Annotated in this window: 55 protein-coding genes, 1 other RNA gene, 2 pseudogenes and 1 riboswitch (1 of these 59 only partly in view); of the genes and pseudogenes, 25 read left to right on the top strand and 33 right to left on the bottom strand. The window is 72.8% G+C overall.

The window, feature by feature from the left end:
• Nucleotides 1-1079, top strand: the 3' portion of a protein-coding gene (locus ABZX67_RS04960; RefSeq protein ID WP_355354620.1) for an MDR family MFS transporter. 994 nt of this gene lie to the left of the window's left edge; the window shows 1079 of its 2073 coding nt (coding positions 995-2073); its start codon lies off the left edge, out of view; it ends in the stop codon at nt 1077-1079.
• 14 nt (nt 1080-1093) lie between these two features.
• On the opposite strand, the gene ABZX67_RS04955 is transcribed toward ABZX67_RS04960, so the two are convergent.
• From ABZX67_RS04955 to ABZX67_RS04915, 9 genes are all read right to left on the bottom strand, one after another.
• Nucleotides 1094-2200, bottom strand: a complete 1107-nt coding sequence (locus ABZX67_RS04955; RefSeq protein ID WP_355354617.1) for an NAD-dependent epimerase/dehydratase family protein — start codon at nt 2198-2200, stop codon at nt 1094-1096.
• 67 nt (nt 2201-2267) lie between these two features.
• Nucleotides 2268-2759 carry a GNAT family N-acetyltransferase gene (locus tag ABZX67_RS04950; RefSeq protein ID WP_355354614.1) on the bottom strand — a complete coding sequence of 164 codons (492 nt, stop codon included), beginning with the start codon at nt 2757-2759 and terminating at the stop codon, nt 2268-2270.
• Nucleotides 2760-2761: 2 nt separating this feature from the next.
• Nucleotides 2762-3451 carry an O-methyltransferase gene (locus tag ABZX67_RS04945; RefSeq protein ID WP_355354611.1) on the bottom strand — a complete coding sequence of 230 codons (690 nt, stop codon included), beginning with the start codon at nt 3449-3451 and terminating at the stop codon, nt 2762-2764.
• A gap of 68 nt (nt 3452-3519) precedes the next feature.
• Complete coding sequence (locus tag ABZX67_RS04940; protein ID WP_355354608.1) at nt 3520-3921, bottom strand: transglycosylase SLT domain-containing protein; 402 nt, start codon at nt 3919-3921, stop codon at nt 3520-3522.
• A 355-nt stretch (nt 3922-4276) separates the two neighbouring features.
• Complete coding sequence (locus tag ABZX67_RS04935) at nt 4277-5092, bottom strand: ECF transporter S component (RefSeq protein ID WP_355354605.1); 816 nt, start codon at nt 5090-5092, stop codon at nt 4277-4279.
• Nucleotides 5089-6810 carry an ATP-binding cassette domain-containing protein gene (locus ABZX67_RS04930; RefSeq protein ID WP_355354602.1) on the bottom strand — a complete coding sequence of 574 codons (1722 nt, stop codon included), beginning with the start codon at nt 6808-6810 and terminating at the stop codon, nt 5089-5091. Before ABZX67_RS04930 ends, ABZX67_RS04935 begins: the two co-directional genes overlap by 4 nt.
• A gap of 7 nt (nt 6811-6817) precedes the next feature.
• Nucleotides 6818-7903, bottom strand: a complete 1086-nt coding sequence (locus tag ABZX67_RS04925; RefSeq protein WP_355354599.1) for an energy-coupling factor transporter transmembrane protein EcfT — start codon at nt 7901-7903, stop codon at nt 6818-6820.
• A gap of 10 nt (nt 7904-7913) precedes the next feature.
• On the bottom strand, nt 7914-8588 hold the full coding sequence (locus ABZX67_RS04920) for an SCO2322 family protein (protein WP_355354596.1): 675 nt from the start codon (nt 8586-8588) through the stop codon (nt 7914-7916).
• Nucleotides 8588-9898 (bottom strand): prenyltransferase/squalene oxidase repeat-containing protein, encoded by a 1311-nt coding sequence (locus ABZX67_RS04915; protein WP_355354593.1) that lies wholly within the window; start codon nt 9896-9898, stop codon nt 8588-8590. Before ABZX67_RS04915 ends, ABZX67_RS04920 begins: the two co-directional genes overlap by 1 nt.
• A gap of 157 nt (nt 9899-10055) precedes the next feature.
• A riboswitch (cobalamin riboswitch) is annotated at nt 10056-10128 on the bottom strand.
• A 62-nt stretch (nt 10129-10190) separates the two neighbouring features.
• On the opposite strand from ABZX67_RS04915, the gene ABZX67_RS04910 reads away from it, so the two are divergent.
• Nucleotides 10191-10643 (top strand): VOC family protein, encoded by a 453-nt coding sequence (locus ABZX67_RS04910; protein WP_355354590.1) that lies wholly within the window; start codon nt 10191-10193, stop codon nt 10641-10643.
• A 45-nt stretch (nt 10644-10688) separates the two neighbouring features.
• Nucleotides 10689-11228, top strand: coding sequence for a hypothetical protein (locus ABZX67_RS04905; RefSeq protein WP_355354587.1), 540 nt, complete (start codon nt 10689-10691; stop codon nt 11226-11228).
• A gap of 39 nt (nt 11229-11267) precedes the next feature.
• Here the strand turns inward: ABZX67_RS04905 and ABZX67_RS04900 are convergent, their stop codons facing one another.
• Nucleotides 11268-11900 carry a TetR family transcriptional regulator gene (locus ABZX67_RS04900; RefSeq protein WP_355354584.1) on the bottom strand — a complete coding sequence of 211 codons (633 nt, stop codon included), beginning with the start codon at nt 11898-11900 and terminating at the stop codon, nt 11268-11270.
• 203 nt (nt 11901-12103) lie between these two features.
• Here ABZX67_RS04900 and ABZX67_RS04895 point away from each other — a divergent pair, with 203 nt between their 5' ends.
• From ABZX67_RS04895 to ABZX67_RS04885, 3 genes are read left to right on the top strand one after another with little or no spacing between them, the layout of a single operon-like run.
• Entirely contained in the window at nt 12104-13447 is a 1344-nt protein-coding gene (locus ABZX67_RS04895; protein WP_355354581.1) for a glycosyltransferase family 4 protein, read from the top strand.
• A gap of 55 nt (nt 13448-13502) precedes the next feature.
• Entirely contained in the window at nt 13503-14237 is a 735-nt protein-coding gene (locus tag ABZX67_RS04890; RefSeq protein WP_355354578.1) for a class I SAM-dependent methyltransferase, read from the top strand.
• On the top strand, nt 14234-15310 hold the full coding sequence (locus tag ABZX67_RS04885) for a prenyltransferase (protein ID WP_355354575.1): 1077 nt from the start codon (nt 14234-14236) through the stop codon (nt 15308-15310). Before ABZX67_RS04890 ends, ABZX67_RS04885 begins: the two co-directional genes overlap by 4 nt.
• Nucleotides 15311-15385: 75 nt before the next feature.
• On the opposite strand, the gene ABZX67_RS04880 is transcribed toward ABZX67_RS04885, so the two are convergent.
• From ABZX67_RS04880 to ABZX67_RS04855, 6 genes are all read right to left on the bottom strand, one after another.
• Nucleotides 15386-15859: a hypothetical protein gene (locus ABZX67_RS04880; RefSeq protein WP_355354572.1), complete on the bottom strand. Its 474-nt coding sequence runs from the start codon at nt 15857-15859 to the stop codon at nt 15386-15388.
• A gap of 55 nt (nt 15860-15914) precedes the next feature.
• Complete coding sequence (locus ABZX67_RS04875) at nt 15915-16919, bottom strand: hypothetical protein (protein ID WP_355354569.1); 1005 nt, start codon at nt 16917-16919, stop codon at nt 15915-15917.
• Nucleotides 16920-16928: 9 nt separating this feature from the next.
• A complete protein-coding gene (locus ABZX67_RS04870) occupies nt 16929-21632 on the bottom strand; it encodes an RHS repeat-associated core domain-containing protein (protein ID WP_355354566.1) in 4704 nt (1567 codons plus the stop codon).
• Nucleotides 21633-21787: 155 nt separating this feature from the next.
• Nucleotides 21788-22081: a hypothetical protein gene (locus ABZX67_RS04865; RefSeq protein ID WP_355354563.1), complete on the bottom strand. Its 294-nt coding sequence runs from the start codon at nt 22079-22081 to the stop codon at nt 21788-21790.
• A gap of 95 nt (nt 22082-22176) precedes the next feature.
• Nucleotides 22177-23052, bottom strand: a complete 876-nt coding sequence (locus ABZX67_RS04860) for a hypothetical protein (RefSeq protein ID WP_355354560.1) — start codon at nt 23050-23052, stop codon at nt 22177-22179.
• Nucleotides 23053-23152: 100 nt separating this feature from the next.
• Nucleotides 23153-24037, bottom strand: a complete 885-nt coding sequence (locus ABZX67_RS04855; protein ID WP_355354557.1) for an N-acetylmuramoyl-L-alanine amidase — start codon at nt 24035-24037, stop codon at nt 23153-23155.
• A gap of 505 nt (nt 24038-24542) precedes the next feature.
• Here ABZX67_RS04855 and ABZX67_RS04850 point away from each other — a divergent pair.
• The gene (locus ABZX67_RS04850) at nt 24543-25076 is read left to right on the top strand and encodes a hypothetical protein (protein WP_355354554.1); all 534 of its coding nucleotides are present in this window, start codon (nt 24543-24545) and stop codon (nt 25074-25076) included.
• Between the two features lie 23 nt (nt 25077-25099).
• Here the strand turns inward: ABZX67_RS04850 and ABZX67_RS04845 are convergent, their stop codons facing one another.
• From ABZX67_RS04845 to ABZX67_RS04835, 3 genes are all read right to left on the bottom strand, one after another.
• Entirely contained in the window at nt 25100-26326 is a 1227-nt protein-coding gene (locus tag ABZX67_RS04845; RefSeq protein WP_355354551.1) for an erythromycin esterase family protein, read from the bottom strand.
• A gap of 77 nt (nt 26327-26403) precedes the next feature.
• Nucleotides 26404-27360, bottom strand: a complete 957-nt coding sequence (locus ABZX67_RS04840) for an LLM class flavin-dependent oxidoreductase (RefSeq protein WP_355354548.1) — start codon at nt 27358-27360, stop codon at nt 26404-26406.
• A gap of 892 nt (nt 27361-28252) precedes the next feature.
• Nucleotides 28253-28840, bottom strand: a complete 588-nt coding sequence (locus tag ABZX67_RS04835) for a class I SAM-dependent methyltransferase (protein WP_355354729.1) — start codon at nt 28838-28840, stop codon at nt 28253-28255.
• A 299-nt stretch (nt 28841-29139) separates the two neighbouring features.
• Here ABZX67_RS04835 and lanL point away from each other — a divergent pair, with 299 nt between their 5' ends.
• Both lanL and ABZX67_RS04825 read left to right on the top strand, forming a co-directional pair.
• Nucleotides 29140-31845, top strand: coding sequence for a class IV lanthionine synthetase LanL (gene lanL / locus ABZX67_RS04830; protein ID WP_355354545.1), 2706 nt, complete (start codon nt 29140-29142; stop codon nt 31843-31845).
• Between the two features lie 14 nt (nt 31846-31859).
• Entirely contained in the window at nt 31860-32012 is a 153-nt protein-coding gene (locus ABZX67_RS04825) for a VenA family class IV lanthipeptide (protein WP_355354542.1), read from the top strand.
• Between the two features lie 60 nt (nt 32013-32072).
• On the opposite strand, the gene ABZX67_RS04820 is transcribed toward ABZX67_RS04825, so the two are convergent.
• Nucleotides 32073-32513, bottom strand: coding sequence for an ATP-binding protein (locus ABZX67_RS04820; protein ID WP_355354539.1), 441 nt, complete (start codon nt 32511-32513; stop codon nt 32073-32075).
• A gap of 84 nt (nt 32514-32597) precedes the next feature.
• On the opposite strand from ABZX67_RS04820, the gene ABZX67_RS04815 reads away from it, so the two are divergent.
• The 3 genes from ABZX67_RS04815 to ABZX67_RS04805 all read left to right on the top strand — a co-directional run bounded on the left by ABZX67_RS04815 (nt 32598) and on the right by ABZX67_RS04805 (nt 35112).
• Complete coding sequence (locus ABZX67_RS04815; RefSeq protein WP_355354536.1) at nt 32598-33446, top strand: helix-turn-helix transcriptional regulator; 849 nt, start codon at nt 32598-32600, stop codon at nt 33444-33446.
• Entirely contained in the window at nt 33406-33609 is a 204-nt protein-coding gene (locus ABZX67_RS04810; protein ID WP_355354533.1) for a DUF397 domain-containing protein, read from the top strand. Before ABZX67_RS04815 ends, ABZX67_RS04810 begins: the two co-directional genes overlap by 41 nt.
• Nucleotides 33610-33675: 66 nt before the next feature.
• Complete coding sequence (locus ABZX67_RS04805; RefSeq protein WP_355354530.1) at nt 33676-35112, top strand: DHA2 family efflux MFS transporter permease subunit; 1437 nt, start codon at nt 33676-33678, stop codon at nt 35110-35112.
• Between the two features lie 122 nt (nt 35113-35234).
• Here ABZX67_RS04805 and ABZX67_RS04800 read toward each other — a convergent pair whose 3' ends face one another.
• Nucleotides 35235-35381 (bottom strand): hypothetical protein, encoded by a 147-nt coding sequence (locus tag ABZX67_RS04800; RefSeq protein WP_355354741.1) that lies wholly within the window; start codon nt 35379-35381, stop codon nt 35235-35237.
• 60 nt (nt 35382-35441) lie between these two features.
• Nucleotides 35442-36626 carry a hypothetical protein gene (locus ABZX67_RS04795; RefSeq protein WP_355354527.1) on the bottom strand — a complete coding sequence of 395 codons (1185 nt, stop codon included), beginning with the start codon at nt 36624-36626 and terminating at the stop codon, nt 35442-35444.
• A 252-nt stretch (nt 36627-36878) separates the two neighbouring features.
• On the opposite strand from ABZX67_RS04795, the gene ABZX67_RS04790 reads away from it, so the two are divergent.
• The 4 genes and pseudogenes from ABZX67_RS04790 to ABZX67_RS04775 form a co-directional block, all read left to right on the top strand.
• Nucleotides 36879-37694 carry a Nif3-like dinuclear metal center hexameric protein gene (locus tag ABZX67_RS04790; RefSeq protein ID WP_355354524.1) on the top strand — a complete coding sequence of 272 codons (816 nt, stop codon included), beginning with the start codon at nt 36879-36881 and terminating at the stop codon, nt 37692-37694.
• Nucleotides 37691-38434, top strand: coding sequence for a C4-type zinc ribbon domain-containing protein (locus ABZX67_RS04785; protein ID WP_355354726.1), 744 nt, complete (start codon nt 37691-37693; stop codon nt 38432-38434). The genes ABZX67_RS04790 and ABZX67_RS04785 overlap by 4 nt, the downstream gene beginning before the upstream one ends.
• On the top strand, nt 38434-39699 hold the full coding sequence (locus ABZX67_RS04780; protein ID WP_355354521.1) for a bifunctional RNase H/acid phosphatase: 1266 nt from the start codon (nt 38434-38436) through the stop codon (nt 39697-39699). Before ABZX67_RS04785 ends, ABZX67_RS04780 begins: the two co-directional genes overlap by 1 nt.
• 551 nt (nt 39700-40250) lie before the next feature.
• A pseudogene (locus ABZX67_RS04775) lies at nt 40251-40622 on the top strand (GNAT family N-acetyltransferase); the annotation flags it as partial.
• Nucleotides 40623-40666: 44 nt separating this feature from the next.
• Here ABZX67_RS04775 and eda read toward each other — a convergent pair.
• Both eda and yaaA read right to left on the bottom strand, forming a co-directional pair.
• A complete protein-coding gene (gene eda / locus ABZX67_RS04770) occupies nt 40667-41335 on the bottom strand; it encodes a bifunctional 4-hydroxy-2-oxoglutarate aldolase/2-dehydro-3-deoxy-phosphogluconate aldolase (protein ID WP_355354518.1) in 669 nt (222 codons plus the stop codon).
• Between the two features lie 61 nt (nt 41336-41396).
• Nucleotides 41397-42179 carry a peroxide stress protein YaaA gene (gene yaaA / locus ABZX67_RS04765; RefSeq protein WP_355354515.1) on the bottom strand — a complete coding sequence of 261 codons (783 nt, stop codon included), beginning with the start codon at nt 42177-42179 and terminating at the stop codon, nt 41397-41399.
• A 115-nt stretch (nt 42180-42294) separates the two neighbouring features.
• Between yaaA and ABZX67_RS04760 the strand changes: the two genes are divergently transcribed.
• Entirely contained in the window at nt 42295-43743 is a 1449-nt protein-coding gene (locus tag ABZX67_RS04760) for an RNB domain-containing ribonuclease (protein ID WP_355354512.1), read from the top strand.
• On the opposite strand, the gene ABZX67_RS04755 is transcribed toward ABZX67_RS04760, so the two are convergent.
• Both ABZX67_RS04755 and ABZX67_RS04750 read right to left on the bottom strand, forming a co-directional pair.
• Nucleotides 43694-44305 (bottom strand): hypothetical protein, encoded by a 612-nt coding sequence (locus ABZX67_RS04755; protein ID WP_355354509.1) that lies wholly within the window; start codon nt 44303-44305, stop codon nt 43694-43696. The two genes, ABZX67_RS04760 and ABZX67_RS04755, sit on opposite strands and share 50 nt — an antisense overlap.
• Entirely contained in the window at nt 44302-45078 is a 777-nt protein-coding gene (locus ABZX67_RS04750) for a MerR family transcriptional regulator (protein WP_355354506.1), read from the bottom strand. The genes ABZX67_RS04755 and ABZX67_RS04750 overlap by 4 nt, the downstream gene beginning before the upstream one ends.
• 89 nt (nt 45079-45167) lie before the next feature.
• Here ABZX67_RS04750 and rnpB point away from each other — a divergent pair.
• Together rnpB and ABZX67_RS04740 are read left to right on the top strand one after the other, a co-directional pair.
• Nucleotides 45168-45566: RNase P RNA component class A (gene rnpB / locus ABZX67_RS04745), an RNA gene on the top strand.
• 351 nt (nt 45567-45917) lie between these two features.
• Complete coding sequence (locus ABZX67_RS04740) at nt 45918-46766, top strand: hypothetical protein (protein WP_355354503.1); 849 nt, start codon at nt 45918-45920, stop codon at nt 46764-46766.
• Nucleotides 46767-46901: 135 nt separating this feature from the next.
• On the opposite strand, the gene ABZX67_RS04735 is transcribed toward ABZX67_RS04740, so the two are convergent.
• The 5 genes from ABZX67_RS04735 to ABZX67_RS04715 all read right to left on the bottom strand — a co-directional run bounded on the left by ABZX67_RS04735 (nt 46902) and on the right by ABZX67_RS04715 (nt 49657).
• Nucleotides 46902-47366 (bottom strand): GNAT family N-acetyltransferase, encoded by a 465-nt coding sequence (locus tag ABZX67_RS04735; protein ID WP_355354500.1) that lies wholly within the window; start codon nt 47364-47366, stop codon nt 46902-46904.
• Complete coding sequence (locus ABZX67_RS04730) at nt 47363-48115, bottom strand: hypothetical protein (RefSeq protein WP_355354497.1); 753 nt, start codon at nt 48113-48115, stop codon at nt 47363-47365. The genes ABZX67_RS04735 and ABZX67_RS04730 overlap by 4 nt, the downstream gene beginning before the upstream one ends.
• 107 nt (nt 48116-48222) lie before the next feature.
• Nucleotides 48223-48756 (bottom strand): DUF6875 domain-containing protein, encoded by a 534-nt coding sequence (locus ABZX67_RS04725; protein ID WP_355354723.1) that lies wholly within the window; start codon nt 48754-48756, stop codon nt 48223-48225.
• Between the two features lie 110 nt (nt 48757-48866).
• On the bottom strand, nt 48867-49265 hold the full coding sequence (locus tag ABZX67_RS04720) for a hypothetical protein (RefSeq protein WP_355354494.1): 399 nt from the start codon (nt 49263-49265) through the stop codon (nt 48867-48869).
• Nucleotides 49266-49453: 188 nt separating this feature from the next.
• Nucleotides 49454-49657 (bottom strand): hypothetical protein, encoded by a 204-nt coding sequence (locus ABZX67_RS04715; protein WP_355354491.1) that lies wholly within the window; start codon nt 49655-49657, stop codon nt 49454-49456.
• Between the two features lie 391 nt (nt 49658-50048).
• On the opposite strand from ABZX67_RS04715, the pseudogene ABZX67_RS04710 reads away from it, so the two are divergent.
• The 5 genes and pseudogenes from ABZX67_RS04710 to ABZX67_RS04690 all read left to right on the top strand — a co-directional run.
• Nucleotides 50049-50225: pseudogene (locus ABZX67_RS04710) on the top strand (helix-turn-helix transcriptional regulator); the annotation flags it as partial.
• A gap of 93 nt (nt 50226-50318) precedes the next feature.
• Nucleotides 50319-51302 carry a transcriptional regulator gene (locus ABZX67_RS04705; protein WP_355354720.1) on the top strand — a complete coding sequence of 328 codons (984 nt, stop codon included), beginning with the start codon at nt 50319-50321 and terminating at the stop codon, nt 51300-51302.
• Nucleotides 51303-51318: 16 nt separating this feature from the next.
• Nucleotides 51319-51672, top strand: coding sequence for a hypothetical protein (locus ABZX67_RS04700; RefSeq protein ID WP_355354488.1), 354 nt, complete (start codon nt 51319-51321; stop codon nt 51670-51672).
• Nucleotides 51673-51870: 198 nt separating this feature from the next.
• Nucleotides 51871-52290, top strand: a complete 420-nt coding sequence (locus ABZX67_RS04695) for a hypothetical protein (protein ID WP_355354485.1) — start codon at nt 51871-51873, stop codon at nt 52288-52290.
• An 87-nt stretch (nt 52291-52377) separates the two neighbouring features.
• On the top strand, nt 52378-52689 hold the full coding sequence (locus tag ABZX67_RS04690; protein ID WP_355354482.1) for a hypothetical protein: 312 nt from the start codon (nt 52378-52380) through the stop codon (nt 52687-52689).
• Nucleotides 52690-52715: 26 nt separating this feature from the next.
• Here ABZX67_RS04690 and ABZX67_RS04685 read toward each other — a convergent pair whose 3' ends face one another.
• Nucleotides 52716-53597 carry a PhzF family phenazine biosynthesis isomerase gene (locus ABZX67_RS04685; protein WP_355354479.1) on the bottom strand — a complete coding sequence of 294 codons (882 nt, stop codon included), beginning with the start codon at nt 53595-53597 and terminating at the stop codon, nt 52716-52718.
• 44 nt (nt 53598-53641) lie between these two features.
• A complete protein-coding gene (locus ABZX67_RS04680; RefSeq protein ID WP_355354476.1) occupies nt 53642-54412 on the bottom strand; it encodes an SDR family oxidoreductase in 771 nt (256 codons plus the stop codon).
• Between the two features lie 96 nt (nt 54413-54508).
• Here ABZX67_RS04680 and ABZX67_RS04675 point away from each other — a divergent pair.
• The coding region (locus ABZX67_RS04675; RefSeq protein ID WP_355354473.1) for an alkaline phosphatase D family protein at nt 54509-55457 on the top strand (949 nt) is incomplete at its 3' end.

Here is a 55457-nt window from a genome sequence, read left to right as displayed (position 1 = left end):
CCACGCTCTCCGGCCAGCTCGTCAGCCGCACCGGCCGCTGGAAGGTCTTCCCCGTCGCCGGCACGGCCGTCACCGCCCTCGGGTTGCTCCTGCTGCACCAGTTGGAGCGGGACAGCTCCGAGGGCGAGATGAGTCTGTACTTCTTCGTCTTCGGCGCCGGGCTCGGCCTGGTCATGCAGGTCCTGGTGCTGGTGGTGCAGAACGCCGTCGGGTACGAGGACCTCGGTGTCGCCACCTCCGGAGCCACCTTCTTCCGCTCCATCGGCGCCTCCTTCGGCGTGGCCATCTTCGGCACGGTCTTCACCAACCGCCTCACCGGCAAGCTGAGCGACGCGCTCGCCGGGCAGGAGCTGCCGCCCGGCGCCGGACCCGACCAGCTCGCCGCCGACCCGCGCGCCATCGCCGAACTGCCGCCCGCGCTGCGCACCGACGTCCTGGACGCCTACTCCACGTCCATCACGGACGTCTTCCTGTACGCGTCCCCCGTCGTGCTCCTCGCCTTCCTCGTCGCCTGGCTGCTGAAGGAGGACCGGCTGCGCGGCTCGGTCACCGCACCCGACGCGAGCGAGACCCTCGCCTCCAACCCGGTGACCCGGTCCTCGTACGAGGAGTGCGCCCGCGCCCTGTCGGTGCTCGGCTCCCGCGAGGGCCGCAAGGCGGTCTACGAGAAGATCACCGCCCGCGCGGGCCTGGACCTGCTGCCCGCGGCGAGCTGGCTGCTGCTGCGGGTCCGGCGGCACGGCACCGTCGAGCCCGCGCGGCTCGCCGACACCACGCCCGTACCGATCAGGGCCATCACCGAGGCCGCCCGTCAGCTCGAGGAACGGCGCCTGGTGCGCCGCGAGGGCCTCCAGTTGATCCTCACCGACGAGGGCGTGGACGTCGCCGCCCGCCTGGCCCGCGCCCGCGAGGAGTCCCTCGCGGAGCTCCTCGGCGACTGGTGGGGCCCGGAGCGGCCCACGGACCTGGTGCAGCTGGTCGAGCAGCTGACGTCCGAGCTGTGCGGCTCCACTAGCGAGCGCCCGCGCTCCCCGGAGCCGCGCCGCAACCACGCGGCGCCGCGGGCGCAGGGCGGCTGAGGGGCCCGGGCCCCTCAGCCCAGGCCGCCGTCCCTGGCGTTACCCGCGCCCGGGCTGCCGTCCCTGGCGTTACCCGCGCCCGGGCTGCCGTCCCTGGCGTTACCCGCGCCCGGGCTGCCGTCCCTCGCGTCCCCCGCGCCCAGCGCCGCCAGCAGCTCGCGCTCCCGCGCCGCGCTGAGGCCCGCACGTCTGGCCCGGTCCAGGCCCTGCTCGCGCTCCCAGCTCAGCGTGTCGGCGAGCAGCTCCGCCCGGGGGCGGTGACGGAGCCCGGCGGCACGCGCCGCCGAGCCGCTCCGGGCCGACCAGCCGCGCCAGTCCGGGTCCACCAGCCACATCGGCAGCGACTCCTCGCCCATGTACTCCTCCACGCCCTGCTCCAGCAGCCACGCCGAGTCGGCGGTGACGACCGGGCCGGTGTGCCCGCCGAGGGCACGGGACAGCTCGATCCACTCGGCGAACGGAACGACCGGGCCGACGGCGTCGTACGTCCCCGTGCGCCCGCTCTCCGCCGCGTCGAGCAGCCAGGCGGCGAGGTCCCGTACGTCCACCGCCTGGGTCGGCAGGCCGGGCGCGTCGGGCACCAGCATCGGCCCGCGCGGGTCGCGGGCGGCGCGGGCGGCCCAGTAGCCGGTGCGCCCGGTGTGGTCGCCGGGGCCGCCGATGAGCCCGGCGCGTGCGACGAGCAGGCGGTCGCCCACGGCGGCCCTCGACGCCTGCTCGCAGGCGACCTTCGCCTCCCCGTACAGCGCCCGGTCGACCTCGCCGAGGTCCGTCGGGGGGAGGAGTGCGGCGGACTCGTCCGCGCCCGGCTCGGCATGGGAGGCGTAGGCGCTGATGGAGGAGACGTAGGCCCAGTGCCGGGCCCGTCCGCCCAGCGCGTCGAGCGCCGCCCGGACGAAGGCAGGCTGCCACGACACCTCGACCACCGCGTCCCACTCGTGGTCCGGCAGCGCCGCGTACGCCGACGGATCGCGCCGGTCGGCGGCGACCAGCTCCGCCCCGTCCACCGCCTTGCCGCTCTCGCCGCGGGCGAGGCACGTCACCCGGTGACCGCGCGCGATCGCCTGGCGCGACACCTCCTGCCCCAGCCACGCCGTTCCGCCCAGTATCAGGATCTCCATCCCGTCACCCAAGCACCGCGACCCCGCACACCCGTGCGGTTTCGCCGTCAGCGGAGCTCCACGGGACTCAGCCGAGCTCCTTGCCGTACCAGATCTCCATGTACGGGCCCTCGCAGTACGCCGGGATCTCGCGGTAGCCGTTGCGCGTGTACAGCGCCCGGGCCTCGACCAGGTCCAGGCGGGTGTTGAGGACCATGCGCGAGGCCCCCAGCTCGCGCGCGGCGGACTCCAGCGCGCCGAGCAGCAGGCCCGCGCCGCCGGTGCCCCGGAAGGCGGGCCGTATGAAGACCCGGGTCAGCTCGGCGCGCTCGGCGTCCAGCATGAGCACACCGCCGCAGGCCGCCGGCTCGCCGGCCACGCGGCCGACCACGAACCGGCCCGTGGGCGGCGTGAGCAGCTCCACACCGTCGCCCGCGAGTCCCTCGTCGATCTCGGCGGCGGTGGCGCGCCTGCGCCAGTAGCGGCTCGCGACCTCGTCGTAGTAGTCGCGCCGCAGCGCGGTGGCGTCGGCGGTGTCGTACCGCTCGGGCTCCATGGTCCACAGGGCCGTGATCGTCATGATCAGGCCACCACCCTGGCCAGCAGCATGCCGTCGTAGCCCTTGCGGCCCACGGTCTGCACCGCCGTGGCGTCCAGGCGCGGGTCGCGGGCGACGAGGTCGTACATCTCGCGGGTGCCGCGCACGGCCGGGTCGGTGCTGGTCTCGTCGAGGATCGCGCCGCCGCGCACGGCGTTGTCGACGACGATGAGGCTGCCCGGCCGGGTGAGCCGCAGCGCCCACTCCACGTACCGCGCGTTGTTCTGCTTGTCCGCGTCGATGAAGACGAGGTCGAAGGGGCCCGCGCCCTCCTCGGCCAGGACCGGCAGGGTGTCCAGGGCCGCGCCCGTACGCACCTCGGCGACGGCGTCGAGCCCGGCGTGCGCGAGGTTCGCCCGGGCGACGTCGGCGTGGGCGGGGTTGTACTCCAGCGTGATCAGCCGGCCGTCGGCCGGCAGCGCGCGGGCCAGCCAGATGGCGCTGTAGCCGCCGAGCGTGCCGATCTCCAGGATGGTCCGCGCGCCCTGCGTACGGGCCAGCAGGTGCAGGAGCTTGCCGTCGGCCGGGGTGACGGCGATGGCGGGGAGGCCCGCCGCGTCACTGGCGGCGAGGGCGGCGGACAGGGCCTCGTCCGGCGGCGCCAGCATGTCCGTGAGGTAGTCGGCCACAGCGTTCCAACGGACCTGCGGGTCCTGTGTCTGATCGTGTGTCATGGGGCCGAACGTACACACGGGAAGGCCCCGGTGCGGGTGCACCGGGGCCTGTCCGAACCTGCTGGTTCTTAGTACCAGTGGTTGGCCTGCCAGAAGTTCCAGGCGCCGCACGGGCTGCCGTAGCGGTCGTTCATGTAGTCCAGGCCCCACTCGATCTGGGTGGCCGGGTTCGTCTTCCAGTCCGCGCCGGCGGACGCCATCTTCGAGCCCGGGAGCGCCTGGACCAGGCCGTACGCGCCGGAGGAGGCGTTCGTGGCGGACGGGTTCCAGCCGGACTCGTGCTCCACGATCTTGCTGAAGCACTGGTACTGGCCCGCCGGGACCATCTTCTTGGCGATGTCCTGCGCGGAGGCGGCCGAAGCCGGAGCAGTCGTACCCAGCACCGCGCCGGTCGCGCCCAGCAGCACGGCTGCACCGGCGGCGACGGACTTCTTGCGGGCGGAAAAACGGCTGGCGATCGAGCGGAACACGTAAGGGACCTAACGTCGGGGACGGGGGCGTCGCCCGGGCACACCGGTACCGCGCCGGAAGGGCGGGGGAGTGGGATGCCTGGGCGCTGCGACCCGCTGCGATGCGAGCGGCGCCCGGCGACGTCCACCAGAGAAGCAGCCGGGGCGGGGCCGGTGCAACGCCCCCTTGTACTAGGCGGCACCGGACACGGGGGCCGGGCTCCCGGTCGGCGCGCGGAGCCGCCGCGCACGTCGCCACGGGGAAAAGCGCACCGGCCGACCCCCCGGATCCGTCCACTATCGCCCGTCGTAAGTGATCTGGGTCCTATGGGGCACCTCACCCGGCAAGGTCCCTTTTCTGCCGCTTTCGGGGCCTTCAGGGGCCTTCGAATGTGACCTGCGCCTCGAAGTTCGCCCGCCGGGTCGCGCGCCGCAGGGCCTTCAGGACCGTCGATCCGATGGTGACCGTCAGGACGACGGTGAGCACGGCCCGCCCCAGGTCCCAGCCGAGCGAGGTCGCCACGTAGTAGGCGAGGAACCGGACCAGGTTCTCGTGCAGCGGGTCACCGGCGTGGAAGGAGATCCCGCTGTGCATGCCCTGGAGGACGACCCAGCCCTGCAGATTCATGACCAGGCCGTACGCGTACGACGCCAGCGCCCCGTACCCGGCGAGCAGCGCCAGCTCGCCCCGGCCGCGCAGCCGGTCCGGGCCCGGCAGCAGTCCGGCGCCCATCGCGAACCAGCCCATCGACAGCATCTGGAACGGCATCCACGGGCCCACCCCGCCCGTGAGCAGCGCGGACGCGAAGATCGTCACCGCGCCCAGGACGAAGCCGAAGCCCGGGCCGAGGACCCGGCCGCTCAGCACCATCAGGAAGAACATGGGCTCCAGCCCCGCCGTCCCCGCGCCCAGCGGGCGCAGCGCCGCCCCCACGGCGGCCAGCACGCCGAGCATCGCCACCGCCTTGGCGTCCATGCCCTGGTCCGCGATCGTCGCCACGACGACCGCCATCAGCAGCGGGAGCAGCGCGGCGAAGAGCCACGGCGCGTCGTCGGCGCGGGTCGCCAGGCCCGAGGCGCCGTCCGCGAGCAGCGGCCAGCCCAGGGCGATCACGCCGATGACGGTGATCAGCGCGAGCGCGGCGGCGGAACGGACCCCGAGGCGCAGCGCGCGCTGCGGGCGGGGGCTCACAGCGCCGCCTCCACCTGCGCGACCGTCAGCCACTTCTGCGGGGCCAGGATCTTGGAGACCTGCGGCGCGAAGGCCGGCGACGACGTCACCACCTCGGCCGCCGGGCCGTCCGCGACGACCTCGCCGTCCGCGAGGATCACCACGCGGTGCGCCAGCTCGGCGGCGAGCTCCACGTCGTGGGTGGCGAGCACGATGCCGTGGCCGTCGGCGGCCAGCCCGCGCAGGATGGTGACCAGCCGCGCCTTGGCCGCGTAGTCGAGGCCCCGGGTCGGCTCGTCGAGCAGCAGCAGCGGCGGCCGCCCGGTGAGGACGACGGCCAGCGCGAGCGCGAGCCGCTGCCCCTCGGAGAGGTCGCGCGGATGCGTGTCGTCGCCCACGTCCGGCAGCAGCTCCGCCACCAGGGCCCGGCACGCCCCGGGCGCCGCGCCCGCGTCGGCGTCCGCGGCGGCGCACTCGGCGGCGACGGTGTCGGCGTACAGCAGGTCGCGCGGCTCCTGCGGTACGAGCCCGGCCTGCCGGACCAGCTCGCGCGGCGCCGTGCGGTGCGGTACGCGCCCGCCCACGAGCACCCGGCCGCCCGACGGCTCCACCATCCCGACGAGCGCCCCGAGGAGCGTGGACTTCCCGGCGCCGTTGCGCCCCATCAGCGCCACGGTCTCGCCGCCCCGCACGACCAGGTCCACGCCCCGCAGCACCTCCGCCTGGCCGCGCCGCACCCGCAGGCCCTCGGCGGCGGCGAGCCCGGCCGCCGCCGACTCGGCGGGTGCCTCCGGGGCACGGCGCCGCCCCCACCGGAAGCGAGAGTTCCGCGAGGCGCCGGCACCGGCACCGACCGGGGTCCGGGCGGCAGAGGCCCCGGCCGGCGCCTCCCCGGCCCGGGACTCCGCGGCCCGGGGCTCCGCGCCCGCCAGCCGCTCCCGCAGGTCCGCCGCGCGGCGCCGGGCGTCCCGTACCGACAGCGGCAGCGGCGACCAGCCCGCCACCCGCGCCAGCGAGACCACCGGCGGATGGACCGGCGACACCGCCATCACCTCCGCCGGAGGGCCGAGGAGCACCGGCTCGCCCGGCGCCCGCAGCAGCGCCACCCGGTCGGCGTACTGCACCACCCGCTCCAGCCGGTGCTCGGCCATCAGCACCGTCGTGCCCAGGTCGTGCACGAGGCGCTGCAGGACCGCGAGGACCTCCTCCGCGGCCGCCGGGTCCAGCGCCGACGTCGGCTCGTCGAGCACCAGCACCCGGGGGTGCGGGGTGAGCACGGACCCGATCGCGACGCGCTGGCGCTGCCCGCCCGACAGCGTGGCGATCGGGCGGTCCCGCAGCTCCGCCAGGCCCAGCAGGTCGAGCGTCTCCTCCACGCGGCGGCGCATCACGGCGGGCGGCAGGCCCAGCGACTCCATGCCGTACGCGAGCTCGTCCTCGACCGTGTCGGTGACGAAGTGCGCCAGCGGGTCCTGGCCCACCGTGCCGACGACGTCGGCCAGTTCGCGCGGCCGGTGCGTGCGCGTGTCGCGGCCGTCGACGGTGACCCGGCCGCGCAGGGTGCCGCCCGTGAAGTGCGGCACGAGCCCGGACACGGCGTTCAGCAGCGTCGACTTGCCGACACCGGACGGGCCCACCAGCAGCACCAGTTCGCCCTCGGGGACGGTGAGGTCCACGTCCCGCAGGGTGGCGTCCGGGGCGCCGTCGTACGTCACGGAGACGTTCTCGAAGCGGATCACGAGCGCATCACGACATCCTCTTGGGAAGGGGGGCTACGAAAGCGGGCAGCAGGCCCAGCAGGACGACCAGCGCCGGCCACACCGGCAGCTCCGGCGCAACGAGCGGGACGACCCCGGGGCGCAGGACCGTCTCGTCCCACACGGCCAGCAGACCGCCGACCGCGGCGCCCGAACCGGCCACCAGCCAGGCGCGCACCCCCCACCGGTCGGGCCGGTACCGGGTCCGTACCGAGCGCCGGCCCCCCAGGCGCAGACCCACGAGCGCCGCCGGCAGACCGGCGGCGACGAACGGCACGCCGTACGTGTCGCCTTCGGCGGTGAGCAAGCCGTACATGCCGACGCACACGCCCAGCAGCCCGCCCAGCGTCAGCACCGCCGTCACGCGGCGCACCGCGCGCGGCACCCGCGCCGTACGGCCGTACCCCCGCGCGTCCATCGACGCCGCGACGGCGACCGATCGCTCCAACGCGCCCTCCAGGACCGGCAGCCCGATCTGGAGCAGCGCCTTCACCCCGCCCGTCGGCCGCCCGCGCAGCCGCCGCGCCGTGCGCAGCCGGGCCACGTCGGCGACCATGTTCGGCGCGAACGTCATCGCGACGACCACCGCGACCCCCGCCTCGTACAGCGCGCCCGGCAGCGACTTCAGCAGCCGGGAGGGGTTGGCGAGCGCGTTCGCCGCGCCCACGCAGATGAGCAGTGTGGCGAGCCTGGCCCCGTCGTACAGCGCGAAGACGAGCTGCTCGGCCGTCACCCGGCCGCCGACGCGGATGCCCCGCGCCCAGTCGGGCAGCGGCACCTCGGGCAGCGTGAGCAGCACGTGCGTCCCCGGGATCGGCGAGCCGAGCAGCACCGAGAAGAGCAGGCGGATGGCCAGCACGCCCAGGCCGAGCTTGACGAAGGCGCCGTACGAGCGGGCCCACGGCGCGTCGGTGCGGCGGGCCGCCACCACATAGCCGGCCACGCCGACGAGCAGGCCCAGCAGCAGCGGGTTGGTGGTGCGCGAGGCGGCGGTGGCCAGGCCCAGGGCCCACAGCCACCAGGCCCCGGCGTGCAGCGCGTTGCTCCGGTGCGCCTCGGGTGCGCGGAGCGTCATCGGCGACGCCTCACCGGCGCCGGCGGCGGGCCTGTACGACGGCGGCGGCGCCCAGCGCCAGCACGGCGGCGGCCCCGGCGACCAGCCCGAGGGAGGGCCCGCCGTCCTCCGCCTCGTCCTGCTGCTTCGCTTCCGGCTTCGGGCGGGCGGACGCGGTCACGTCCCCGCGCGCCGTCCGGTCCGGTGCGACCTGCTCGCCGCAGCCCGTCCTCGGATACCCGGAGATCGCGCACAGCAGCCCGTCGCCGCTGTACCGCAGCGGCTTGGCGACCGCCGCCAGCGCCTCCGCGCTCGTCGCGTCCTCGGGCACCCGCGCGCACACCGCCCGCTGGTCGGGGGACGGCGGACGGGAGCCCTCCGGTGCGTCCGCCGCCGTGCCGAAGTCGACGACGACGGCGACCCGCTTGGTGCCCTCCTCGCGGGGCGTGTCACCGCAGACGGCGGCGAAGTCGGGCGCGTGGCGCGGGGTCGCGGAGGTCGCGGAGTCGGAGCTCACCGCGAAGCGGAAGCCGTTCACCTCGCCGTCGACGGGCCGGGCGGTGGCCGGTCCCTCGGTCGCGAACGACCAGCCGGCGCCCGGGCCGCTCCGCCAGAACGACCAGTAGCGGTAGTCGGCCGCGTGGGCGGGAGCGGCGGCGAGGCTCAGCGCCACGACCGCGAGCAACAGCCGTGCGACGGTGCGCATCACAGCTGCCGGTTCTTGTTGCGGCCGCTGATCAGGAAGCCGATGCCCATACCGGCGAAGAGGAAGACGCCGACGACGAGCCAGACGCCGAAGCCGGTGTTCTCGCCCGACTCCTTGTTCTCGTGCTCCTGCTCGGCCCGCGTCTCGACGGTCGAATCCGGCTTCGGCCCGGTGGCGTTGAGCCGCTGCACGAGGTCGACACCGCCGAAGTCGCGGGTGTCGGCGCCGACCGTGTGCGCGGCGAGTATCAGCTGCGCCCAGGCGGCGGGGCCGTTCTCGGCGGCCCAGGCGGGACCGTTCTTCTTCAGCCACGTCACCGCGCCGGCGGCCTTGTCGCCGTGCCCGGCGGCGCCGAGGGCGACGACCGCGTCCGCGGTGTTGCCGAAGTCGGGGGCGGGCGCGGTGGTCTCGGCGCCCGGCATCGGCGGCAGGTCCAGGTGCCCGGTCTTGGCGAGGGCGGTGGCGAGGTAGGCGGCGCCGTTGCGGGCGACCCGCTCGGCGGTCGGCTTGGCCGAGGCCTCGCAGGTCGGCGGCTGGCCCGGCTCGGCGCCCCGCGTCCGGGCCTGCTTGCCGAGCCCGGCGAGCACGGCGGCGGCGGTGGCGTCGGCGTTGGCGACGAGCGTGCCGTTCCGGTCGGGCTGGTAGGCGAAGGCGCCCGCACCCGCGTCCTTGGCGGAGCACGGGATCGCGAAGCCGATCAGCGCGTCGTACGGGCTCCTGCCGTCCGCCGACTTCACGGCGCCGGGCTTCTCGCCCGCCGCGGCGAGGGCGCCGATGACGATCGAGGTGGAGTTGGCGTCACTGGCCCCGCCCGGGTTGTAGCTCCAGCCGCCGTCCTTGTTCTGTACGCCCTTCAGCCAGTGGACGCCCGCCCGCATGGCCTTGGTGACCGGGTCGGTGCCGCCGTCCGCCGCCTCCGGCTTGTCGAGTCCGGCGAGCGCCTGCACGGCGGCGGCGGTGGCGTTGGTGTCCAGCGTGGTCGAGGCGTCGCAGGGCTTGCCGGGCTCCGGGCGGTACGCGGCGAAGCCGCCGTTGTCGCACTGCTGCCGCAGCAGCCAGTCCACGGCCTGGTCGGCCGGCTCGACGCCGCTCGTCTCCTGGGCCAGGAAGGCGAAGGACTGCCGCCAGACGCCGTCGTAGGTCGGGTCCTTCGTGCCGTACAGCCCGGCGGGCAGAGCGGGGGCGGACGGCGACGGCGACGGCGCCGCCTGCGCGGCGGGGGCCACGGCGACAGCCCCGGCACCACCCCCGCACAGCACGGCGGTGGCGGCGAGCGCTGCGGCGATGCTGCGGCGGCGAACGGTGGTCATGGCGGGGTGGCCTCTCCTGCGCGGTCTGGTCCGGGACGGGCGGGGCGGGGGACCGGCGCACACGGAAGGGCACCAGGCTCCGGCTCCGCATTCCTCGACGGTGCCGGCCATCGGGGCGGTCGCTCCCGGTGGCACGAGCCGAACACGTACGCGTACGGGGCAATCCGGCTCACCGCCGGTGACGGCGGTTCACGGCTGCGGGTCAGCGCCGGATTCGCACCGGCTTCCCCCCGTACGGGCGTGATGACGACGCGCCCACTTTACCGGGGTGCCCGTCTGCGAGCATCGGGGGATGACGGACACGCGCCCGAAGATCAAGGACCTCGTCGTCGACTGCCGCGACCCCGAACGGCTCGCCTCCTTCTGGTCCCGGCTCCTGGGCCGACCGATCGTGGCCAGGACCGGCCCGTACGTCTGGCTCGACCGGGGCGACGGACCCGGCATGGGCTTCCAGCGTGTCGACGGACCGAAGACGGGCAAGAACCGCATCCACTTCGACATCGCCTCACCGGACCCGGCCGCCGAGCGGGAGCGCATCGAGGCGCTGGGCGGCCGGCGGCTCGACGCGTACGCGGACGGCGGCTTCCTCGTCATGGCCGATCCGGAGGGGAACGAGTTCTGCGTCATCCCGGAGGGCTCCTTCGACGTGGACGACGACGGCCGGGCGAGCTACCTGCGGGACGGTGACGGGGACAGGGGCGGGGACGGGGACGGGGACGGCTCGTCTGCGAGACTGCCTTCTTGATCACGGGGGCGATCGGGCCCACGTGCACGCTTCATAGGGAGATTTGTGCGCAAGGCGAAGTGGGTGGCCGTGGCCGCGGCCACCAGTGCGGTGCTGCTGGTCGCGGGCTGCGGCGGCGAGGGCGGCAAGAAGACGGACGCGGGCAAGGTCGGCGCGAGCGGCAGCAGCGCCGGCAGCGGCGACAGTGGCGGCAGCCTCGACGCGGCGGCGGTGACCAAGGAGATCGAGACCGCGGCGACGGCGGCGGGCTTCGCCAAGAAGGCCGGCGACGACATGGTCCCCGCGGCCCTCAAGGCCTGCATGGTCGACTGGAGCCCGGACGCCAAGAAGGCCACCGACTCCAAGGGGTCCTACGACGCCACGGTGACGGCCCTCACCACGGGTGGCTGGAAGGAGTCGCAGAAGTTCGAGCAGCAGGGCTCGGTCGTCACGTCGCTCGACAAGAGCGGCTGGACCCTCAAGGCGAGCTACCACGGCCAGCAGAAGGCCTTCGTGTCGGTCTCCTTCGTGGCCGTGGACAACGGGCCGGTGTGCGCGAAGCTCTTCGCGGAGGACCTGGAGAAGGGCAAGGAGACGGGCCAGTAGGAGCCCCCGCCCGGTCAGCCGCCCGGCCAGGCGGCCTTGTCAGCCCGCGTCGGGTGAGGTCACGTCGATCAGGCGGCACGCCGTCTCGATGTCCAGCCTCACCTGCGCGATCGACGCCCGCCCCGCCAGCCAGGTGATCAGGGCCGAGTGCCAGGTATGCGCGATGACCCGCACCGCCGAGAGCTGCTCCGGGGTCGGGCGCTCCAGGCCCGTCGCGTCCAGGATGATCGCGGTCGTCTGCCGCGAGACCGTGTCCACCTCGCGGTTCACGCCCCGGTCCGCGAACGTCAGCGCCCGCACCATCGCGTCCGCGAGCTGCGGCTCGCGCTGCAGGGCCCGGAAGGCGCGCAGCAGGGTCTCGGCGACCCGCGCGGACGGGGTCTCGCCGGCCGGCGGGCGCTTGCGCAGGGTCGCGTGCAGGTGCTCCAGCTGGTCCTGCATGGTGGCGACCAGCAGATGGATCTTGGACGGGAAGTAGCGGTACAGCGTGCCCAGCGCGACCCCGGCGGCCTCGGCGACCTCGCGCATCTGAACGGCGTCGAAGCCGCCCCGGCTGGCCAGCTGCGTGCTGGCCTGCAGGATCCGGCGGCGGCGCGCCTCCTGGCGCTGGGTCAGCGGCGCCCGGCGCTCGGCCGGCGGCGTCGACGCCGGTCGTCTGTCTTCCGCTGTCATGTGTCCCCGTGGCCCCGTTTCGTGAGGGTGGTGCGCGTCAGTATGGCCGGGCTTCGCGCCGTGGCGCGAATCACCTGTTCCGGCTCTTACGGCGGCGCTACCTGCGGGTAGATTCGAGGCTCCCGCAGCGATGCACTTGTAACTTGTTCTAGATCAGCGCGAGCGGTTACGCTCCGGCGAAACGCAGCCAGAAGGGGGCCCGAGTGACCGCTGAGGCCATAGAGGCAGGTCCCCGCGCCGGTGCCCTCGACGGGACCGCCCCGCGCGCCGACGGCGACGGCGACGGTCCGCTCCGGATCGCCCTCCTCACGTACAAGGGGAACCCCTTCTGCGGCGGCCAGGGCGTCTACGTACGGCACCTCTCGCGGGAGCTCGCCCGCCTCGGGCACACCGTCGAGGTGATCGGCTCCCAGCCTTACCCCGTCCTCGACGAGGGCGACGACCTGACCGGTCTGACCCTCACCGAGCTGCCGAGCCTCGACCTGTACCGGCAGCCCGACCCCTTCCGTACGCCGAAGCGCGACGAGTACCGCGACTGGATCGACGCCCTCGAAGTCGCCACCATGTGGACCGGGGGCTTCCCCGAGCCGCTCACCTTCTCGCTGCGCGCCCGCCGGCACCTCGCCGCCCGCCGCGGCGACTTCGACGTCGTCCACGACAACCAGACCCTCGGCTACGGCCTCCTCGGCGACCTCGGCGCGCCCCTCGTCACCACCATCCACCACCCCATCACGGTGGACCGGCAGCTGGAGCTGGACGCCGCACAGGACTGGAAGCGCCGGGCCTCCGTGCGCCGCTGGTACGCCTTCACACGCATGCAGAAGCGCGTCGCCCGCCGCCTCCCCGCCGTCCTCACCGTCTCCGGCTCCTCGCGCGACGAGATCGTGGAGCACCTCGGCGTGCGCGAGGACCGCATCCGGGTCGTGCACATCGGCGCCGACACCGACCTGTGGTCGCCCGACCCGTCCGTCCCCGAGGTCGCGGGCCGGATCGTCACCACCTCCAGCGCGGACGTCCCCCTCAAGGGCCTGGTCCACCTCGTGGAGGCGCTCGCCAAGCTCCGTACCGAGCAGCCGGACGCCCACCTCGTCGTCGTCGGCAAGCGCGCCGAGGACGGCCCCGTCGCGCGGGCCATCGAGCGGTACGGCCTCGACGGCGCGGTGCGCTTCGTCAAGGGCGTCACCGACGCCGAGCTCGTCGACCTCTACCGGGGCGCCCAGGTGGCGTGCGTGCCCTCCCTGTACGAGGGCTTCTCGCTGCCCGCCGCCGAGGCCATGGCCACCGGCACCCCGCTGGTCGCCACCACGGGCGGGGCCATCCCCGAGGTCGCGGGCCCCGACGGCGAGACCTGCCTGGCCGTGCCGCCCGGCGACGCGGGCGCGCTCGCCGCCGCCCTCGGCCGGCTCCTCGGCGACGACGCGCTGCGCACCCGCCTCGGCGCGGCGGGCCGGGCGCGGGTCCTGGACCGCTTCACCTGGGCCCGCGCCGCCCAGGGCACGGCGGAGCTGTACCGCGAGGCGATCGCCGCGCGCGGAGCCCGCCGATGACTTCGCAGTCCTCCCGTACACCTTCCCCTCACTTCCGTGAAAGCAGGCCGTCCCCGTGCTGACCGTCGACTTCACCCGCTTCCCGCTCGCCCCCGGCGACCGCGTGCTCGACCTGGGCTGCGGGGCGGGGCGGCATGCGTTCGAGTGCTACCGGCGCGGGGCGCGGGTCGTGGCCCTCGACCAGAACGGCGACGAGATCCGCGAGGTCGCCAAGTGGTTCGCGGCGATGAAAGAGGCCGGCGAGGCGCCCGCCGGGGCCACCGCCACCGCCATGGAGGGCGACGCCCTCAACCTGCCCTTCCCCGACGAGTCCTTCGACGTCGTCATCATCTCCGAGGTGATGGAGCACATCCCCGACGACAAGGGCGTGCTCGCCGAGATGGTCCGCGTGCTCAAGCCCGGCGGCCGCATCGCCGTCACCGTCCCCCGCTACGGCCCCGAGAAGGTCTGCTGGGCGCTCTCGGACGAGTACCACGAGGTCGAGGGCGGCCACATCCGCATCTACAAGGCCGACGAGCTGCTCGCCAAGATCCGCGAGGCCGGGCTCAGGCCGTACGGCACCCACCACGCGCACGCGCTGCACTCGCCGTACTGGTGGCTGAAGTGCGCGTTCGGCGTCGACAACGACAAGGCGCTGCCCGTCCGCGCGTACCACAAGCTGCTGGTCTGGGACATCATGAAGAAGCCGCTGGCCACCCGCCTCGCCGAGCAGGCGCTCAACCCCATCCTCGGCAAGAGCTTCGTGGCGTACGCGACCAAGCCCCACCTCCCGGCGGCGGACGCCAAGTGACCTCACCGGAAAGGGTCGCCGAACACCTCGTCCTGCCCGGCGTCCTCACCGCCGAGCAGGCCGCCGAGACCGTCGCCGGGATCCTCGCCGCCCAGCGCGAGGACGGCGCCATCCCGTGGTTCCGCGGCCACCACCTCGACCCCTGGGACCACACCGAGGCGGCCATGGCCCTGGACGCGGCCGGCGAACACGCCGCCGCCGCCCAGGCCTACGCGTGGCTCGCCCGGCACCAGAACGACGACGGTTCCTGGTACGCCGCGTACCACGACGGCGACCACACCCAGGTCACCGACGCGAGCCGCGAGTCCAACTTCGTCGCGTACATCGCCGTCGGCGTCTGGCACCACTACCTCGCCACCGGCGACGACACCTTCCTCGACCGCATGTGGCCGACCGTCTACGCGGCGGTCGAGTTCGTGCTGCGCCTCCAGCAGCCCGGCGGCCAGATCGGCTGGAAGCGCGAGGCGGACGGCACGCCCGTCACCGACGCGCTGCTGACCGGGTCCTCCTCCATCCACCAGGCGCTGCGCTGCGCCCTGGCCATCGCCGAGGAGCGCGAGGAGCCGCAGCCCGACTGGGAGCTCGCGGCGGGCGCGCTGGGCCACGCCATCCGCAGCCACCCGGAGCGGTTCCTCGACAAGAGCCGCTACTCCATGGACTGGTACTACCCCGTGCTCGGCGGCGCCGTCACGGGCCCGGCCGCCAAGGAGCGCATCGAGAACGGCTGGGACGCCTTCGTGGTCCCCGGCCTCGGTGTGCGCTGCGTCGTGCCGAACCCCTGGGTCACGGGCGGCGAGAGCTGCGAACTGGCCCTCGCCCTCTGGGCGATCGGCGAGTCCGACCGGGCCCTGGAGATCCTCCAGTCCATCGGCCACCTGCGGGCCGAGGGCGGCATGTACTGGACGGGGTACGTCTTCGAGGGCGAGCGCGCGGTCTGGCCGGAGGAACTCACCACCTGGACGGCGGGCTCCCTGCTGCTCGCGGTGGCCGCCCTGGGCGGCGACGAGGCGACGACCGCCGTCTTCGGCGGCGAACGCCTGCCGCGCGGCCTGGAACCGGACTGCTGCGGGTAGGCCCCATCGCCACGGCCGGGCGGCCTTCGGTGCGGCGGCTACGGAAGGGCGGCGCTCGGCCGGTCCCGTACGGGATCATCGGGCGCGAGTGCCGTCCGCAACCAGGACGTAGTCGTAATAGAGGGGGTCGCCCTCCTCGTCGGTGGGGTATTCGTAGCTGCTTTCGTTGGCGAAGATGATGTCGAGGTCGGGCACGGCGTCGAAGCCGAGGTCGTTCTCCTCCACCGGGTGTCCCCGGTCCACGAGGCGCTGCTGCAACTCCTCATGCGGTGTGCGGAAAACGTCGATGGCCTCCAGCGTGACGCGCACGTCAGCGTCCTCGTCGCGGAACCGCCATAGTTCTACGTGACTCCGGAGCCCTTTGGTGAATCCGAGCACGAGATCGAACCCGGATTCCTCGTGCGTGAAGACGATCTGTCCCGGCTCGGCCTTCCCCTCCCCGCGGGGCGTGAGATGGCCGACATCCTGTGCCGCCTGCCGCGCCTCTCCGACTGGCATACCGAGCCGGAACGGCCCCGCTCCGACGTGCGGCAGAAGTTCGATGTCCATCCGTGTCGCCCCCTTCATGACGTATCTGACGACAGCCGTGACGCTCGCGAGGAGTTCAGGCGCCGGTACGCCAGCGCCGGACGGTATCGCCCTCCACCGTCAGCCACGTGCCATCGCCCAGCGCCAGCGGGTCGAAGCAGTCCGTGCCGGGGTAATTCAGTTCGGCGACCGGCTGCAGGGTGCGGCCGTCCAGCACCAGGTGCCTGTTCTCGTCGGAATCCTGTTCCTCGGCGACGGCCACCAGGACGCGGTCCTTGTCGAGGAAACCGGGACGGTAACCGACGAAGATCAGATCCTCGGGAAGAACGTCCTCGGCATCGACGCTGACGTCGGCCTGGCCCGCTTCGTACCGACTGAGCCATGCCCCGCCCACGTCGAGCTTGAGAACGGCCCCGTTCATGCCGACTCCGGCGAACAGTTCGTCGTCCAGGCCCAGCGGCTGCGCGCGCAGATCGTCCTGTGTGGAGGTGACCACAAGAGAGAAGAACGTGTCCCCCTGCGCCGCGTTCAGGAGGAGGTGTCCCGGATCGGTGAGGGACTGCTGGAAGACGTAGCCCGCCGAGGCCGACGGCAGCACGGTCTCCCTCAGCCGCCGGCCGTCGGACAGGTCCAGGGCCACACACAGATCACCGCCGTAGGGCTCTCCGGCCTCCATGGGACCGGCCACGGTGGCGATGAGCCGGTGCCCTGACGCATCAGCGGTGCAGGCGGCGGAGGCGGTGCGCTGATCCGCCCAGGGCCGGTGCTCGTACGTCCAGCGCACCCGTCCGCTCGCCTCGTACACCGTGATGGCGTCGCTGCCGCTCACCGCGAGACCGCCGTCCGGCAGCGGGGAGGCGAAACCACGGCCCCGCCCCGGGCGGGGAACCGGCCAGCGGCGCCGCTCGACGAAGACGCGGGCCGGGTCCTCGTCGACACGTCCCACGACGATCTCGTCATCGGCTTCTGCCACGAGCCAGATCGCGCCGTCGCGCACCAGCCAGGCGTCATGGGCGTAGAGGTCGATTCCGGGGAATTCCTCTTCGGCGACGAGTTCGGCGGCAAGGGGTGTGTAGTCCATGCGTCTTGTTTACAACGGCGAGTGCCGTGCGGGCCAATAGAACTGTTTCTGCTGCGTCCCCTGAGTGCCCGGGTACACCTTGCCGAACATGGCTCCGGCGCTGCCCCGGATGACGGGTGAGCAGAACTTGTCACAAACGACGTTCGAGGCCGCGCCGTGCGTGGGAAGCCAGGTGGGCACCTCCTTCCCCTTGTTCATACGGGAGAGGAAGGCAAGGATGTTCTGCTCGGCGTGACCGCCGTTGTCGCCCTTGGGAACCTTCATGTACTCGGTGTTGGGCAGTGGAGTGAGGCCCAGGGACTGAGCGAGCTTCACCTGCTCCTTGGTGAGCTTCGATTTGCTCGTTCCCGCGACGAACGTCACCGGTCCTTCCGGCGTCAGGGCGTGGATGACGGCGACGGTCTGCTTCTCCCGGGAGATTCCCTGCTTGACGTTGTTGATCTGGGTGGCCAGGTCCTGGAGCTGCTGCATGCACGGCGCCAGCCCCATGGGATCGGAGATGGTCGCCGGGTTGGTCACGTACCCGACGGGGTTGGGTGCCGGGGCCAGACCCAGCGGGTCGGGGGTGACGTAGCGGCCTGGCTCGGGGTCGTAGTGGCGGAAGTGGTTGTAGTGGAGTCCGGTCTCCGGGTCGGCGTACTGGCCGGGGAAACGCAGCGGTGTGTAGGCGGTCGCGTCGCGGTTCCAGGTGGTGGCGCCCCACTGGGTGGCGCGGCTGTGCCAGGCGATGTCGCCGGTCTCGTCGACGAGCTCGGTGGGAGTGCCGATCAGGTCGGTGACGATGGCGAAGAAGCGTGCGTCGATGTCCCGCTGGTCGTCGCCCGCGCCGTCACCGCCTGTGCCGCCGTCACCGCCTGTGCCGCCGTCGCCCTGGCCGGGCGGCGGCACCGTGGGCGTGCGCTTCTCGGCCTGCGCCAACGGCCGGTACCCGTCGTACTCCCACGTCAGCGTGATGCCCGTGTGCTGGTCCGTCTGTTCGGCGAGCTGCCCGCCGTCCCAGCTGAAGACGGTCTCCTCGACGACCTGTCCGTCGGGTCCGTGCCTGCGCTTGGCGGTGCGCCGGGCGAAGGCGTCGTACGCGTACGTCCACAGCACACCGTCGGGTGTGGTGCACGAGACCAGCCTGTCCTCGGCGTCCCACTCGTAGCGCCATACGTCGGGCTTGCGGGACAGCCGCTTCTTACGGCGCTCGACGACGCGACCGGCCGCGTCGTAGGTGTACGTCAAGCCACCGGCGGAGTGCAGGCGTGTCCCGCCGTAGGCGCGTGCGCCACGGGACTCGCGGTGCGGCGACGCGTCCGGCCACGCCGCCTCGGTCTGGTTCCCCTCGCTGTCGTAGAGGTACCGCTCGCTCCAGCCACGTGCCTCCACGCCGAGCGGTCGCCCGTCCGGGTCCAGCCTGAACTGCCGGGTCCGGCCCGTCAGACGGTCGGTGACGGCCTGGAGGTGGTGGTCGGCCCGGTAGGTGTACGCCCTGGAGCGCAGCGTCCGGCTCTGGGCGACGAGCGACTGCTCGCTGATCCTGCCGAGCGCATCGCGGGTCGTGGTGAGCGTGACGGGGCGGTCCGGCAGTCCGAAGACGCGGGCCACCTCCTGCCCCCGCGCGTCATGGCCGAACGTCAGCGCATGGCCGGCGAGGTCCAGGCGGGTGCGGTTGCCGGCCGCGTCGTACACCTCGGAGGTCGTCACTCCGCTCGGGGTGACACGCCCGGTGCAGCGCCCGACGGCGTCGTACGTGTAGCGGGTGGTGCGGCCGTCGACGGTCTCGGCGACGAGGCGGCCCAGGACGTCCCATTCCCTCGTCATGGTGGACTGCGGCGAACGGGCGCCGGTGAGCCGCCCCGCGCGGTCGTAGGTGAAGGTGGTGGCGGCTCCGTCCACCTCCTTCGCCACCAGTCGGCCCATGGCGTCCATGTGGTGCGTGACGGTCTGCCCCAGCGGGTTGGTACGGCTCAGGAGCCGGCGGGCGTCGTCGTGCGTGTAGGTGAGGACCCTGCCGTCGAAGTCCGTTTCGCGTACGACCCGGCCGGCCCTGTCGTATTCGTACCGCCAGGTGAGGCCGGCGGAGTTGCGCACCTCCGTCAGGCGCCGCTCGGTGTCATAGCCGAACTCGTAGCGGGCGCCCCCCGGGTCGGTGCGGGCGGCCACCAGGTCGAAGTGCGTGTAGGCGAAGCGGGTCTCCCCGCCGTTGGCGTCCGTCTCCGTCAGACAGTTGCCTTCCCCGTCGTACGTCCACGTCTGCTCGGTTCCGTCCGGGTCGACGCGCCGCAGCAGCCGTCCCTCGACACTCCACTCGAACGTGGTGACGGCGCCCAGGGGATCGGTCATGGTGAGGGGCCGCCCGAAGGCGTCCCGGGTGAAGGTGTGGGTATGGCCCAGGGCGTCGGTGCACGCCATGGGCAGTCCCGCCGGATTGGGTTCGAACGTCTCGGTGGCGCCGGTGGCGTCCGTGATCGCCACGATGCCGCCGCGGGCGTTGTGCTCGTAGCGGGTCGTGGTGCCGTCCGGAGCGATGAGTGCGGTGTTGTTGCCCGCGGCGTCGTACTCGCGCCTCCACACTGCGCCGTCGTAGTCGATGACGACGGTGGGCATGCCGAACTCGTCGTACTCGGCGGTGGAGACGGTGCCGTCCGCCTCCTGTACGGCGATCAGGTTGCCCCGGTCGTCCCAGGTCCACGTGGTGGTCCCGCCCTCGGCGTCCGTACGGCTGAGGAGGCGGTCGTACCGGTCCCAGGTCTGCGTGACCGTGCGGCCCAGGGGGTCGGTCTCCGCGACGACCTGGAGCAGCGCGTTGAGGCGGAAGACGGTGGTGGCCCCGGTGGAGTCGGTGAAGTGGGTGAGGCGCGCCTCGGTGTCGTACGCGAACGTCGAGGAGAGGAAGCCGTCGGGGCCGATCGTGCGGACGACCCGGCCCGCGGTGTCGTAGACGTACTGGTAGGTGGAGTCGTTGCGATCGGTCCAGGAGGTGATGCGGCCCTCGCTGTCGTAGGTGAACCGCAGGGGCAGCCCGGAGGAGTTCGTGACGGCGTCCAGGTTCCCGTCGGCGTCGTAGCCGAAGGAGACGATCTGCACGGGGCCACCAGACGTCTGCAGGGCGAGCCCCGTCACGCGGCCCAGCTCGGGGTCCGACGACACAAGAACGCGGTAACCACCCTCGTGGACCACCGTGGAGGGCAGGCCGTCCTCCATACGCCCGATGTGGAAGGCGTTGCCGTTGCGGTCCTCCACCTCCGACAGCCAGTACAGGCCCCCGCCGGAGTACGGGCTGCCGGTGAAGTGGCGCGTCCGGCCCGGCGCGGGGTCACTGACGGCATAGGTGACGCGGCCCAGCTCGTTCCGCTCGACGAAGACGAGCGGAACGCGGTCGCCCTCGAGGGGCAGTACCTCCGCGCCGTCGTCGCCCGGCAACCCCGGATAGACGAGTACCGAGCCGTCCTCACGTGCCCAGGCGACGCCGGTGCCGGTCAGTTCCAGACGCTCGTCCAGCGTCGATGCCCAGCTGGCCCCGAAGCAGTGGCCGTGGCGATAACCCGAGATGTGCGTCCGCCGCAGTACCAGTGGCAGCACCGCCGCGAGTTCCAGGTCCGTCTGCGGCAGCACCATCTCGCCGCTCGCGACGTCGACGGGGTCGGTCGCGCAGCGGCGCGCGGCCAGAGAGATGCCTTTCTCACGGGGGCTGTCCTGCGCCTTGCGCATCGATTCGGGCCCCCGGTTGCGGCGTGCCGGCCCAGACTTCCCCCGCTGTCCGTCCAGCCCGCCGTCGTCCTTGCCGGTCGGTGACTTGACGCGCTTGGCGGCGTCGTGGACGCCCTGATCGGTGTCCCGGTGGGTCTTGGAGCCGCCCCTGATGGCGTCGGGCAGCTTCTTGCCGATGTGGTCACCGAGGTCGTCGAGGGCCTTGCCCAGCTTCTCGGTCACGCCCTCGATCGTGGTGTCCAGGACGGCGGTGAGGGAGTCCTTGCCCTTGGCGCGGCCATGGTGGGACTTGGCCTTGCCGAGCTTGCCGCGCGTCTTGCCCTGCATGGCGATCTGTACGTCGGTGAGGTTGCCCCCGGCCCTGCCGTGGGCGTCGTGGTCGATCACCGGGCCGCCGCCCGGGCCGCCGGCGGAGTTGATCTGGAGGCCGTCCTTGCCGGCCTGGACGGTCTGGCCGGTGTTGTAGCCGTCCTGGACGCCGGTGACGTTCAGCGCGGTCTGGATCGCCAGGTCCGCGACGACGTTCTCGATCGCGGCGACCGCGGGCTGGGTGAGCACCGCGACGATCTCGGCGACGGCCGCCTCGGCCATCTCCTTGAGGATCTTCTTGAACGCGATGCGCGTGGCGGCGATCTTCGCACCGGCGAGCAGCGTGGACAGACCGGCGGTGACCGGGGCGAAGGCGAGGGTGATGCCCACCGTGGCGCACAGGTCGGCGAGTTCGCCGACCGCGGCTATCTTGCGGGCGACGATGATGTCGGCCACCCGGTCCAGGGCGTCCGCGACGAGCCGGGCGGCCTTCGCCAGGTCCTGGTGCTTGCCCTGCACCTTGGACCAGTGCTTGTCGAGCGCGGTCAGCGACTCGCTCTGCCCGGAGGAGAGCAGCCGCTGGATGTGCTGGTGCGCCGCGTGACCGTCGTCGTCGGCGTCCTCGGCGAACTCCCGCAGGGCGGTCGCCATGTCGCGGTAGGCGTCCTCGTCGACGTTCGGCCAGCCCACGCCAACGATGTCGAGCATCGTGTCGACGCCTTCGGGAATGGTGTAACCCACAGCGCAAAGCCCCCGTTTCACGCACTGTCATGCCGCCGCCGATCGTTTCAGCATGCCATGTGACGTGCAAGGGACTCGAACCGGTTCCCTAAAGCGAAGAGGTCGATGGAGTCGTACGGGTGCTAGTACCGGCGCAGCCGGCCCGCCAGCAGGTGCCCGGCGAAGACGTACACGAGCGCCGCGAGGCCGTAGCCCGCGACGACGCGCAGCCAGGCCGCGTCGAAGGTGAACAGGTCATGGGACCAGCCGGCGAGCCAGCGGGCCGCGCCCTGGACGAACTGCACCAGGTCGTTGGCCCGGTTGGCCTCCAGCAGGTACATCAGGATCCACAGGCCGATGATGGCGGCCAGGACGTCCGCGAGGACCGCGATGGCGGTCGCCGCCTGCGTGCTTCCGTTCCGATGACGGGGAGACATGCGGTACGGGTTGCCGCTCGGCCCCGCCCCAAACGCGGCGGCAGCACAACGGCCCCCCGCCGCGAGGGCGAGGGGCCGTACGGGAGTCGAGGCGATCAGCCGCGCTGGATGCCCGTCGTGTCCTGGAGCACGCCGCGCCGGCCGTCCTGCGTCTGGGCCACCAGGCCCTGGCCACGCTGCTCCACCGCCAGGTACCAGGTGCCGGGCGCCAGTTCGGCGATCGGCGTGGGCGAGCCGTCCTCCGCGTACAGCGGGCGCGCGACCGGGACCGCGAACCAGAACGGGGAGAAGTTCGAGGGGGCCGCGGCCGCGGCCGCCGGCGCGGGAGCCGGAGTGTGCTGCTCGGCCTGCGGCTGCTGCGGCTGCTGGCCCTGCGCCGGCTGCGGCTGGCCCGGCTGCTGGGCGGCGGGGTAGCCGTAGCCGCCCTGCGGCTGCCCGGGCTGGCCACCGTACGGCGGCTGCTGCGCGCCCGGGTAGCCGTAACCGGCCTGCGGCTGGCCCGGCTGCCCGCCGTACGGCTGCGGGGGGCGCGGGGCGCCCAGGAGCGGGGCCTTGAGGGCGGGGACGAGCGGCGCGGCGACGGCGGCGGCGGCGAGCACGATGGCGGCCAGCAGGCCGAGGATCATGCCCGGGCCGGCGTCGGCCTCCATGTCGATGATGGTCCAGAAGGCCGTCCACAGCGCGAAGATGGCGAAGGCGACACCGAACTGGCCCAGGTCGAGGCCCGCGATCTTGCGGCCCGGCATGGCCCGTCCGACGACGATGAGGGCCGCACCGATGACACCGGAGAGGAACATGCTCATCAGAAGGCCCAGGGAGTCCCAGGCGTTGGGCGCGTCGTAATCCGGGCAGGCGGTGGAGCCGGCCGGGCAGTCGATGCCCGGGGTCAGGCCGAGGAACGAGGCGACGAACAGCACCACCGCTGCTCCGATCACCACGCCATCGCCTCGAGTGAGGGAGCGGATGTTCACGTGTAGAAGTCCTTCGTCGGTTGTGTCGTCGGGATGCGGGGGTGGCGCGAAGCACACGGGGGCGGCCCCATCGTACGGATGAATCTATCGTCCGCCCGGCCTAGTCCCGTAGGTAGGTGCTGATCCCGTCCGCGATCCCCCGGGCCGCTTTCTGCCGCCACGCGGCATCCGTCAGCAATGCGGCGTCCTTCGGGTCACGCATGTTGCCGCATTCGATGAACACTTTGGGCACGGTCGACAGATTCAGTCCACCGAGATCTTTCCGTACGTCCAAACCGTCGCCGCCGCCCACGTAGTTGGCGGGCGCGCTGCCGGTGGCCGCCGCGAAGCGCGCGGCGAGGCGCTCGCCGAGGGCGCGGGAGGGGCCGACGATCCGTGCCGTGTCCGCCGTACCGCTCTTGACCAGGGCGGGAAGGATGACGTGGAAGCCGCGGTCGCCGACGGCGGCCCCGTCCGCGTGGACGGAGACGACGGCGTCGGCCTTCGCGTCGTTGCCGATCCGGGCGCGTTCGTCGATGCAGGGGCCGAAGGGCCGGTCGGCGTCGTGGGTGAAGCGCACCGTGGCGCCCTGCTCCTGGAGGAGGGTGCGGAGACGGTGTGAAACATCCAGGGTGAATGCGGCTTCGGTGTAACCGGAGTTCGTGGAGGTGCCGGTGGTGTCGCATTCCTTGCGGTTCGTACCGATGTTCACCTGCTCGGCGATCTCCCGGGTGTGGGAGAAGTTCCCGGGGTTGTGCCCGGGGTCGATCACGACGACCTTCCCCGCGAGGGGAGCGGCCGTCGTCGCGGACGCGGTCGCGGAGGCCGTCGCCGTCGGCCCGAGCGCCTTTGGTACGGGCTCGGCCGCGCGGCTCGTCGTCTGCCACGCCAGCCACCCCGCCGACGCGGCCCCGGCGACCGCGACGGCGGTCACAGCGAGGAGCGCGGCCTTGCGGCGGTGGGCGCGTGGGGTGGAGCTGCCGGTCGAACTGTGGTCGTCGTGCACGCACCGATGCTAGGGCGTGTCTGATAATTGATCTTGTAGTGGGTCGTGGCGAGTTGACGGATGCGGCGTGGGAGCGGATAGCGCCTGTGCTGCCGGGCGTTGGCGGGCAGGTAGAACCCGGGCACGAAGAGCGCCGGGGCACTTTCCTCGCTGGGTGAACGGTTGGCGGCGGAGCGGACAGCTCCTCTGAATATCTTCGAGTCGGCCATCCTGCATTCCCTGGCGAAGCCACCGTGCTCGCCAGGGAAACCCTCCCGACGGGCCGGGGCGTCGCCGGGTTCGCCCTGGAGAAGGCCTCCTGCCGGCGAAGCGCATCGCGGAAGTCCTCCCCCGGAACGCCTGCCCAGCGCCAATCGACGCCCGGGCGGATGAGCCGCGCACGAAGGACCGTCCGCCCTGTCGGGGTTCGCGCCTCTGGCCGAAAGGGCCACCGGTCCCGGGAGCCTGGTGGAGACTCGTAAGAAGAGGATCACCTGGGTGATCAGGAGGGAAGGGGCGTCCGCCGATGGAACCGTTCGTGTACCGGCCCGTCGACGACCCACTCTTCGGCGCGGTCGGTATCGAACTCGACCACGAGGCCGGGACGCTGTTCGTCAACGGTGGCGGGCTGCGGCCGGTCGAGATCCGGCGTGCTCCGGGAACGGCTCTGGAAAGCCACGTGCCGATCGGTACGCGCGACCCCGAGCGGCTCACCCTGGTCATCAGCGGCGCCGAGGAGACCCTGCGCCCCGCCAAGGGGTTCCTGACCAGGCGGTCGTACCGGGTGGAAGTCGTCTCCGCGGCGCGAGGGTGCGGGTACCTGCTGGTGCCGGATTCCCTCGGCACCAGTCGGCTGCTGAGGGACGGCCGACTGCTCGGCGTCTTCACGTCGACCGGAGACGGGCGCGTGTCGGCAGAGTGGACGGCGGAGCGCGACTCCAGGCGCGCTCTGGAGCCCTACGACGCGTCCGTGGGGTACGCGCTCGCCGCCGGCTTCGGTACGGGCGCCGAGCCGATGTGGAAGCTCTCCTTGAACGCTGTGCTCGAACTGTGGCCCTGAGGCCGCCCTCGCTAGGGAGAGCCTCAGCTGTGCGTCCGTGGCAGCGGGTGGGAGCAGGTGGAGCGGGCGACGAAGGCGATGCCGTCGTAGTCCTTCGCCGGGACGAGCGGGGCTATGTGGAAGCGGTAGACGAACCGCGGCACGTTGGCGCCGAAACTGCGCTGTACCTGCGGCGTGTGCAGCCAGGGCGCGGCGTCGGCGCGCAGGTCCGCGTAGTAGTCGCCGCGTACGGCGCTGGCGAACGTGGCCTCCAGGGAGCGGAAGCCGGTGCCGATGCGGTGGCGTACCGGCGGGCCTTGGAGGTCGTCGCCGCGCCGGGCCAGGAAGGATCCCTTGCCGAAGAGCAAGGCCAGCGCGTAGTAGGCGTCGCCGTACCGCTCCCAGAGCCAGCTGCCGAGTGCGGGCACCTGTTCGCCGTACGTGCCCTTGGCGATGTGCCCGTTGTGCGCCCAGACCATGACGCGCGCCTCCGGGGCGTTGTCCACGAGCCGCGCCACGGCCTCGGCCATGTACCGGTCGCGGACGGCGAGCACACTGTCCTCACCGGCCAAGGGGGTGAAGGAGCGCGTCACCAGATCGGCGGCGCGGACGAGGATCTGCGCGTGTTCCAGGGCCTCGTCGACCTCGTCCTCCGGTCCCGACGCCTCGCGGTGGTCCGCCAGGAAGCCGGCGACCTCCTCGGCCCGCCGCAGTAGGGCCTGGTCGGGGTCGGGGCGCGAGCCGGGGCGGGCCTGGGCCAGCACCTCGAGCGCGCGGGCGTCCTCGGCCCGCTCGGGCGCTCTCCGGCGCAGGAAGGCGGTGACCGTCTCAACCGAGTCGGCGCAGCGCTGGGGGTCAGTGCCCGCGAAGCGGATCCGGCGCTCCTCGGGGAGGTCGCGGTTGTAGGCACGCAGCCACTCGACGAGATCCACCATTTCCCGCGTACGCCAGGTCCAAAAGCCCAGCCGGGCGACGAGCCGTTCGGGGTCTCCGATGCCGTGCCGCACATAGGCGTCGAGCGCGCGGCCGGCGGACTGGCTGGCCTCCATAGCGAGGGTGGTGAACCCCTCCTCGCGTACCAGGAACTCCACAATGCGGTGCTTGAGCCGGAAGAACTCGCATGTGCCGTGAGTGGATTCGCCCAGACCGACGATCCGCGTGCCGCGCAGGGCCTCGCCCAGGGGTTTCAGGTCCTCGGTGGGAGCGCCGGGTGTCAGAGTGTCCAGGGGGCGGGCGTGCTCGATCAGCCAGCGGGCGATGTCATCGGGCAACGCGGTGCCTCTCCTCCTTGCGTGCGACCGGGTGCCCGTCGGCACGCCCGTGCTGTCGCACCCGATCGTGGTCAGTTCTATAGCTCGCGGCAGGCCGCGAGGATCTCCTGGAGGTCTCGCACGGCGTCCGGTCGGCCATGCTCGGAATACACGCCCGCGACATTGACGACAACTTCGTCCACCCCCGCCCGACCGTATTCGGCCAGTCGTACGGCGATGTCCGCGGGCGTGCCGTACACAAAGACGCCCGAGTCGACCAGGGCGCGGGCACCGAGGTTGGGCCGGCTGTGGTGGACGCGCAGTCCGGCACGGCGCAGCATGTCGGCGTAGTGCGGCCCGGCGAGGTGGACGTGGGCCGCGACGAAGGCGAGCCGGTAGGCGTTGCGCCCTGGGCGGTCGACGGCGGCGTGCACGACGGTGACGGTACGGGGCACGCGGCGGCCCGCCTCGGCCGCACCCTTCGCCATGGCGGGCAGCAGTGTGTCGCGGACGTAGCCGGGCGGGGTCATCCAGCTGATCGCCGCGTCCGCCACCCGGCCCGCGGCCCGCGCGAGCGTCGGCCGGAGCACGCCGAGCCCGATCTCCACGCCCGGATGCGGCATGCCCGGCAGGCTGACGGCACCGTCCACCGCTCCCGCTCCCCCCTCCTCCGTGCCGATCAGGCGCCTGACCTCGGTCAGGTACTCCACGCAGGCGTCGCGCGGACTGTCGTACGGCTTCCCGTGCAGCCCAGCGACGAAGTCCGGTGTGGCCGGCCCGAGTCCGAGGACCGCGCAGTGCCCGGTGAGCACGGCCAGGGAACGGGCCTGGATCGCCGCATCCAGCGGGTGGCGAAGCGGCATCAGGGCAACGCTGGTCCCGACCGGGACGCGGTAGCCCATGCCGGCCAAGTAGGCGAAAACCTGCTGGGTGTCCGCGCTCAGCGACTGGCCCTGCCACAGGCGGTCCGCCCATCCGTCCCGGATGAGCGCGGCGAAGGGGACCACGGTCCGGGGGTCCGTCGGCATCAGGGGATACAGGACGGATACACGCATCACTCGACCTCTAGGGGGAAGCGGCTTCGGTCAGATAGCCCGAAGCCTGGAGACGGAAGAGACGGGCGTAGAGACCGTCGGCCCTCAGGAGCTCCTGGGGCCGCATCCTCCCCGGCCTGCGTGCGGACCTCCTGGTCGTCGAAGGGGATCCGCTGCGCGATCTGCAGGCGCTTCGGCGCGTCCGGCTGGTGATGGCGGACGGCCGGCTGCACGCGTGAGGACAGGCGTCCTGGCCGACCGTGCTTGACCGGGGACCGTCGTATGTGGTCATGCGACGGCCCTGCCCCCGGCGTACCGTTACCGCCGGTGACCTCGCCGCCCACGCTGTACATCTGCGCGGTGACGTGCCAGCCGCCCGTGTTGCCGGCGCTGTACTGGCTGAAGTCGGCGTGGCCTGCCTACGCCGGCGTACGGCTCCGGCGGCGGGCACCCGGGTGGTGGCGAGGGTCGTCTCAACCGGTGAGGTGTCGTCGGAGGGCGGGCGCCGTGCCGAGGACGAGCACTCCGAAGGCGGCGAGACGCTGCAGCCCCGGCTGTGAGGCGAAGTCGCTGTGCTGGAGGCCGTAGCACGCGTACCAGTTGGCGGGGATGTCGTCGCCATGATGACGCAGGCGAGGTCCACGCCTCGGCGCTTGCCGTTGATCAGGAGTGCGGCCGCGAGCGGGTTGAAGAGGGCGAGCGAGGACCAGTAGAGGTTGAGCCAGCCCGGTGCCCAGGCGTAAGGGCGCAAGCCGTGCTGCAGGAGGTCGACGCCGTGGGAGACGGCACCGACGAACAGCAGGCCGGCGGCGACGGCAAGGGTCAGCACCACCACCCACCAACCCGCGCCCGGCAATGCGCCCCCGCCACACGCTGACGTCCGCCGGGGCCTCCCCCCGGAAGCCCTGGAGTCTCAGATGCCCGGGCCCGTGCGCCGCAGGACGCGCAGCGAGTCCGTCACCGAGACCTCCGTGAACGCGCCCGATTCCAGCGCCCGCAGGTAGATCCGGTACGGCGCCTGCCCGCCGTCCGCCGGGTCCGGGAAGACGTCGTGGATGACCAGCAGCCCGCCGGGCGCCACGCGCGGCGCCCAGCCCTCGTAGTCGGCGGTCGCGTGCTCGTCGGTGTGGCCGCCGTCGATGAAGACCAGCCCCACCTCGCCCGCCCACACCTTCGCCACCTGCGGCGACCGCCCGACGACGGCGACCACGTACTCCTCCAGGCCCGCCTTGTGCAGCGTCCGGCGGAACGTCGGCAGCGTGTCCATCAGCCCGACCTCCGGGTCCACCACCGTCGGGTCGTGGTACTCCCACCCCGGCTGCTGCTCCTCGCTGCCCCGGTGGTGGTCGACCGTCACGACCACCGTGCCCGCCGCCCGTGCCGCGTCCGCCAGCAGGATCGTGGAGCGCCCGCAGTACGTGCCGACCTCCAGCAGCGGCAGCCCCAGCCCCGCCGCCTCGGCTGCCGCCGCGTACAGCGCCAGCCCTTCCCGTACGGGCATGAAGCCCTTGGCCGCCTCGAACGCGGCGAGCGTCTCCGGCTTGGGCGTAGCGGCCACGGCTTCCTCCTGGACTGGTGTGGACTGGTGTGCTGGGCGATGTGCCTACTGAGCGGTCACATCGTAGGCGCGGCCGCCCACCCCCCGGCCGGGCGCCTCCCCCTGCGCCGGAGTGTGCTCCCGGGCGGGAGAGCGGCGGTGCGCGCTTACCGGATGGAGTGATTCCGACCGGGTGGCGTTGGTGTGCCTATGTCATCGGGCACGCCCCCTACCAGCGGTTCTCACCGTTGGGAGGGACACGTATGACGAGTCACACCATGGAAACCGCCACGACGGCCGCGACGGACGCCGAACCGGAAACCGAGCTGGAAGCCCTCCTCCACCGAGCGCTGCGCGCCACGGGCACAGCCGAGCGCTGGACCGCCTCCACGGACGAGACATGGTGCCACGTCGCCCCCGGATCCGGGACGCGCCGCGAACAGGGCTGGAAGCTGCACCTGTCGGCCACGGCCGCCTCCGCGCCGATGGTCCTCGAAAAGGCCCTGGACGTCCTGCTGCGCGAGGAGTCGGCGTTCAAGTTCGCCCGCTCGCGCGACCAGGTGGGCGCTCTCAACTCCCGTGCCACGCCCCGGGGAAGCGCGGGCAAGTTCCTCACCGTCTACCCGCGCTCCGACGCCGACGCCGTCCGGCTCGCCGAAGAGCTGCACCGGGCCACGGCGGGGCTGCCCGGCCCCCGGATCCTGTCCGACCGGCCCTACGCCCCGCACAGCCTGGTGCACTACCGCTACGGCGCCTTCGTCGGCAGACGGCGGCTCTCGGAGGACGGCCTGCTGGTCTGGGTCATCGAGGACCCCGACGGCAACCCCGTGGAGGACGAGCGCACCGGCCGGTACGCCCCGCCCCCTTGGGTGGTCTGCCCGTTCCCCGCCACGGTGCCCGTCCCGCCGCGCGGCGAGGACGAGGCGCCGAGCGGCCCGGTGGTGCTCGGCGGCCGCTTCGCCGTACGGGAGGCGATCCGGCACACCAACAAGGGCGGCGTCTACCGGGGTACCGACGTCCGAACCGGCGCGCCCGTGGTGATCAAGGAGGCCCGGCCGCACGTCGAGGCCGACACCTCCGGCCGCGACGTCCGCGACTGGCTGCGCGCCGAGGCCCGGGCACTGGAGCGGCTCAAGGGCCTGGGGCTGGCACCGGAACCGCTGGCACTCTTCGAGCACGGCGGGCACCTGTTCCTGGCCGAGGAGCAGGTGCCGGGGGTCAGCCTGCGTACCTGGGCCGCCGAACACTTCCGCGACGTCGGCGCGGAGCGCTACCACGCCGACGCGCGGGCCCTGGTCGCGCGCCTGGTGGAGCTCGTCGCGGCGGCCCACGCCCACGGCTGTGTCCTGCGGGACCTCTCGCCCGGCAATGTCATGGTCCGCCCGGACGGTGAACTGCGCCTGATCGACCTGGAACTCGCCGTACCGAGGGGTGACGACCCCCTGCCGACCCGCGTGGGAACCCCTGGCTTCAGCGCCCCCGAGCGCCTGGCCGACGCACCCGTCTCCCCGACAGCCGACCTCTACAGTCTCGGTGCCACCGCCCTCTTCGCCCTGGCCGGGAAGGTGCCGCAACTGCTGGACGACGAGCCCGCCGCCCGGCCCGCCGAACAGCGGCTCGCCACCTGGCTGGCCGCCTGCGCCGGACCGCTGCGCCTGCCGGACACGCTGGCCGAGGCGATCCTCGGCCTGATGCGGGACGACCCCGCCGAACGCTGGGACCTGCCCCGGGCCCGCGCGGCCCTCAGCAAGCCGAGCCCGGCGCCCGCGGTGGGTGACGCCGCATCCCGCCCGGCGTCGGGGGACGACCACACTGATGATGCGGTGGCCGGGCTCGTCGCCCACCTCATCGACTCCATGACCCCGGCGGACGACGGACGGCTGTGGCCCGTGTCCACCAGGGCCGGAGAGAGCGACCCCTGCGTCGTGCAGCAGGGCGCGGCCGGCGTCCTGGCCGTACTGACGCGGTACTTCGAGCTCACCGGCGACCCCCGCCTGCCCGAGGTGCTCTCCACGGCGGGCCACTGGATCGCCCGCCGCACCGACACCAACTCCCCACGCCCCGGCCTGCACTTCGGGGGTCGCGGAACCGCCTGGGCCCTGTACGACGCCGGACGCGCCCTCGACGACCGCCGACTCACCGACCGCGCGGTGGCCCTGGCCCTGGCGCCGCAGCGGACCACGCCCAGCCACGACATCACCCACGGCACGGCGGGCAGCGGCCTCGCCGCCCTCCACCTCTGGCACCGCACCGGCGATGCGCGCTTCGCCGAACTGGCCGTCGACGCCGCCGACCGACTGACCGCCGCCGTAAGCCGCGAGAAACCCGGAGTGAGCTGGGCGGTCCCCGCCGAGGCCGTCTCCCGGGCGGCCGGCAAGCGCTACCTCGGCTTCGCCCACGGCACGGCCGGCATCGGCTGCTTCCTCCTTGCCGCCGCGGTCGTCTCGCACAGCCCCGCGCACCTGGAGCTCGCCGTGGAGGCGGGCGAGGACCTGCTGGCCCACGCCGTACGCGTCGGCGCGGCGACCCGCTGGCCCGCGCAGTACGGGGACCAGCCCACGGCCCCGTACTGGTGCCACGGCGCCTCGGGCATCGGCACCTTCCTCGTCCGGCTGTGGCGGGCCACCGGCGACGACCGGTACGGCGAGCCCGCCCGCCGCGCCACGCACGCGGTGGCGGAACAGGCCTCCCGTGCCCCGCTCACCCAGTGCCACGGACTGGCGGGCAACGGCGACTTCCTCCTCGACATGGCCGACGCCACGGGCGACCCCGCCTACCGCGCCATGGCCGAGGACCTGGCCCGCCTCATCCTCGCCGAACGGGCCCACCGAGACGGCCACGTGGTCTTCCCCAACGAGTACGGGGACGTCTCCACCAGCTGGAGCGACGGGAGCGCCGGAATCCTGGCCTTCCTCATCCGGCTCCGCCACCCCTCGCCCCGGCACTGGATGGTCCAGCCGCCGGTCTGAGAAAGGAGAAACCCATGGATAACCAGGACCTCGAACTGCTGGCCCGGCTCCACGCCCTTCCCGAGACGGAGCCCGTCGGCATCGGCGGAGACCCGTTCGCCGCGACGTGCGAGTGCATGGACCTGCTGACCATCATGCAGTCCATCTGCGTGGGCGTCACCTGCTAGGCGGACGGCGCTACCACCCGTCCGGCGGCTGCCCCCGACAGCCGCCGGACGGAGCGACGGTCACATCGAGGACGCGGCCCCGCGCGGCGGCTTGGCGTCGCACTCGAACCACACCGTTTTCCCGGCGGCCAACGGCACCGCGCCCCAGCGATCCGTCACCGCCTCCACCAGGAGCAGCCCCCGCCCGCCCTCATCCAGCGCGTCCCCGCCGCCCACCGCGAGCGGCGGGCGCTCAGACCCGTCCGAGACCTCCACCCGCAGCCCGTCGGGCTGCCGCAGGAACAGCACCGTGCAGCGCCTCCCCGGCACATGCCGTACGACGTTGGCGACGAGCTCCGTCATGGCCAGCTCGGCGGCGTCGGTCAGTTCGGCCAGCCCCCACCGGATGAGGTAGGTGCGCAGGATGCGCCGCATGTGACCGGCGGAGTGCTCACCCACGGTGAAGCCCATGCGATAGCCCGCCTCAATGCCCCCTGGTGAGGGGTGGATTGCGTGATTCATGTCACCAGAGTGCGGCGGCATGGTTACGCTCGGCTACAGAACGAATTGAACGCCGCAAGGCGTGAACTTGGGGGTGGCCGCCGCATGGTCAACATCCGCGACCTCGATCCCAGCGCCTCACCGCTGGACTACTACGGCTCCGAACTCCGCCGCCTGAGAGAGGCGGCCGGGCTCAAGCAGGGAGAGCTCGGCGCCATCATCTTCTGTACGGGCTCGCTCATCGGCCAGATCGAAACGGCGAGGAAGGTCCCGACCCGGGAGTTCTCCGAGCGCGTGGACGCCGCGCTGGGCACGGGTGGGACGTTCTCGCGGCTGGTGGGGTTGGTGTTGCGAAGCCAACTGCCGCATTGGTTTCAGCCGTACGCGGAGATGGAGGCGAAGGCGGCGTACATCTCGACGTACCAGGCGCAGGTCGTCTACGGCCTGCTCCAGACGGAGGAGTACGCGCGGGCTTTGCTGGCTGTCGACTACGCGGATCGGCTCGACGAAATGGTGGCGGCGCGAATGGAGCGCCAGCGCATACTGGCGCGGGAGACTCCGCCCGCGCTGTGGGTGGTGCTGGACGAGGCTTTGTTGCACAGGGAAGTCGGCAGCCGCAAGGTCATGCGGGACCAACTCGCCCAGTTGTTGACCTTTGTGGACCGTCAGTGGATCCACGTTCAAGTGCTGCCATTCTCGGCTGGCCAGCACAGCGGGATGGTCGGTTCCTTCACCCTTCTGCGCTTCGAGGACGACCCGGACATTTTCTACGCCGAGGGCTACGACTCCGCCCACATGACGGCCAATCCGCAAGTAATCAGGGAGCGTTCCGTCGGATACGCTCGCTTGCAAGCCACAGCCCTCTCCCCAGAGGAGTCGGCGGCGCTGATCGCTCGCGTAATGGAGGAACGTTATGGGCATCAACCAGGACCTGACGGGCGCAGAGTGGCGTAAGTCGTCCTACAGCAGCACGAACGGTGGCGAGTGCGTCGAGATCGCCGCCCAGCCCTGCCGCGTGGCCGTCCGGGACTCCAAGAACCCCGAAGGCCCGGCCTTCACCGTCGCGCCTGCGGCCTTCACCGCGTTCGTCGCGGCGGCGGCCGAAGGGGACTTCTGACGTAGGGCGGGTCGTACGTCGAAGGCCCGATGTACGACCCGCACCGCAGCTGCGACCATGACACGCATGGTCCAGCCGCGTTCCGACACCCAGATACCCGAGTCCGCCACCACCACCGCACCGCCCCCTGCCCGCACCTGGCCGGTCCTACTGGCCGCCTGCGCCGGGCAGTTCCTCGTCGTGCTCGACGTATCCGTCGTGAACGTGGCGCTGCCGTCCATGCGGACGGACCTGGGCCTGTCGGCGCTGGGCCTCCAGTGGGTGCTCAACGCGTACACCATCGCCTTCGCCGGGTTCATGCTGCTCGGCGGGCGGGCGGCGGACCTCTTCGGGCACAAGCGGGTGTTCCTGATCGGGCTCGGGCTGTTCACGGCCGCGTCCGTGGCGGGCGGGCTCGCGGTGGAGGGATGGCAGCTGCTCGCCGCCCGCGCGGTGCAGGGCCTCGGGGCGGCGGTGCTGGCGCCCGCGACGCTGACCATCGTCACCGGGGCCGTACCGGCCGGGGCCGCGCGGACGCGGGCGATAGGTACCTGGTCGGCGGTGGGCGCGGCCGGCGGAGCCGCCGGGGGACTGGTCGGCGGCGTGCTGACGGACCTGCTGTCGTGGCGCTGGGTGCTGCTCATCAACGTCCCCGTCGGGGCCCTGGTGCTGGTCGGCGCCGCGCTGTGGGTGCGCGAGAGCCAGGGCGGCGGCGCGCGGCGCCTCGACCTGCCGGGCGCGGTGCTCGTCACGGGCGGCCTGGCGGCGGTCGCGTACGGCATCGTGCAGACGGAGGAGGCCGGCTGGGGCGCCGCCGAGACACTGGTGCCGCTGCTGGGCGGAGTCGCGCTGCTGGCGGCGTTCGTGGCGGTGGAGGCGCGTACGGCGGCGCCGCTCATGCCGCTGAAGCTCTTCCGCTCGCGGGCGGTGTCGGCGGCCAACGTGTCGATGATCGTGAACGGTTCCGCGTCGTTCGCCATGTGGTTCTTCATGACGATGTACGCGCAGAACGTGCTCGGCTACACCCCGCTGGAGGCGGGCCTCGCTCTCGTACCGAGCTCCCTCAGCGTCTTCGCCGGTGCCAAGCTGGCGCCGCGCCTGATGGCGGTGACCGGCGCGCGGAACCTCGCGGTGCTCGGCACGCTCATCGCGGCCACCGGCTTCGGCTGGCAGTCGCTGATGGACGCGCACAGCGCGTACCTGACGATGATCATGGGCCCGGGCATCCTGATGATGCTCGGCATCGGCCTGGTGATCACCCCGCTGGCCTCGCTGGCCACCTCGGGCGCGGCGAGTGGCGACGCCGGGCTGGTCTCGGGCCTGGTCAACACGTCCCGCACGATGGGCGGGGCGCTGGGCCTGGCTGTGTTGTCGACCGCCGCCGCGGCCCGCACCTCGGGTGGCACCAGCCCGGAGGCCCTGACCGCCGGTTACGCGCTCGCCTTCCGCGCGGGCGCCGCGATCCTGCTGGCGGGAGCGGTGTTGATGGTGCTGTGGCTGCCGCGCCGTACGACGGACCAGTGAGGGCCTGAGGGGCTGAGGGGTCTAGGGGTCGGCCGGCTTCTTGCCTGAGAGCCCGGTACATGAGAAGGAGGGCCGCCCCAGGGGGTTTCCCCGGGGCGGCCCTCCTCGCGTGCGACGGGTCGTCAGGCCGCGGTGCCCTGGTTCGGGACCTTGCGGTGACGGCCGTGCGGCTGGGAGGACAGGTCCTCGGTCGTAGCCGCGCCCCCTCGGTGCTTTCCGGAGCCGCCGGCGTCCCCCTGCGGTCGCGTCGCGTGGGTCGTGTCGGTCATGGCCTCAGACATGTGGGAAGTTCACCCCGTAGTGATCGCTGACATATGCGGCCCGTGAGTCTAGCCGCGGGCCGTCGGGCCGGTCAGAGGTGTCCGCTTCAGCAGCGTCGCCCCTTGCAGCGCCACTCCTCGCGGCGGTGTCTGGTGCAACGGTGCCTGTTGCAGTGGAACCGGCTTGCACACACCAGGAGTCGCCTCGCGCCCCGGTGGTTCCCCCTCCGCGCACTCCGGTTGTGGCGGTTGTGTGAGCGCCTCCGGATCCGGTGCGATCCGCGCCAGCCCGCACCGTACGGACCCGGCGACGTACGGCAGGTGCAGCACGCCGTCCCGCGTCCACAGGCCCGTGCCCGTCAACCAGCCGGCCGGCGCCGGGAGCTGGAGCAGCCGCCGTCCGGACGGCCGCCACACGCCCACCCAGCTGCCGGCCGCCGCGTCGATGCGCAGCGCCACCGAGCAGGTCTCCGGCGTCAGCATCTGCCCCGGCTGGACGGCGAACGGCGTCACGGCGGCGTCGGCCAGGCGCAGGCACTCCGGGAAGCGGACCGGCAGCGTGGAGCCGAGGACGCCCCAGCCCAGGCGGGCGTGCCCCGGTGACGGCGCGTCGGAACGGATCAGCAGCAGCCCGCTGTCCGCGTCCGCCAGCAGCAGCCGGTCCTCGCTCCCCTCCGTGATCTGGAGCAGCGGGGTCACCTCCCCGCCCCGCTCCAGGTCGACCGCGACCGCTTTGACCGGCCCGCCGTCGAGCTGCCGGTCCAGGGCCAGGAGCCGCCCCGTACGGTCCAGCCAGACCCCGCCCGTGCAGCGGCCCTTGACCTCCGCGACGTGCTCCGGGCCGAAGGCGCCGCCCGCCACCAGCCAGACGCTGGAGGAGTACTCGCCCACCGTCAGGGCGTACGCGTGCGTCCCGCCCGGTGGCGGCGGGAGCAGCCGCAGGGACGGTGATTCCACCGCGCCGAGCGGCAGTTGCCCGGTGCCCGGTCCGGTCGGGTACAGCAGGGAAAAGATGTGCCGTTCGCCCGTGCGGCGACCGATCAGCACCCGTCCGTCCGCGAGCGGCAGCAACTGCGCGTGCGGGTCCTCCGGCTGGGCGAGCGGCAGCGGCACCGCGTACGGCTCCGGGCCGTCCAGGGTCCACCGCTCCGGGTACAGCGCCTCGCCGTCACCCGCCAGCCGCGCCGCGTAGGTACCGTCCGCCGCGATCGTGAATCCCGTACGCCCGGTGGTATCGATGGCACAGACAGTCATCGACTCGTCACCTCCGGCGACTGAAAGTAGTTTTCGTACGCCGGACCGAACCGCGCGTGTCGCGCTGCTTCACCTATAAGGGTGGCGATGTCCCGGTTCGCCTGAGAAAGCGGGGTCGGTTGTGCTGGGGGAGCAGGGGGTGCCGTGCGTCACGTAGGCGCTGAACCCCCGAAGCCGGCGCCGTCCCGCCCGCGAGCGGGGTTGTCCACAGGCCAGGGCGGCGGGGCGCGTGGGGCAGGTAGCCTTTCCTACGTGCCCCGTCTGTCTGAAGTCATCGCCGAGCTCGACGCCCTGTGGCCCCCCGAGCGGGCCGAGCAGTGGGACGCCGTCGGCACGGTCTGCGGCGACCCCGACGCCGAGGTCACGCGCGTCCTGATCGCCGTCGACCCCGTCCAGTCGATCGCCGACGAGGCGATCGCCCTGGGCGCGGACCTGATCATCACGCACCACCCCCTCTACCTGCGCGGTACGACGACGGTCGCGGCCGGCCACTTCAAGGGCCGCGTCGTCCACACGCTGATCAAGAACGACATCGCGCTGCACGTCGCGCACACCAACGCCGACACCGCCGAGCCCGGCGTCTCCGACGCCCTCGCCGGCGCGCTCGACCTGCGCGTCACCGGGCCGCTCGTCCCGGAGACCGGCCTCGGCCGGATCTGCGAGGTCGACCCGCCGGAGACCCTGCGCGACTTCGCGGCCCGCGCCGCCAAGCGGCTCCCCGCCACCGCGCAGGGCATCCGCGTCGCGGGCGACCTCGACGCCCCGGTCCGTACCGTCGCGGTCAGCGGCGGCTCCGGCGACAGCCTCTTCGACGCCGTGCGCGCCGCCGGGGTCGACGCGTTCCTCACCGCCGACCTGCGCCACCACCCGGCCTCCGAGGCCACGCAGCACACGCCGCTCGGGCTGGTCGACGCCGCCCACTGGGCCACCGAATGGCCCTGGTGCGAGCTGGCCGCAGCCCAGCTCGACGAGATTTCCGACCGCCACGGCTGGGACCTGCGGGTCCACGTCTCGAAGACGGTCACCGACCCCTGGTCCCACCACTCTTCCTCTGGAGCCCCCAACTGAACGCCGCGCCCGCCGACCAGATTCGCCTCCTCGACGTCCAGGCCCTCGACACGCGCCTGTCGCAGCTCGCGCACAAGCGCGAGTCGCTGCCCGAGCACGCCGAGATCGAATCGCTGACCAAGGACCTCACGCAGCTGCGTGACCTGCTCGTCGCCGCGCAGACGGAGGAGAGCGACTGCGCCCGCGAGCAGACCAAGGCGGAACAGGACGTCGACCAGGTGCGCCAGCGCGCCGTCCGGGACCAGCAGCGGCTGGACTCCGGGGCCATCACCTCCCCCAAGGACCTGGAGAACCTCCAGAAGGAGATCGTCTCCCTCGCCAAGCGCCAGGCCGACCTGGAGGACGTCGTCCTCGAGGTCATGGAGCGCCGCGAGTCCGCCCAGGAGCGGGTCGCCGAGCTCACCGAGCGGGTCGCCTCCGTCCAGGCCAAGGTCGACGACGCCACCGCGCGGCGCGACGCGGCGCTGCAGGAGCTGGAGGGCGAGGCCACGTCCGTCGCCAAGGAGCGCGAGGTCGTGGCCGCGTCCGTGCCCGCCGACCTGATGAAGCTGTACCAGAAGATCCGCGAGCAGCAGGGCGGCGTCGGCGCGGCCCGCCTGTACCAGCGCCGCTGCGAGGGCTGCCACATCGAGCTCAACATCACCGAGGTGAACGAGGTGCGGGCGGCCGCCCCGGACACTGTCCTGCGGTGCGAGAACTGCCGCCGCATCCTGGTCCGCACGGCGGAGTCCGGCGTCTGATGCCCGCCGCCGAGCTGCGCGAGCTGATCGTCGAGGCGGACGGCGGCTCCCGGGGCAACCCGGGCCCGGCCGGGTACGGGGCGGTCGTCCTGGACCCGGTCTCGGGGGAGCCCCTGGTCGAGGCCGCCGAGTACATCGGCGTCGCCACGAACAACGTCGCCGAGTACCGCGGCCTGGTGGCCGGGCTCAAGGCGGCGCGGGAGCTGGCGCCCGACGCCAAGATCCGCGTACGGATGGACTCCAAGCTCGTCGTGGAGCAGATGTCCGGCCGCTGGAAGATCAAGCACCCGGACATGAAGCCGCTCGCGGCGGAGGCCGCCCGCGTCTTCCCCGCGTCGCAGGTGACGTACGAGTGGATCCCGCGCGAGAAGAACAAGCACGCGGACCGGCTCGCGAACGAGGCGATGGACGCGGGCAAGCGCGGCAAGCAGTGGCAGCCGTCGGCGTCGGTCGCCGCCCTCGACGCGGGCGCGGCCCGCGTGGTCGGCGACGCGGCGGCGGGCGCGGCGAAGGCGCGGGCCGCGCTGGCGGGAGCTCCGGTCCCGGCGCAGCCGACGAGCGTCTCGGCGGTGGCGTCGGCGGCCGCCGCGGAGGTCGCGGCGCGCTCCACACCGCCGGTCGGCTGGGGGCCGGCGGCAGACCTCGGCACACCGGCCACCTTCGTGCTCCTGCGCCACGGCGAGACGGCGCTCACCCCCGAGAAGCGCTTCTCGGGCAGCGGCGGCAGCGACCCCGAGCTGTCGGCCGTCGGCCTGCGCCAGGCCGAAGCGGTCGCCTCCGCGCTGGCGGCCCGCGGCACGATCCAGGACATCGTCTCCTCCCCGCTGCGGCGCTGCCGCCAGACGGCCGAGGCGGTCGCGGCGCGGCTGGGCCTCGACGTCCGCATCGAGGACGGCCTGCGCGAGACGGACTTCGGCGCCTGGGAGGGCCTGACCTTCGCGGAGGTCCGCGAGCGGTACCCCGACGACCTGAACGCCTGGCTGTCCTCCGCCAAGTCGGCCCCCACGGGCGGCGAGTCCTTCGCGGCGACCGCACGCCGGGTCGCGGCGACCCGCGACGAGCTGACCGCCCGCCACGCGGGCCGCACGGTCCTGCTGGTCACGCACGTCACCCCGATCAAGACCCTCATCCGCCTGGCCCTGGGCGCCCCGCCGGAGTCCCTGTTCCGGATGGAACTCTCGGCGGCCTCCCTCTCGGCGGTGGCGTACTACAAGGACGGCAACGCCTCGGTCCGGCTGCTGAACGATACGTCGCACCTGCGCTGAGGCCGGCGGCTCGCGCGGTTGCTTGCTGCCCGGTGGGCGTGGGGCGGGTGCCGGGGGCTCCGGTGGGGGGCGGTCGGACTCTCGTTCACCGCGCTTCGCGCGAGTTCAGTCGTTTTACGTCCGACCACCCCCCACGCTCCGCCCCCGTCCCCCTCACGTGAGTGGTCGTCCCCGCCGCCGGTGCGCGCATCCCCGGTGGGCACCGCCCCGCGGTCGGGGGACGGCCTCGGGGTGGGGCCGTGCAGGGTTGTCCCCGCAGCGGATGGGGGTACCTCCCGTGCCCGAAGGGCTACGGGGGAGGCGCCGAGACCGTTCTGCGTACGTGGGTGCCAAGGCCGCCGGCGTCGAGGAGTCGAGCCCGGAGGGGCCCCGCACCGCCACCCACCGGCGACAGCCGCCCCGCGGGCGCCCGCACGGCACGGCACCGCAAGCCACCGGCGACAGCCGAATCCGCGACCGCCCGCCCGGCGCAAGCATTCGCCGACGCGTGGACCGGCGGCCCCGGCGGCACTGGAGCCGCCGGCCGGTGGTCCGTCGCACGGCGTACCCGGATGTTCCGGCTCGGCGACCTGACGCCGCCGGACCCGGTGCCACCCGGCTCGGCCCGGCGCGCGACGGCCGCGGACACCGCGCTCGCCACCGCGTGGATGCGTGCCTTCGCCGCCGCCATCGGCGAGGACCCGGACGCCGACTACGCGCCCGCCATCGCGCGCCGCATCGCCCATGGCGGTCTCCACCTCTGGGAGACCGGGGGCCGGCCCGTGGCCATGGCCGGTCACTCGCCGCTCGTGGCCGGCCAGTCCCGCGTCTCGCTCGTCTACACCCCGCCCGGCCTCCGGGGCCGTGGCTACGCCGGAGCCGTCACCACGGCCGCGAGCCGCGCCGCGCAGGCCGACGGAGCGCGGCAGGTGCTGCTCTTCACCGACCTCGCCAACCCCACCAGCAACGCCCTCTACCAGCGCCTCGGTTACCGCCCACTCGACGACCACGTCGAGCTGGTCTTCGGTCCCCGCAACGACGCCGCCTCGCGCGCCAGGGACTCCACCCGCCCCCAGTCCCGCGCCGCGAGGGCGTCGGGCGGGAGCATCCAGCTGCCGCCGACGCAGGCGACGTTCGGCAGGGCGAGGTAGGCGGGCGCCGAGGCGGCCGAGATGCCGCCCGTCGGGCAGAAGCGCGCACCCGGCAAGGGGCCGGCGAGCGAGCGGAGGTACGCCGTGCCGCCCGCCGCCTCCGCCGGGAAGAACTTCATCGCGCGCACCCCGCGCTCCAGCAGCGCGACGACCTCCGACGCCGTCGACACCCCCGGCAGGTAGGGCACGCCGGACGCCTGCATCGCGCCCAGCAGGCCGTCCGTCCAGCCCGGGCTCACCAGGAACCGGGCCCCCGCCGCCACCGCGTCCGCCACGCTGCCCGCCGACAGCACCGTGCCCGCGCCCACCACCGCGTCCGGTACGCCGTCGGCGATGGCGCGGATGGCGTCGAGCGCCGCCGGCGTGCGCAGCGTCACCTCGATCGCGGCCAGCCCGCCGGCGACCAGCGCACGCGCCAGCGGTACGGCGTCAGCCGCGTCGTCGAGGACGACGACGGGTACGACGGGGGCGGCGACGACATCCAGGACGGAAGCGGCGGGGTTCACCCCGGCAGTCTCCCGAGGACAGACGCGTTCCGCAACGACCGTTGCACAGCCTGCAACAGCGCTAGTGGACCTCGTCCACCAGCACGTCCAGCTGCCACGCCTTCCCCGCCTTCGCCGGCGCCTCCGCCTCCACCACGTACCCCAGGTCCCGCAGCGCCTCCACCAGCTCGGCCGGTGAGCCGGGTGCGGCCCCGTTCTCCAGCAGGCTCCGTACGATCCGGCCCTTCGTCGCCTTGTTGAAGTGGCTCACCACCTTGCGCGTCGGCGCGTGCAGCACCCGCACCGTGGCCGTCCGCCCCGCCACCTCGCCCTTCGGCTTCCACGCCGCCGCGTACGCCGCCGACCGCAGGTCCAGGACCAGCCCGTCCCCGGCGGCCTCGGGCATCACCGCAGCCATCGGCGTACGCCAGTACGCGCCCAGCGCCCCGAGCCCCGGCAGCTTCACGCCCATCGAGCAGCGGTACGACGGGATCCGGTCGTCCACCCGCACCGCGCCCCACAGCCCCGAGAACACCAGCAGCCACGCCCGCGCCCGCTCGCGCGCCGCCGCGTCCAGCGTGGCCAGCCCCAGCGCGTCGTACAGCACGCCCGTGTAGATCTCTCGGGCCGGCCGCGCCCCCGCCGTCCGCAGCCCGGCGTTCTTGGCGACCTCGCCGCGCAGCCCCTCGCTCAGTCCGAGCACCTCGCGGGCCTTGTCCTCGTCGCCGGCGCACAGCTCCACCAGCTCGTCGAGCACGGTGGCCCGCGCCCCGGCGAGCCCCGGCAGCGACAGCGCGCCCGGCTCCAGCGGCGCGCCGCTCCCCGAAGCGGCCTTGCCCTCGGAGGGCGGCAACAGCACGAGCACGGTGGTTCTCCTTCGTCACGTACGAAAAGGGGGTGCGGCCCCCGCGCCAGCGTACGAGACGACGGCGAGGAGCCACCGACGTGCCGCCCCCCGCCCCGCGGCCTACGCTCGGTCCATGCCCCGCCGCCAGATCCGCGTCACCGGCGCCGCCGAGGCTCCCCTCCGGGCCGCGCTGGGGGCGCTGCGCGCCCGGCTCGACGTCCCCGGCGCCTTCCCGGCCGCCGTCCTCGCCGAGGCGGAGGCCGCCGCCAAGGCGCCGCGCCTCCCCGCCCGGGACGCGACCGACATCCCGTTCTTCACGGTCGACCCGCCCGGCTCCACCGACCTCGACCAGGCCCTGCACCTCGCCCACCGCCCCGACGGCGGCTACCGCGTCCACTACGCCATCGCCGACGTCGCCGCCTTCGTCACCCCCGGCGGCGCGCTCGACGCCGAGGCCCACCGCCGCGTCCTGACCCTGTACTTCCCGGACGCCCGCGTCCCCCTCCACCCGCCCGTCCTCTCCGAGGGCGCCGCCAGCCTCCTCCCCGGCCGCCCGGTCCCCGCCCTCCTCTGGCGCATCGACCTCGACGCGTACGGCCGCCGCGTCGCCACCGACGTCGAACGCGCCCTCGTCCGCAGCCGCGCCCGCCTCGACTACGCCGAGGTCCAGGAACAGATCGACACCGGCACCGCCGAGGAGCCCGTCGCCCTCCTGCGCGACATCGGGATCCTGCGCGAACGCCTGGAGGCGGAGCGCGGCGGGATCTCCCTCAACGTCCCGGAGCAGGAGATCACCGCGAGCGACCACGACCGGACCTACACGCTGGAGTACCGCGCCCCGCGCCCCGCCGACGGCTGGAACGCCCAGATCTCCCTCCTCACCGGCATGGCCGCCGCCGACCTCATGACCGCCGCCGGCACCGGCATCCTGCGCACCCTGCCCACCGCACCCTCCGGCGCCGTCGCCCGGCTGCGGCACTCGGCGAAGGCGCTGGGCATCGACTGGCCGCACCACGTGTCGTACGCCGCCCTCATCCGCGCGCTCGACCCGCGCGACACACGCCACGCCGCCTTCCTCCAGGACTGCACCACGCTGCTGCGCGGCGCCGGCTACACCGTCTTCGACGGCGGGAAGCTGCCCGACCCGGCCGTCCACGCGGCCGTCGCCGACGCGTACACGCACTGCACCGCGCCCCTGCGCCGGCTCGTCGACCGCTACGCAGGCGAACTCTGCCTCGCGGCCGCCGCGGGCCGTGAGCCCCCCGAGTGGGTACGCACCGCCCTGCCCGCCCTGCCCGACGAGATGGCCGCGGGCACGCGCCGCGCGGGCACCGTGGAGCGCGAGTGTGTCGACCTCGTCGAGGCGGCCCTGCTCCAGGACCACGTCGGCGAGGTCTTCGACGCGTACGTCATCGACGTCCACGACCGCGACCCGGCCATCGGCACGGTCCACCTGGAGGACCCGGCGGTCGTCGCCCGCGTCGAAGGCGGCACGCACCCCCTGCCGCTGGGCGAGCGGCTGCGCGTACGGCTCACGCAGGCCGACCCGGGCCGGGCGAAAGCGCTGTTCGCGCCCGCCTGACCGCGTCCACCAGCGCCCGCGCGTCGTCCGCGTGGCAGCGCACCGTACGCACCGGATACCGCCCGCCCAGCAGCCGTACGGCGGTGACGGGCTCGGCAAGCTCGATCGTGACGGACGTCTGCGAGGCGACCGCCAACTGGAGCGCCCCCTCCTCCGCCGGGTGCGAGAAGCGCAGCTCATGCCGTACGGACGCGATCCGCTCCAGCGGTATCACCACATCGACGTGCCCCGCCTGCCGCACCCGCAGCGCGTCCCGGCTCAGCACATGCGGCCGGGTCACCGAGGCGGCGTGCAGCCCCAGCACGAAGAGGACGGTGTACACGTCCAGGACGAGGACCACCTGGTGCGCCACCGGCCAGGGCGCCAGCAGGTAGGACATGCCGACCGTCTCGACGACGCACACGAAGGCGAAGCCGTACATGTACGCCGCCTGGTCGCGTGCGTGCCCGAAGACGCCGACCACATCCGCCCCGCCGACTCCGTGCGGCCGCCGCGCCAGCCACCGCACCAGGCTCGCCATGAGCCGCGCCTCACGCGCGACGAGGTGCCTCACCCACCTCATCGGTCCCGCTCCCTTGCGATCCGCAGCGCCCGCCGGACGGCCTCGGCCTGCGCGGGTGCGAAGTCCGCGAAGAACACCTCCATGAGCGCCCGGTCCTCGGTCTCCTCCGCTCGCGGCACCATGCCGTCCGGCACAAGCCCGGCCAGCGCCTGCGCGGCCTCCTCCACCCGTACGTCGTCGGGCGCGGCGTCCGCGAGCGCGTCGAGCCGCTCGTACACCGCGTACGCCCGGTCCATCGCCCCCGGCGCCAGCGTCATCGCCCGCATGGCCTCCATCAGCCGCTCCCCCTCCTCCTCCGGCACCACGGTCTCCAGCAGCGCCAGCACCTCCCGGTCCCGCGCGGCCATCACCGGCTCGGGCCCCGGTCGCGCGGCCGACGCCCGGGCCATGTCCCCGAACAGCTCGGCGAGCCCCGGCGACACCGGCCCCTCGGCCGGCAGCCGCCCCACCCGCGCCTGCTCCAGCAACACCCGCAGCCGCTCCCGCCGCGCCCCGATCTCCGCCTGCTGCCGCGCCAGATCGGCGTCCAGCTCCTCCAGTACGTCGACGAGCTCGCGCCCCGCGTCGTCGGCGAGCACGTCCCGCACCTCCTCCAGCCCGAGCCCGAGCTCGGTCAACCGCCTGACCCGCGCGAGCAGCACGGCGTCACGCAGCCCGTACTCCCGGTAGCCGTTGGCCCGCCGCGGGGGCTCGGGCAGGAGCCCCACATGGTGGTAGTGCCGCACCGCACGCGTGGTGATCCCGACGAGGGCGGCGATCTCTCCGATCCGCATGGGACCAGTAGAAACGTTGACGCTGCGGCAAGGTCAAGGCGTCCGGTCTTGCCGTCGCGGCAGCCGGGTACCATGGTCGACACGGCAGACGAGCCGGGCGGACGGCCGCGTGGGGATCCTCGGATCCTCCCGAGGAACGTCCGGGCTCCACAGGGCAGGGTGGTGGGTAACGCCCACCCGGGGTGACCCGCGGGACAGTGCCACAGAAAACAGACCGCCGGGGACCTCGGTCCTCGGTAAGGGTGAAACGGTGGTGTAAGAGACCACCAGCGCCTGGGGTGACCCAGGCGGCTAGGTAAACCCCACCTGGAGCAAGGTCAAGAGGAGACACCCCGGTGTCTCTGCGCGGACGTTCGAGGGCTGCCCGCCCGAGTCCGCGGGTAGACCGCACGAGGCCGGCGGCAACGCCGGTCCTAGATGGATGGCCGTCGCCCCGACGACCGCGAGGTCCCGGGGCACAGAACCCGGCGTACAGCCCGACTCGTCTGCCTCCAAGGGCCTCTGACCAGCATAATTGCAGGTCGGTGGCTCTTTTTCGTGGGGCGGTGGGCCTCGCCTCACCCCGTTCCGCACCGGCTCGAACCGGACCTCACGGCTACGAACGTAGCCACGAAAGTAGCCACCAAGGGAGCCACGCGTCGTCGGATCGGAGGCTGCGTCGGGGCTGTCGCGGCGCCTGAGGTTCCGGTGCTAGCCGGTCCCGGGGCCAAGCTTCGGCGCCAGCTCCGAGGAAAGGGCGACTTCGGTGGGGGAGAGAACGCGCTCCGCCTCCGTGAGGTGGGTAAAGGACGTGGCTGAAGCGTCGTCGCATGACCGCAAGGGCTTGCTACGGTCCGGGCATGAAGCTGCCTGCTGCTCAAACTGTTGACCTCCGCCGCGAACCGGTCGATGCCATCCTGGAGCGGGTGGAGCAGTCGCTTCAGGTGCGGATTGACCGCGACACGGTGGTGTATAAGCGCCGGTCGGTCGGAGGCCGGACAGATCGCGGTACGTGGGTGCGGATCGAGCGGCGCGGGCTTGACCGGATCGGGATCCAGGGCGGTGACGGCACCCCCTCCGCTGAGGCGCTGCACGGAATCGCGAAACCCGCCTGGTACGCCGGCGTTTCCTGGCTGGACGAGAACGAGCGGGTGATGTGGCGGGCGGACGAGACCGACCTTCTCCCTGGGAGGCCCGTCGGTGGCGCCATCGTGGCCAAGGCCCCGGAGCTGTCCGAGGAGTGGTGGGCGGCGCTGAACGTCTCCCTCGACGCGCTCGCCGCCCAGCGCACCAACCGCATCGCCACCCCCGACACCGAGACGATCACGCAGGAGCTCGTCACCGAGACGACCCAGCGCCTCTTCCCCGACGTCGACACCACCATCACCCAATGGGTACCTGCGCACGCGGATCTGAACTGGGCGAACATGACCGCGCCGGAGTTCTGCATCTTCGACTGGGAGGACTGGGGCATGGCCCCGCGCGGCTTGGACGCCGCGACCCTGTGGGGAGCCTCGCTTGCCGTCCCGTCCCTGGCTGACCGCGTTCGCCAGGAGCGACGAGACGACGTCGAGAGCCGGGACGGCAAACTGATGACACTGTTCGTGGCCGCGAAGATCCTGGGGCCGTACGCTCACCCCGAGGACCCTCGCCTTGACCCGGCCCGCGCCGTCGCGGATCAGGTCGCAAAGGAGCTTCAGGCGGATTGACGCCAGGTCCGGAGGAGTTGCCGGTACTTGCTGACCACCTGGTCATCGACCTCGAATTCCAATGACTTGTCCCACACCGCCTCTGCCGTGATGCCACCGAAGGGGCTCATGCCCAGCCCTCGAACCACTGGACGCTCAAGGTCTGTCGGCCAGGTGGTACGCGATCATCCCGTCTCGGATTCCGAGCCGAGTGAAACCCGCCTTGGTCAGCACCCGGCCCGAGGCGGGGTTTTCGGCGTGGTGCTTACCCCCGAGGGATTCGAGGCCGAAGCTGGTGAAGGCGAAGACGACGAGTTCCTGGACGGCGCTCGTCGCATAGCCCCGGCCCCAGCAGTCTTCGCGCAGGACGTAGCCCAGCCGTCCGTGCCCGTTGGGACGGCGGCCGAGTTTGACGACGCCGATCAGTTCTCCGGCGACGTCCACACCAAGGATGTATTGCTCGACGGGTTCGGCGGCGGCCCATTCCTGCACGCGCACTACGTACTCCTCGGCCTCCTTGTCGGTCATCGCGGGGCGTCCCAGGAACCTGACGGCGGCCCCGCTGTAGATACGGCGGATGGCCGGGGCATCGGAGTAAATGAGCGGTCGGAGGGTGATCATGACGTGGTGAGGAGGGCGGCCAGATCGGTGGCGGACGGCCGGTCCTCCGGGGCCGGGGTCAGGCATGCGCGGATTGCTTCCTCGAACTCGGGGAACGCCCAGGGGCGGACGTCGTTGAGCGGCAGCGTGGCTGTCTTCACGATGGCCCTGAGCTTGTCCTCGCGCGGGGTGTCGTCCTCGTAGGAGAACGGCCGACGACCGGTCCAGCACCAGAACAGCGAAGCGCCCAGTCCCCAGATGTCGGCCGGTGGCTGTGCATGGATGTGGGTGTCGGCAGTGGTGGCGAGGATGGCGTCCGCGACCTCAGGGGCGGTGGTGTGGGTGAGCGCGCCACGGTAGGGCAGACGTGCCCCGTCGCCGGGGCCGCAGGCGAGGGCGTAGTCGATGAGCTGGGCGCGGCCGTCGTTCGCGATCAGGGCGTTAGTGGGCTGGACATCGGCGTGAGTCCACCCGGCGGCGTGCATCCGCGTCAAGCGCTCGGCCCACGTCCGGGCGATCCCCAGGAGCCAGGGGCGCACTGAGGGGCGGTCAGCCTCGGGTCCACGTGCCAGGGCGAACGCCCGCCACACCGGGATGCCGTCGACCCACCGCACCGCGAGCCACCGGCCGCCCTCCCAGGCTCCGGCGTCGATCCGGTAGCCGGGGTTCAGCGCGCCCGCACCGATGAGGCGCACAAGGTTACTGTCCTCCTGCGCCAGCTCGGCGGCCTTGTCGCGGGCAGCGTCGCCGTCGGGACTGTTCGCCTTCAACGCGACGGCACCCCGGGGACCCGCGATCTTCCAGGCCCGTGAACCGCGCCTGTCGCTCAGGAGTCGGGTCGTGAAGGGCTCGCCGACGTGGTCTCTGAGGGGACCGACTACTTCACCGGGGGGAGGAAGCGCTTCGTCCATGTGCGGATCTCCGTCCAGTCATCGGGGATGTGCTCGAAGACGTCGTGGCCGTCGTCGTCGGCCAAGGCGAGCGCGGCGGCCAGCTCGGGGGTTGCGTGGAGGAACTGGGGGTCTCGTCGGCGGATCGCGGCTCTCACGGGGAGGAACGAGACCGGGGCGGCTGGGATGTGTTCGCCGGCCCGCGTGTTCTCCTCCTCGCCCGCGTGGAACTTGCCGAACATGATCCCGACGGGGCCGTACAGGTTCTTGAGGGCCCAGTGCGGCCACGCCAGCAGGTCGCGGTGCCGGGCGCCGGGGACCTCGCCCAGGATCACAACGTTTTCGCACCGCAGGAACCCGTGCGGCCGGTGGATCAGGGGCCGCAGCCACTCGGCGGCTTGTGCACCGGCATGGAACAGCTCGGCTTCCACGGCGTCCGCGTTTCCTTCGGCACGGTAGACGGTCCAGGTGGTCAGCCCGCGCTCGACAGAGGGAGAAAGGTAGGGGCAGTGGGCCGTCATCTGTTCCACATACTCAGTGATGCCGATGGACCGCGGCCTGGTGGTGCTGGCCTCAACGAGGCGGAGCGCCCCAGCGGTCGGCCGGGACGCTCCGTCGATGCGAGGCAGGGTCACCGGTTGCCCGGCGCGGCGTCGTCGCCGTCACCGGTGGTGGGGCCGCAGTCCCACTCGGCCACGACCCTGCCGGTCTCCTCGTAGCGGGCGAGCGCGGCCTCGTTGAGGATGCCGTCGGCGCCGGTGAACCAGATCTCGGGCAGCGGGCCGTACGCCTCCTCGTACGCGGCCACCCAGGCGATTGGTCCGGAGCCGTTCATCTCGCGGTGCCCGAGGACGGCGCCTGCGTGCTCGGTGCTGAACGCCGCGTACTCGGGGGTGGCGAGCAGCTGATGCCACATGGTGTCCACGGCCGGCGAGAACATTTCGGCGGGGCTCTTGCCGCTACGGAATCGCTGCCCGGAGATGGCCAGGAAGCGGCCGAGCTCGCGGCGTGCGATGGTGGTGGTGCTCATGGTGGTGCTCCTTTCGACGGTCTTGCGAGTGGTGCGGGATGGTGCATCCGCTTCGTCCGATGGGCCGGCGGGCGGAAGTCCGGGAGCCATCCGTCGGGCGTACCGCGATGTCCAGTGCGACCACGGCGATGGCGAGGCACCCCAGAACGGCGAGGTGCTGGCGCCATGCGGCCAGAGACGCCCTCGGGTCAGGGCACGAGCTGGATGTTGTCCGCTGCGGTCGTCCACTCGACGCCGTCCTCGGGCCGGATGTGCGCGACTCGGACGGTGCCGTGGCTGTGGAGCTCGTGGGTAACGGCGACGAGAACACCTTGCCCGCGCGAGGCGATGTCGCGGACGTTCATGTTCAGGAGCGGGTGCAGCTCGTAGCCGTCGGGGCCGACCGGGTTCATGTTTCCGTCTCCTGCCAGGTCTCGCCGCGACGCATGAACTTCTCCCAGCCGATGGACGCCCGTTTCCGCAGAGCCCGGCTCGGTTCACCCGGCCGGGGCTCCGGTGGCGTGCCCGTACGGCCGCCGGCGCCAGGGTTCCTGCGGGGTAGTTCGGAAATCGTCACGCGGTCGCTCCTCTCGGGCGGGGCAGCAGCAGGCCGTGGTCCGTAAGGGCCACGGCGCGACTGTGCCTCAGCGAGCCGCCCGGAGGATCCCTCAACCATCCGAGCGGTGTGTGACCAGTGAACGACGATCCGTTACCGTCTCCCAGAGCGAACCCCACGCATCGCCCAGGCGTTTTCCGGGCATCGGTGGCGCGAGCTGGGAAGGTGCTCCTCGTGAGGGGAAACCAATGGCGTTAAGGCGTAGGCGTTTTGCCGACCGGCGAGCCTCACAGGGCTACTCTCAGGAGGAGTTCGCCGAAGCACTTGCGGTGGCCACGTCCACCGTGATCCGTTGGGAGGGCGGCCGTGCCACACCACAGCCGCACCAACGGCCCAGAATCGCAAGCCTGCTAGGAGTCACCCTCTCCGAGCTGGAAGGGCTACTTGCCGAAGAACAGCCGGCCGAATCTGCCGTGCCCTCTGACCTCCCCCTCCTTCCCCACGGTGATGATGACGATATGAAGCGCCGCGATGTCCTGGGCCTGCTCGCCGTCACCGGCGCGCTGGTCACCCTGCCCGGTTCGGACGAGGCATCCCGAGGACACGCGGCGACAGCTCTCGTGGAGACGGGGGAGGATCTGCACCGCAGCCTGTGGCAGGTCTACACCCTCTCGGACTCCAAGCAGACCGTCCTCCCGGCGGTCCGCAAGCAGCTCGATGCCCTGACGAAGGGCCTGGCCGAGGCGCGCACCGCAGCGGACCGGACCCGGCTGTGCACGATGACGGCTGACATCTACCAGCTCGCCGGCGAACTCTTCTTCGACGCCAACCGGTACACCGACGCCGCCCAGTGCTACACGCTGGCCGCCCAAGCGGCCCATACCGGTGGGGACCACGACCTCTGGGCCTGCGCCATGACCCGCCACGCCTACGTCGAGCTGTACGCCCGCCGCGCGTTCGCCGCCCAGCCGTTGCTGGCGGCGGCCTCTGGGATTGCCCGACGTGGGGACAGCGCACTGTCCACCCGCTATTGGGTCGCAGCCGTCCAGGCACAGGCGTACGCGGCCATGGGTGACATCGACGGCTGCACCCGGGCCCTCGACGACGCCGAGAAGGTTCTCTTCCTCGGCGGCCACTCCCACAACGGCGGCTGGCTCCGCTTCGACGGCTCCCGCCTCGCCGAGGAACGAGGAGCCTGCTACCTCCAGCTCGGACGCCCCGACCTGGCGGAAGACGCCCTCACCGCAGCCCTCGCCCAACCTCTGTCGCTGCGCCGCCGCGCTGCCGTACTAAGTGACCTTGCCGCCCTCGGAGTCCACCGGCGCGACATCGACCAGGTCGTGCACTACGCGGAGACAGTGATCGGCCTGGCCGGCCAGTCGAACTCGGGATTCATCGGTAAGAAGCTGGACGGACTCCGAGGGAGTCTTGCCCCGCTCATGTCCGATGGCCGAGTCTCGAATCTGGATCAACGAATTGCGGCGCTTCAGCGCACCGCATGACGAGAGGGACACGCGCATGAGCGACGGTCGGATCTTCCGCGAGGCGTGGATCGCCGGTGTGACCAAGCACTATCCCGGTGAGCCGAAGCCCGGCTATATCACGCCGTGGGACGAGACGCCCGAGTGGGAGCGCGAGGCCGCCGCGGCCGTGTACGGACAGGTTCGCGACTTCATCAAGGTCAGCGAAGGGCACGCCACTCGGCTCACCCGCGAGCAGAAGGGGCGCTTCGTCGCGATCTGCTGGACCGCCCAGATGTTCAGGCACTTCGAGGACCCGAAGCCCGGATACGTCGCCGACTGGGCCGAGCTGCCGGCGTGGCAGCGGGAGACGGACGCGGACATCTTCGAACACATCGAGCGGACCGTCTGACCTCCGGAACGACGACGCGCTCGTCCGGGGAATCCGGACGGGCGCGTATCCTTACGTAGCCATGTAGGTAGCCACGGAAGTGCCCTTCCTGCATGTTCGTGCAGGTCGTAGCATTGCGGTGACTCTCCCCGGCGTACAGCCCGACTCGTCTGCCTCCAAGGGCTGCTCCGGCCACCAACTCTCGGAGGCCAAGGCGCCATGACCCTCTCCGATCCCGACGACGCGTTGAGCTCGGCCCTTCGGGACGCCCGCTCGCCATCCTGGTCCGCCCGAGCGGAAGCCGGCCGACGACTGGCGGGCGCGGCAGAGGATGCCGAGGTGGCTGCGGTACTGCATCGACTGCTGCTGGACGGGCAGGACACCGCAGTGACTCAAGAGACGGCGGAGGCCCTGCTCGAGCGCGGAGACGTCCTCGGTTTGCGGATGGTCCTGTGCGCGCTCGCGAGCGCGGACGACGACACCGGTGATCACCTCGACGCCGCCCTCACCAACGTCTGCTGCCAGTCCGACGAGGGCCTCGCACGGCTCAAGGAGCTGTGCTCCGCGTTGGTGTCGGATGCCGACGCCTCGATCGGCGAGGAAGCCGGCAGGATCCTGAGCGGGTGGGCTTTCCCCTGACCGGCTTCCCCGGCGTACTGCCGTACTCAGCCCCGCCTAGGTACGCCTACTCATCCCCCGCGTGCGCCCCGGCGGCACGGTGGGGGCATGAGCGAAGCACCTTCGTCCCCGCCCCGGCCCGGGCTGCGCAACTTCGGGCTCTTCCTGGCCGCGTTTCCCTTCAACCTGCTGATCTGCGTGTACGCGCTCCTCGACGTCGGCATGGGGGAGTGGGCGGCGGCCGGTGAGGAGGTCGAGCCGCCGGTGGAGGACCTGCTCGTCTGCGCGGGGCTGATCGTCGGGCTGGGGGTGCTGCAGTGGCTGGGGAAGGGGCGCGTCGCCGCGCTGTTCCAGGTGCTGCCGCTGTTCTTCGTCGTGCTGCTCATCGGAGGGTGGGAGATCCCCGAGGTGCCTCGCTAGCCCGCGATCCGGCACCGCGCGATCCGCTAACCCGCGATCCGCGCCCCCGCGCCGCTCACGCGGACGCGCCCCTCGCCCGCGCGGAGTTCGACCGTCAGGACGCCCGGGCGGCCCATGTCCTCGCCCTGGTGGAGGGTGAGCACCGCCGCCTCGGGCACCAGGCCCAACTCGCGGGCGTACGCGCCGAAGGCGGCGGCCGCCGCGCCCGTCGCCGGGTCCTCGACGACGCCGCCCACCGGGAACGGGTCGCGGACGTGGAACACCGTCGGCGCGGCGCGCCACACCAGTTGGACCGTCGTCAGGTCCAGGCGGCGCATCAGCGTCGCGAGGCGGTCGAAGTCGTACGCCAGGTCCGCGAGGCGTGCCCGGGTCGCGGCGGCCAGCACCAGGTGGCGGGCGCCCGCGAAGGCGATCCGGGGCGGCAGGGCCGCGTCCAGGTCGGCGGGCGCCCAGCCCAGCGCGTCCAGGGCCTCGCGGACGTCGGCCGCCGGGACGTCCTCGACGTGCGGCTCCACGCTGGTGAGCGTGGCCCGCAGCGCGCCGCCGTCCTCGGCCACCGTCACCGGCACGGTCCCGACGGGCGTGGCGAACACCAGGTCGCCCGGCCCGAGGCGCTCGCCGAGCGCGACGGCCGTCGCGACGGTGGCGTGCCCGCAGAACGGCACCTCCGCCTTGGGGCTGAAGTAGCGGATGGTGAACGCCCGCCCCGCGCCGGCTCCGTCCAGCCCCTCCGGCGGCGGCGTCAGGAACGCGGTCTCGCTGTATCCGAGCTCGGCGGCGATCGCCAGCATGTCCTCGTCACCGAGCCCGGCGGCGTCGAGGACGACCCCGGCCGGGTTTCCCCCGTCGGGGTCGGCGGAGAACGCCGTGTAGCGCAGGACCTCGGCGGAGTGGGAAGTGGTCGTCATGTCCGTCCCAACGTGCCCGTCGCGGGTACTTGTTCCAGGGTGGTCTAGCCGCGGCCGATGTACGGCATCGCCGTGGCCATGACCGTGGCGAACTGGACGTTCGCCTCCAGCGGCAGCGCCGCCATGTGCGCCACCGTCCGCGCCACGTCCGCCGCGTCCATCACCGGCTCGGGGGCGAGGGTGCCGTTCGCCTGGAGGATGCCCGCCTGCATGCGCTCGGTCATCTCCGTCGCCGCGTTGCCGATGTCGATCTGGCCGCAGGCGATGCGGTACGGGCGGCCGTCCAGCGAGAGGGACTTCGTCAGGCCTGTCATGGCGTGCTTGGTCGCCGTGTACGCGATCGAGTGCGGGCGCGGCACGTGCGCCGAGATGGAGCCGTTGTTGATGATCCGCCCGCCCTGCGGCGCCTGCTCCTTCATCTGGCGGTACGCCGCCTGCGCGCACAGGAACGCGCCCGTCAGGTTGGTGTCGACGACCGACCGCCAGGTGTCGTAGTCCAGGTCCTCGACCGGCGTGCCGCCGCCCGCGAAGCTGCCCGCGTTGTTGAAGAGCAGGTCGACGCGGCCGAACCGGTCCCGTACGGCGGCGAAGAGGGCCGCCACCGCGTCGGGGGACGTGACGTCCGTCGGGACGCACAGCGCCTCCGCGCCCGCGCCGCCGCGTGCCGCCGCCAGCGCCGCCGTCTCCTCCAGGGGCTCGGCCCGCCGGCCCGCCAGCGCCAGCGACCAGCCGTCCTCCGCCAGCGCCAGCGCCACGCTCCGGCCGATGCCCGAGCCCGCGCCCGTCACCACCGCGATCCTCCGTACAGCGTTCATGGGGCCGCAGCGTACGGGAGGGTCCGGCACCTGAAACTCATATGGCCGACATGTGGATGTTGTGGACGCGACAACCAAGCCCCGTCCAATGAGCCCATGACAGCCGAACTGCGCGCCGCCGCCCGCCATTTCGACCGCCGCCGCTTCCTCACCACGACCGGTGCCGCCGCCGCTCTCGCGTTCGCCGTGAACCTGCCGGCCGCGGGCGCGGCGAGCGCCGCCGAGCTCGACGCCCGGAAGATCACCGAGGACCCCTTCACCCTGGGCGTCGCCTCCGGCGACCCGCTGCCCGGCTCGGTCCTGCTGTGGACGCGCCTCGCGCCCCGCCCGTACGAGCCCGGCGGCGGCCTGCCGCGAGGGCGCGTACAGGTGCGCTGGGAGCTCGCGCACGACGAGGCGTTCACCCGGATCGCCAGACGCGGCCACGCCACCGCGCACCCGGAGTTCGACCACACCGTGCACGCGGAGGTGAGCGGCCTGGCCCCCGGGCGCGCGTACTACTACCGGTTCCGCGCGGGCGGCTGGCTGAGCCCCGCCGGGCGCACCAGGACCGCGCCGCACGCCGCCGCCCGCGTCGGGGAGCTGCGGCTCGCGGCCGCGTCCTGCCAGGCGTACCACGACGGGTACTTCACGGCGTACCGGCACCTCGCCGAGGAGGACGTCCACGCCGTCTTCCACCTCGGGGACTACCTGTACGAGTACGCCGTCGACGCGGCGGGCGGCCACCGCCGCTACACCGACCGGCAGCTTCCCGCGCACTTCAACCGGGAGACGGTCACGCTGGAGGACTACCGGATGCGGTACGCCCTCTACAAGACGGACCCGGACCTCCAGGCAGCGCACGCCGCGCATCCCTTCGTCGTCACCTGGGACGACCACGAGACCGAGAACAACTACGCGGGCGGCACCCCGGAGAACGGCGTACCGCCGGAGGAGTTCCTGGTGCGCCGGGCCGCCGCCTACCGCGCGTACTGGGAGAACCAGCCGCTGCGGGCCCCGCAGCGGCCCGCCGGCGCCGACATGCGGCTGTACCGGCGTGGGGGCG

The sequence above is a fragment of the Streptomyces sp. NPDC003036 genome (assembly GCF_040611175.1).
In the GTDB taxonomy this organism is placed as follows: domain Bacteria; phylum Actinomycetota; class Actinomycetes; order Streptomycetales; family Streptomycetaceae; genus Streptomyces.
This window is presented reverse-complemented; position numbering and strand designations above follow the sequence as displayed.

Excerpts from the sequence above, each read along its gene's own strand:
- ABZX67_RS04955 (WP_355354617.1), bottom strand. The coding sequence starts at position 2,200 with ATGGAGATCCTGATACTGGGCGGAACGGCGTGGCTGGGGCAGGAGGTG.
- ABZX67_RS04950 (WP_355354614.1), bottom strand. The coding sequence starts at position 2,759 with ATGACGATCACGGCCCTGTGGACCATGGAGCCCGAGCGGTACGACACC.
- ABZX67_RS04945 (WP_355354611.1), bottom strand. The coding sequence starts at position 3,451 with ATGACACACGATCAGACACAGGACCCGCAGGTCCGTTGGAACGCTGTG.
- ABZX67_RS04925 (WP_355354599.1), bottom strand. The coding sequence starts at position 7,903 with ATGACGCTCCGCGCACCCGAGGCGCACCGGAGCAACGCGCTGCACGCC.
- ABZX67_RS04920 (WP_355354596.1), bottom strand. The coding sequence starts at position 8,588 with ATGCGCACCGTCGCACGGCTGTTGCTCGCGGTCGTGGCGCTGAGCCTC.
- ABZX67_RS04915 (WP_355354593.1), bottom strand. The coding sequence starts at position 9,898 with ATGACCACCGTTCGCCGCCGCAGCATCGCCGCAGCGCTCGCCGCCACC.
- ABZX67_RS04910 (WP_355354590.1), top strand. The coding sequence starts at position 10,191 with ATGACGGACACGCGCCCGAAGATCAAGGACCTCGTCGTCGACTGCCGC.
- ABZX67_RS04900 (WP_355354584.1), bottom strand. The coding sequence starts at position 11,900 with ATGACAGCGGAAGACAGACGACCGGCGTCGACGCCGCCGGCCGAGCGC.
- ABZX67_RS04880 (WP_355354572.1), bottom strand. The coding sequence starts at position 15,859 with ATGGACATCGAACTTCTGCCGCACGTCGGAGCGGGGCCGTTCCGGCTC.
- ABZX67_RS04875 (WP_355354569.1), bottom strand. The coding sequence starts at position 16,919 with ATGGACTACACACCCCTTGCCGCCGAACTCGTCGCCGAAGAGGAATTC.
- ABZX67_RS04870 (WP_355354566.1), bottom strand. The coding sequence starts at position 21,632 with ATGCTCGACATCGTTGGCGTGGGCTGGCCGAACGTCGACGAGGACGCC.
- ABZX67_RS04865 (WP_355354563.1), bottom strand. The coding sequence starts at position 22,081 with ATGTCTCCCCGTCATCGGAACGGAAGCACGCAGGCGGCGACCGCCATC.
- ABZX67_RS04850 (WP_355354554.1), top strand. The coding sequence starts at position 24,543 with ATGGAACCGTTCGTGTACCGGCCCGTCGACGACCCACTCTTCGGCGCG.
- ABZX67_RS04840 (WP_355354548.1), bottom strand. The coding sequence starts at position 27,360 with ATGCGTGTATCCGTCCTGTATCCCCTGATGCCGACGGACCCCCGGACC.
- ABZX67_RS04835 (WP_355354729.1), bottom strand. The coding sequence starts at position 28,840 with ATGCCCGTACGGGAAGGGCTGGCGCTGTACGCGGCGGCAGCCGAGGCG.
- lanL (WP_355354545.1), top strand. The coding sequence starts at position 29,140 with ATGACGAGTCACACCATGGAAACCGCCACGACGGCCGCGACGGACGCC.
- ABZX67_RS04825 (WP_355354542.1), top strand. The coding sequence starts at position 31,860 with ATGGATAACCAGGACCTCGAACTGCTGGCCCGGCTCCACGCCCTTCCC.
- ABZX67_RS04820 (WP_355354539.1), bottom strand. The coding sequence starts at position 32,513 with ATGAATCACGCAATCCACCCCTCACCAGGGGGCATTGAGGCGGGCTAT.
- ABZX67_RS04815 (WP_355354536.1), top strand. The coding sequence starts at position 32,598 with ATGGTCAACATCCGCGACCTCGATCCCAGCGCCTCACCGCTGGACTAC.
- ABZX67_RS04810 (WP_355354533.1), top strand. The coding sequence starts at position 33,406 with ATGGGCATCAACCAGGACCTGACGGGCGCAGAGTGGCGTAAGTCGTCC.
- ABZX67_RS04805 (WP_355354530.1), top strand. The coding sequence starts at position 33,676 with ATGGTCCAGCCGCGTTCCGACACCCAGATACCCGAGTCCGCCACCACC.
- ABZX67_RS04800 (WP_355354741.1), bottom strand. The coding sequence starts at position 35,381 with ATGACCGACACGACCCACGCGACGCGACCGCAGGGGGACGCCGGCGGC.
- ABZX67_RS04795 (WP_355354527.1), bottom strand. The coding sequence starts at position 36,626 with ATGACTGTCTGTGCCATCGATACCACCGGGCGTACGGGATTCACGATC.
- ABZX67_RS04780 (WP_355354521.1), top strand. The coding sequence starts at position 38,434 with ATGCCCGCCGCCGAGCTGCGCGAGCTGATCGTCGAGGCGGACGGCGGC.
- ABZX67_RS04760 (WP_355354512.1), top strand. The coding sequence starts at position 42,295 with ATGCCCCGCCGCCAGATCCGCGTCACCGGCGCCGCCGAGGCTCCCCTC.
- ABZX67_RS04755 (WP_355354509.1), bottom strand. The coding sequence starts at position 44,305 with ATGAGGTGGGTGAGGCACCTCGTCGCGCGTGAGGCGCGGCTCATGGCG.
- ABZX67_RS04750 (WP_355354506.1), bottom strand. The coding sequence starts at position 45,078 with ATGCGGATCGGAGAGATCGCCGCCCTCGTCGGGATCACCACGCGTGCG.
- ABZX67_RS04740 (WP_355354503.1), top strand. The coding sequence starts at position 45,918 with ATGAAGCTGCCTGCTGCTCAAACTGTTGACCTCCGCCGCGAACCGGTC.
- ABZX67_RS04735 (WP_355354500.1), bottom strand. The coding sequence starts at position 47,366 with ATGATCACCCTCCGACCGCTCATTTACTCCGATGCCCCGGCCATCCGC.
- ABZX67_RS04725 (WP_355354723.1), bottom strand. The coding sequence starts at position 48,756 with ATGACGGCCCACTGCCCCTACCTTTCTCCCTCTGTCGAGCGCGGGCTG.
- ABZX67_RS04720 (WP_355354494.1), bottom strand. The coding sequence starts at position 49,265 with ATGAGCACCACCACCATCGCACGCCGCGAGCTCGGCCGCTTCCTGGCC.
- ABZX67_RS04715 (WP_355354491.1), bottom strand. The coding sequence starts at position 49,657 with ATGAACCCGGTCGGCCCCGACGGCTACGAGCTGCACCCGCTCCTGAAC.
- ABZX67_RS04705 (WP_355354720.1), top strand. The coding sequence starts at position 50,319 with ATGAAGCGCCGCGATGTCCTGGGCCTGCTCGCCGTCACCGGCGCGCTG.
- ABZX67_RS04700 (WP_355354488.1), top strand. The coding sequence starts at position 51,319 with ATGAGCGACGGTCGGATCTTCCGCGAGGCGTGGATCGCCGGTGTGACC.
- ABZX67_RS04695 (WP_355354485.1), top strand. The coding sequence starts at position 51,871 with ATGACCCTCTCCGATCCCGACGACGCGTTGAGCTCGGCCCTTCGGGAC.
- ABZX67_RS04690 (WP_355354482.1), top strand. The coding sequence starts at position 52,378 with ATGAGCGAAGCACCTTCGTCCCCGCCCCGGCCCGGGCTGCGCAACTTC.
- ABZX67_RS04685 (WP_355354479.1), bottom strand. The coding sequence starts at position 53,597 with ATGACGACCACTTCCCACTCCGCCGAGGTCCTGCGCTACACGGCGTTC.
- ABZX67_RS04680 (WP_355354476.1), bottom strand. The coding sequence starts at position 54,412 with ATGAACGCTGTACGGAGGATCGCGGTGGTGACGGGCGCGGGCTCGGGC.